A 57,671-nucleotide genomic window follows, 5' to 3' on the forward strand; every position below is an offset into this window, starting at 1 on the left:
GGCTTCCACCCCGGCGCGTTCGGGTTCGTGCCCTGCGACACCGCCGTCTTCTGCTTCGCCCCGTCCCACCACTCGTACGTGTACGCCGTCGTCACCAACGTGCCGTCGCCCTTGTCCGGACACCGCTCCGTGCGCTCCAGCGTTCCGTCCGACATTCGCATATAGCGTGTCGTCGCCCCTTCCAGTACGTCGCGTTCGCTCGTTTGCAGCCCGTCCGCGTCGTACTGTCGCGTTACCTGCTCCGTTCGCTTCGAGCGGTCCGCCGTGTATGCCGTGTAACCCGTCACCCGGCCCAGCAGGTCGTTCTCCCGCTCGCGCACCACCACACCGTTGATCGCCTGGTTCGTCAGGTACCCGTTCGCGTCGTATTCGTAGCGCTCCGTCCGACCGTCCGACGCATACACCGCCAGCACACGCTCGCCTGCCGCGTTGTAGCCGAGCTGCACGCCGTCCCCGCCTTTCGGGCCCGCGACGATCCGGCCGTCCGACAGCACGCCCATCGTCACCGTGAAGCGGTTCAACGCGTCGTATTCGTACCAGTAGTCCTGCGTCTTCTTGTGGTAACCGACGAGGTCCGTGTAGTCCGCCGTCATCCGCCGGCGGTTGCCCACCGCGTCGTATTCGTAGCGCACCTGGTACGCGTTGTCCCGAATCGCCGTGACTCGGTTTGCCGCATCGTATTCGACGTACGATTGCGCGAACACATACGCGCCGGAGATCGAGCGGAAGAATTCCGCCGTCCGGTTGCCGTCGCCGTCGTATTCGTACAGCGATTCGGTCTGCGTGCCCCGGTCACGGATCGCTCGCACCAGCCCGTGCGAGTAATACTCGTAGCTCACGTCCTGCCCGCTCGTGCCACGTTGGCGCGTCAGCAGCCCCGCCAGGTTGTACGTGTAGTCGAATACCCGTCCACCGAGATCCGTGTGCCTCATCAGCCGGCCGAACAGATCCGTCTCGTCGATCATCGTCCGGCCGTTCGCGTCGGTCGTCGTCTTCAACCAGCCGCCGGTCGTGCCGCTGCCCACCGTGCCGATCGTCGACGCCCAGCGATAGTCGTACTGCATCGATCGGCCCGCCGCGCTCACGGTCCGGATGACCCGCCCTTCGCTGTCGTAATAGGTTCGCTCACGCCCGCCCAGTGCATCGATGTGCGCGATCCGGTTACCGGCTGCGTCGTATTCGTAGCGATCGACACCGCGCCGCCCCGCGTTCGCGCCGTTCGCCAGTGCCGGGCGATCGATCCGGATCAGACGATCGCCGGCGTCGTACGTATAGTCGGTGCGGCGGTTCTGCTCGTCGTACTGGACGCGCAGGTTGCCCTGCACGTCGTACGCGAAGCGCTTGTCGTGGCCAAGCGCATCCCACGACCGCGCGACCGCCGGCTGCGCCAATCCGTAATTCCATTGGTGCGTCGACAGGTTGCCGTTCGCGTCCTTGATGCCGACGAGGTTGCCCGTCAGGTCATAGTGGAACCGCGTTTCCGGCGCGACGCGAACTTTCGAGCCGTCCGCGAGCGTGACGCTGATCTCCGGTTCACGCTTCAGCGTCAGCCGGCCCATCGTGTTGTAGGACGAAAAGGTCCAGTTGCCGCGCCCGTCGCGCTCCGCCGACACCTCGCGGAACGCGTTGTGCGACTGCATCCGGTCGATTGTCATGTCCTTCGCGGTTTCGTCGATCACGCCGACGATATCCACGTTGGTCACCGGATTGTTGCGCGTGCCTGTCAGGAAATAGCTCTGACGTTCAGTCAGCACGTTGCCTTGTGCGTCCTTCGCGAGATAGCGGTATTCGTATTCGGCGTTGGTCGGCAGCGACGTCGCGTCGAACAGGAAACGGCCCGCGCCGTCGCGGGTGAGGATCGCTTCGGAAAACGGTTTGTCGTAATCGGCTTGGGTGTGTGGTGCCGGACGGTAGTAGAGCACCAGCGTGGTTGCATTCGCGAGTTTTGCGCCACGGTCGTCCTGTGGGCTAAATTCAAAGATGCAAGGCAAATTGCTGCCTTCGAGCGTCGCGCTTGATACCCCCTGGCTGCCGACCGTGATAGTGCCCTTGCCCATCGACAGCGCACGGCCATACGCATCATAGGCCGTGAACTTGATCGCGTGAGGCTGATGCCTGGGAAGCAATGCGCCTTCGGCGAGCGTGTCCCACACAAACTCGCTTCCGATACGTTCCACCTTGCGGTAGTGTGTCGTCCCGTTCAGTTCCCACGACACCATCAGGTGATCGGTGTCGGCGGGCTGGGCGTGGAACGTCACCGACTCGCGCGTATTGCTCAGATAGTTGATGACCGAGATGTCCGGCGCACCGCTGCCGCCGGGAATCCGGACCTGGCTGCGCAGCGTATCGAGATGCGTGCCGCCCTTATGAAGGCGCACCTCCATCTCGTAGTCGCCCGCCCCGAGCGCCGCCAGATCGAGCCTCAATGCGCCTGAAACCGGATCGCGGTCGACCCGCCTCCAGTCGTCGGCGTAGCCAGCCGAACCGGCCCGGCGGAATCGCACGTCGACGGCATCGGCGATCACGCCTTCCTTGCTCCGCAAGGCATACATGTCGAGCGTGCGCGGCGCGGTCCATATGTAATTGCCGGTAGCGTCCGTCATGAATGACGGACGCACCGTGGCCGTGTTGAGCGCGATCGGCGACGATTCGATGCGAGAGTTGTCAGCGCGCGAGATATGCGCGGTGTATCCGTCGCGGCGCAACAACGTACCGTCCGCACCGACGGCCATGAAGATCATCTCGTAATCACCGTCGGGCAACGCGCCTGCGTCAACGGTGTATGAATTCGATTGACTATTGGCGCTCTTGCCGAGCAACTGGAAGCAATCGTCCGAGCCATCCCGACGGTAGTAAAGCATGCCTCGCGCGTCCGGGGGGAGCGTGCCGCGAGCCACGCTCAACATGGACGCGGAGAATCCCATCGATGCTTCGCCGTTGAATGCTTCGCGCTTCGCAACTGTCCATTGTTTTATTGGCGGCCACCAATTATTGATTACGCCAGTGTCTGCCATCCCAAATACCAGAGCAGATTTTTCAATCGTCCCAATCAGTTTCGGCCCACCCGCACCTCCCATCGGAGTCAGGAAAATTTCCGCTGTATACGCAAATTCGACGTGTGCGAATTGTCGATCATGTTCGGTCCCCATCGATTGAACCCTGAACGGGACTGGGTAATCTCGCCCCGGCCACCTATCTTCAAGCGGAATCACAATCCGAGAAGGGCTATTTGAGATGCTTCCCGACGTCCGCTCTCTCGTCATGTTGAGCGGAAAATCCTTGGGGTATTTTTCTTTCCCAAAGAACCCCATGTATCGGCCAGTCATCGCATATTTCAACCTCACTTCGATGCTATATGCGCCGTACACGCGACTCAGATCCGGCAACGAAATCGAAACCGAATTCATTTGCGCCACATCGGTATATACCCCGCCGTCAGAACTCACGCGATACGTCCAATCGACGGTGGTCTGTGCAGCGCCGGCATTTCCCCCTATTGCCCCTACATCTCCGCCCTCCAACGGCAACGTCGGCCCCACCACGCTCCCGCTCTTCGGCAACCACCCGCTGATCGTCAACTGCGTATTCGCGAACTTCCCCCCTTCGATCGGAATATCGACCGGACTGAAACTCACGCGCGGCGCCCCGCCCGACGTCTTCGGCTGCCGCACCTGGATCACCTGGTTGCGCGCGTCATACCGCGTATACGTCTGCATCATGTCCGCGCGCTTGAGCAACCCGACGAGATCGTCGCCGGTCTCAATCGCATGGCGGCGCAGATCGGTTTCCATCGACTCGACCTTAAGCGTCGCGTTGCCGTTGCGGTCGTACAGGAACAGCCGCGACACGCCGTCGCCGAAGTTCGTGCGCACGACCCATCCGGCGTTGTTGTAGTCCGCATACTCCTGCCACTCGCCGTTCGGCCCGCCGCCGCCCGTGCGGCGCGCAACGATCTCGCCATAGGCGTTGTACTTCTGTTCGCGCGCCACACCGTCCGACCGGATCGCCCCCGTACCGGAATCGCGCACGCGCGTCGTACGCGAAATCTCGCGGTTCACCGTGTCGTATCCGATCGCGGTTTCGTCCCGCTGCTGCCGGCCGTCCGCGTCGCCGCGAAGATAGCTGACGAGCGTCGTGTTGCCCGCCGCGTCATACTCGAAATTCGTCACCACGCCAAGCGCGTTCGCCTTCGATACCAGCCGCCCGCCCGCACCATACGCGTAGGTTGAGACCTGGTCCGTATCGCCGTGCCGGGTTTCCTTGACGACGTTGTTCAAGCCGTCGTATTCGAACGACACACGAGAACGAACCTCCCGGTTCAAGTGATCGACGAACTGCGGCAGAATCTGTCCGGTTTGCCGGCCAAGCGCGTCGTACGTGAAATCGTATTGGTTGCCGTTCGCGTCAGTTCGGCGCAGCAGGTGCCCCTCGCCGTCGTACACGTACCGCGTCGTCGAATTGGCCACGCCTTCGGTCAACCTGCCATTCGCATCGACCGTCGCATGCCGCACGCCGATCCGCGTTTCGCTGATCAATCGGCCATTACCGTCCCACTGGTACTCCGTGATCCGGTCGTCGGCACTCCTCGGCCAGTTCGCCGCAAGCGACTCGGCAAGTGCCTGGTTCGGCGCAACCGGGTCGGGATAGCGTGAAGCGAAACGCGTTTCCTTGAGCACGCGCCCCTCCGCATCGCGCTCGAAGCGAACGCCATATCCGGCGCCGTCCACTTCAAGCGTCTTGTAGCCGAGCCGGTCATAGAAGCTCAGCGTCCGGTTGCCTGCGGGATCCGTCTGCTCGATCAGCCGTCCACCGCCGTCATAGCGGTATGTCGTGACGAGCTCGCTGCCTGTCGTGATGAAATACTCGCCCCGCTGCGTCTCGCCCGCGGACGAATCGAAGTAGCCCGTCGCGACGTCAAGCACGCGCGATTCGACCAGCCGGTTGTTCTCGTCGTAGCGATACCGGGTCTCGCGAACGCGGCTCGCGTCCACTGGTTGCGGTGGCTCGGCGCCATTCGCCGGGACGACGGGATCGGCGAACACGCGCGACGAGATACGATTGCCCGCCGCATCATAGGCCCAAAGCGTCAGCGTCCCGGCCGCGCTCACTTCGGCCGTCTTGCGGTTGGCCGCGTCGTAATACCACGTCGTGGTGTTGCCGTTCGCATCGGTCTGCCTGGCGACATTGCCTCGCGCATCGTATGCCGTGGTTTCCGTCGGCTCGATCCTGCGAGTCGCTCCCGACGCCAGGCGAATGACGACCGCGTCGCCGATCTTGCGGATCGGCCGGCCGAGCACGTCGTATTCGAATCGGGTAATGCGTTGTTCGGACCGCTCACCCGCCTCGATGGTCGCCGTGCGACGGCCGCCGGCATCATATAGGTGGAAGTTCTGCACCACACGGCCACCCGATGTCACGGGCAGCGTTTCGGAGATCAGCAATCCACGGTTGTCGTACCCATACGAGAAGGTCGCACCGAGTTTGTTCCGGTACTCGGTGCGGTCGCCGAACGCGTTGTACCGATAGGTTTCCGTGTACCCCTCCGCATCCGTCGATTTCACGAGCCGGTCGAGCTTGTCGTATACGAGCAGCGTGACAGCGGCCGCGCCCCGCTTCAGCAGTGCCATGACGTCAAACTCACGGAGATCGGCAGAAACTGCCTGCCAGTCGATCGAACGACTGTCGTAGCGCTCGATCCGGGTTGGTCGCCCGGACACGCTGTACCCAGTCCGAACCAACGAGCCGTCAGGGTTGACCTGTACGATGAGACGCCCGAGCCGATCGTAGATCAGCTTCGCAGCGACACCTTTCGTTACCCGCTCGACCGCATCCCCGAACGCGTCGAACACGGTACGCTCCGAGTACCCGAGAGGATCGATTTCCTCGATCAGCCGGCCGGCGGCATCATAGCGGTAATGCGTTGCATAGCGAGCCGACAGCGCGTCGCGCTGGGCCGCCGTCAGTGTGCTGGCCGCCAAGGCGCGGCCCTGTGCGTCGACGTAGCCCAACGCCTGGCGTTGCGCGAGCGCCCAGGCACTATCGCGTTCCGCCAATTCGGTGCCGCGCGGATCAAACTGGACGACACGATTGCCCAGCGCGTCGTAGCGGTATTCGACGGCGACTGCCGCAGCCGTGCCGAAAGCACGCACCTCCCTTGTCACGCGTCCTGCGGCGTCGAAGGTCGCGCGAGTCGATGTCTGACGATCGGTACCGTACGCGTCGATCGTCTCCACCGCACGACCGAGCGCATCCAGCACGTAGTGTGTCGTGATGGCGGCCGGATCGATCACGCTGGTGAGCCTGCCGGCGCCGTCGTAGCGATATTCGGTCACTGCCGTTTCGGCATAGGTGGGCCCGGTCGGCAGCAACCGCTCGATCGATCGAACCGGCATCGCGCGCGACGGCTCGGCGCGCACGCCATAGCGCACCGTTCTGCTCAAGCGCCCGCCCTCGTATTCGTGGCGCGTCATATAGCCTTCGGTATCGAGGCTGTCCATCACCCGATCGGCGGCGTCATACCGCCAACTCGTGATGCGCGTATCGACCTCGCGCGGCCAGTTGCTCACCCAGCGTGTCAGGTCCTTTTCATTTGCCTCGGCCGAGCCATTCGAAAGCGCCGTCATCTGTGACCGATGCTGAACACGCTCCAGGAGATTGCCGTTGGCGTCGTAGCGGTTCTGGGTCACGAAGCCGAGCGGATCGACAACGAAGATGCCCCGGTTGGCTGCGTCATAAACCGTCTGCGTCACACGGCTCACGAGTTGGACATGCGACGACCCGAGACGCCTCAAGCAGGCGGCGATCGCCGTTTCGGTCAGATCGTCCGACGGTTCCATCACACGACCGTGCAAGGCAGTCGACGTGACGTTGCCGTTCTCGTCGTATCGGATCTCGGTCAATGCGCCAAGCGGGTCGAACGTGTACCGCACGTGCCCGTTGACATCATAGACATGGCGCGTCGTCCGATCGCGCCCGGGAGCACCCGCGACTCGCCGCTCCAGATCGTCGATCGACAGCGCGCCGCCGTCGCCGAGGAATTCCCCGTTTGGCGTCGCATACGCGGTGCGCGCAACGACTCGCCCTTCCGCGTCGCGCCGGCTCAGCACGATCGCCCCCGTCGGCCCGACTTCACAGATCTGCCTGCCTTCCGCGTCATAGCCGTAACGCGTGACGCCGCCCGCCGCGTCGGTTACCCGGACCACATTGCCATTGCCGTCGTAGGCATACCGCGTCGTGAATGCGAGCCCGTTCGGATCGACGGTCGTGGCTGCCAGACGCCCGGCCGCATCGTATTCGTGCCGGACCTTGCGCGCGCTCGCCGTGCCCGCGCCTTCCACCATCGTCAGCACGTTGCCGGCGCCGTCGTATTCGAAGGTCGTCCTCAGATTCAGCTTGCCTTCACCCGCATCCGTCACGACAGCGACCTTGCGGCCATTGCGGTCGTATGTCGTCTCGACAACGGTTCCCGTCGGTTCCGTCGTTCGTATCACCTGGCCTTTCGCGTCGTACTCATAGCGCGTCACCAGTTTCAGCTTCTCCGGATCGAGTGTGCGCGTCAGCACGCGACCCGCTGCATCATATGTATAGACCGTCCGCACACCGCGCCCATCTACCGTCTCGCACAACTGCCCGGCGTGGTCGAAACGCTGCTGTGTCACGCCCGCGGCGGTCTCGGTACGGATCAGGCGACCGTCCAGGTCATACTTGTACTTGGTCGCATTGCCGCGCCCGTCGATCAGCGCGACGGTCTGGCCGAGCTCGTCGCAGGTCGTCGTGAACCGGATGCCGTCCGGCGTCGACACGATCAGTTGACGCTGCTCGGACGAATAGGCGTACCGCGTCGTCGCGCCAGTCCGATCGGTGCGCGTCAGCAGGTTGCCGAACGCGTCGTAGGTCATCCGGCTCCGTTGGCCGAGACCGTCGGTGACGACCACGACATTGCCGTTGCGATCGTACTCGTTGCGGCGCACGACGCCGTTCGCATCGGTCGATTCGATCTCGCGACCGAATGCGTCATGCACGGTTCGCGTGACGAGATTCAGGCCACCCGGATCAGTTACCGTGCTGACAGTGCGTCCAAGGCGATCGTAGCTGGAGGACCGGACAATCCGTTTGTCCGCAGCAATGTCCTGCAGGGTGGAAAGCGTGTCGCCGAATGCGTTGTAAGTATGCCAAGTGGCAAACGACTGCGCGTCGACTCGCCGCACGACGCGGCCCCTGCCGTCGTATCCGAAGCTCACGCGCGACACCTGATCATCGGCAAGCACCGCAAACGCCCGCCGCACCGCGTCGGTCAGCGTACCGCCCTTCAGCGTGCGGAGCGCCGCGCCATCCATGCGTTTCGCATACGCGATGGTCTGCGTCAGGTTGCCGATCGCGTCGTATCGCTGCTCGACCGCTTCCCCCGCCGCATTCACCCGATGCGTCTGCCGGCCGGCCGCATCATGGAAAAACGTGGCAGACCGGCCGTTGGCATCCGTCGTCGATACCCTTCGCCCGGCGGCGTCGTATGTGTGGCGCATGCTCGACATCTGCCAGATCGATTCGATCTGATCCGACTCCGGCTGGTCGCCCAACGCGGCCAGCGCCGCGCCGCCCTCTCCCGACAATTCGCCGATCAGCCGGCCCTGCACATCGTAGCGGTAGTGCAGCGAACGACCGCCCGTTGTCTCGCTGGTCACGCGCCCTTCGCTGTCGTACGTGTAGCGCGTGGCAAACGCCCCCTTCATCTCGCTCGCGGTTCGCTCGAGCAGCCGGCCCATCGCGTCGTAGCGATACATCGTCCGCTCCTGCCTGCCGAGCGCCGCCGTCCAGAATTTCGCATTGCCGGCTGCATCGAGCAGATAGTTCTGACTCTTCTCGCCCGGTCGTGGTGGGCGCCCGTCCGGACTCGTGCCAGGCTCCGCGAACGGCCTATGTCCGAACATCGCGTTCTGGACCAGAGCGTCGTACATGACCGACGCCGTACGGAACTCGACGCTGTGCGCCATGGCCGGCACGACGTCGGGAATCTCGATCGCAAAGCGCTTGTTCGTCGTCGATCGCACTTCGACCGATCCGACTTTCACGCCGTCGACCCAAACACTCAATTCGATGCCAACCAATGCCGAGCGATCGAGCTTCGCCTCGAAGGTCAGCGGCACGGTCCGCGGTTCATTCAGCTGGCTCGGATCGAAACGCTCGGTGCGGGTGCGCTGAGACACGTTGCCGAACTCGTCGTAATCGTAGGCTGTTACGTGTCCTTCGCCGTCGATCTCCTTGCGCAGCAGGCCGCGTGCGTCGTACATCGCGTATTCGCGAATGTCATTGCGGCTCGCTGACGGGCGAACATCCTGCACGTTCTTCGCATCGCGCGCGGTATCGAGCACGGGGGTCGCGTAACGTATCGTCGACACCCGCCGGCCCGCCGCGTCGTATTGGTACTCGGTCAGGTAGCCTTCCGCATCGATCTGCCCGATCAACGAGCCGCTACCGTCGTAGAAGTAGCGTGTCTGCCGGTCGGCCGCTGACACCTGCGGCGGCTTTCCCGACGCGGGATCGTCTTGCTTCGTGTCGACGCGGTTCGCATACTGAATCGTGCTAGCGAGCCGTCCGGCGTCGCCATATCGGTATGACGTCATTGTGCCGTCTGCATCCACGACACACGCGAGCCGCCCGGCGCCGTCGTACGTGCGCCATTCACGCCGATCCGCGACGGTTGAGACGGGACGAAAGCGCGCCAGTGTGGAAATATCAACCGGGCCGGCCACGTTCGTCAGGCCTGCCAGTTGTGCGGCCGTCAGCGCTTCCGCGTAACGAATCGTCCGGGCGAGCTGTCCTGCCGGCGAGTACGCATATTCGGTCAGCGCACCCGTGCCATCGATCTTGGCGATCTTGCGACCGACCGCATCGCGCAGATAATGCGTGCGCTGTCCGACGGCATCGGTTTCCATGCGCAGCCGGCCGGCGGCGTCATAGGTATAGCCGACCTGCGACAGCAGCACGCCCGCTGCCGACTCGGCGATCGCCACCAATTCTCCGGCGCCGTTGAAGGTCGACGTGCGGGTGAGCCCGTTGCCGAATGTGACGATGGTCTGATGGTTCGCGTCGTCGTAGCGATAAAGCGTCATCGTTCCGTCGAAGCGGCGCGCCGACAGCATCCGCCCCAACCCGTCGTACGCAAACTGCTCGACCTGCTGCTTGCCCGACGCGCCGACGAAGCGCTGCAGCAGGCGGCCGGACGGATCGTAGACGTAGCGCGTCTGCGTCACCTCGCCCGCCCCCGCGCGGGCATCGCCCGTGCCGTCCTTCAGCAGCCGGCCGTAACGCGTGACGCTCGCGACGTTGCCGCGAAAGTCGTATGCGGTGTCGGTACGGGTGCCGTTGCTCTTGTCGGCCAGGCTCGCGACCCAGCGAGCCAGATCGGCTTCGCCCAAGCCCGCCCCGGCGTAGCCGGCATCTGCGTATGTCAGCACCGAAACCTGCTGGCCGACTCCGTTGTACCGGTATTCGGTGACTCGCCGCTCCGCATCGACGACGAAACGGAGATGCCGTCGCGTGTCGTAGACATAAGTCGTGGTGGCGGTTTCGCCGCCGCCGAGGTGGGTGGTCTCCTCAAGCAGTTCGTCGTTTTCGCCGTAGCGCCACTCGATCACGCCTCCTGCGGCATCGCGCTGCCAGACCCGGTTGCCGCGCGCGTCGTAGCGATATTCGACGCCGCCGCCCGCCTCCTCCACTTTCACGACGTTGCCGGCCGCATCGTAATGAAACCGCTGCGTGCCGCCCGCGGGCGGCACGATCTCGACGAGTCGGCCTGCGTCGTCGTACGCGAGCACGGTGGCCGCGCCGAGCGGATCGGTGATCGTCGTCCGGCGTGCGTCTAGATCGTAGGCAAGGCGCGTGACGCGCGCGACACCGCCGTCAGCCCGCTGAGAGATGCGCGTCACGCGATATTCGCCGCCCAGCAATGCATAGGTGAATCCGACCTCGGCACCGTCCGATTGCGTGATCGACGCCACCCGCTCGCTATCGCCGTCGTAGCGGTAGGTCGTCGTGAACACCTTGCCGTCCGCGATGCTGTTGTCGTCCGGCGTCAGATCGACCGTCACCGTGCTCAGGCGCCCGGCCGCATCGTAGCCGTAGCGCACCGCGGTCGACGTGCGCTGCGCGCCGTTCGCGTCGATCCAGACCGTGCGCAGCTGCGTAAGCCGCCCGGCCGTGTAGTCGAGATACGTCGATTCGCCGCTGGCCGTCGTCACGCGACTCAGCAGGCCCGCGCCATCGTATGCGTAGTCGACTTTGTTGCCGTCGCGGTCCGTCGCCGAGACAAGGCGACCGCCACGCGTCACGTCGTAAATTTCGGACAGTTGCTTGCCACCGTCCCACCAAGCCCATTGCCGCGTTCCGGCGTCGTAGGCGAGCGTCGCCCGCGCACCGGCGCCGCTCGTCGCGACATAGAGCCGCCGCTGAGCGTCATAACCGTAGACGACCGTCGAGCCGTCCCAGTCGGTGCGCGTGACCGCGCTGCCCGCCTCGTTCAGCTTGCCGGACAGCGCGCCAACCGTGCGCGCGCCGCCGGGGCGCCAGCCGTCGGCCGCGAACTTTCCCTGGCTGTTGTAGGCACGATGGATCGCGCTGGCGACTCCGCGTCCGATCAGCACCAGGTCGCGATCCTGGACGATCAGGTTGCCGTTCGCCGCATTGACATAGATTCGCTCGCCCGCCTGACCAGACGACGCTTCGCCAAGCTGGCCGCGTGCGCCGAGACCCAATGCGGACGACGACTGCAAACCCAACCCGTTACCCGTGACGATCGCTACCATGTGCCCCTCGATCCCGTTCGTGATTTGAATGGCGTGCTGCCGGAAAAACAGGCACGCCTCGAACAGGTTGTCCGGGCAATTCGATATTTGTTTAATGATTTTCGCGTCCGCGAGATTCCATCGACAGCTTTATCGACTTCGTTTTCTTTATCGCAAAAATAGGACGTTTAACTAAATTTATTTCCGCATTCAACGTCGCTTTTTCTTTCCGTTCAACGACGCCCCGCCCGCCTCAGAGGCACGATTCGCCATCAGCTCGTACGAATCCGAATCAATCTAAAAAGTATGATTCTTGGATTATTCGCTTGATTTCGAGACCGGAATGCCGCGTCTACGCAACTTGGTCAATTCGCAGGTGCGCTGTTATGCTGAAGACGTCAGCCGCTACGCGTGTCGCTCGCCGTACCCAGCGGTCATCTTCATTCAATGCACCGATCGATCAGGAATCTTGACGATGCCTACCCGACCGTCACCCTCGGCCATTTCTCCCGCGCCGGACGCGCACCGCGTCGAACGCCTGCTTTCGTTCCTCGAAACGGACCCCGGCAATCTCAACCTGCTGGCCGACGCGGCCATCGCCGCATTCGACGCGCACCGCTTCACACTGTGCGACGAACTCCTCGATCGACACGCCTCCCATGCGCCGCTGCCCGCGGCGCTTGCGAACCTGCGAGGCCTTGCGGCACTGTCGCAACACCGGTTCGACGCCGCGTTGCGCGCATTCGAACCGCTGCTCGCGACACACGACGATGCATCTATCCGTTACAACGCAGCCTATGCGAATGCGATGCTCGGCCACTTCGTCGAGGCTGTCGAACTGCTCGACGACACGACGCTGAGCGACGAGTCTCGTGCCATTCCGCTGAAGCTGCGCGTGCTGCATCATCTCGGGCAACTTGACGACGCGATCGCGCTCGGGCGGCGCCATGCCGACGGTCGCGCCGCGAGCCCGGAACTGTGCGGCGCGCTCGCCACCGCACTCTTCGACGCAGCGGATCTCGACGGCGCGCGACGCTACGCCGAACGATCGGCCGACACGGTCGACGGCCTGACCGTGCGCGGTTTGCTCGCACTCGATGCCGGCTCGATCGACGACGCGCGCGACCTGTTCCAGCGCGCGCGCGCATTCAGTCCAGACGGTGCACGCGCCACGCTCGGCATCGGCCTCGTCGATCTTGCGGAGCAACGCTTCGCGGACGCCGCCGGCACGCTCGACCGTGCGGCCGACCTGCTGAAAACCCACGCCGGCGCATGGGTCGCCGCCGCGTGGGCACATCTGTTCGATGGCAATCCAGGCGCCGCGCGCATCCGCTTCGAACGCGCGGCGGAACTGGATCGCGGCTTCGCCGACGCACATGGCGGCCTTGCTGTGCTTTGCGTACACGAGGGCCGCTTCGACGAAGCGCGGCGAAACATGGCCATTGCGCGACGGCTCGACGCTTCGTGTCTGTCTGCCGCGCTGACGGAGAGCCTGCTCGCGACACATGCCGGCGACGCGCGGACGGCCGACGAAATCCGGCGCGCAGCGCTCGACCGGCCGCTCGGCCCGGATGGACGAACGCTCGCCCAGGCGCTGGCAAGGTACGGCATGCGCGACAAGTGACCTACACCGACGGTCCATCACGCGTGGCGCGCAAGCGACGGCGTTCGCGCCGCTCGCTTGCAGCCCGCGCGCCCCGCTTGCTACACTCCGCTCCTATTCCTCATACCGGACGCCAGCCAAGTGAACAACTAAGCCTTCCCAAAATGTTTTCGCCGCCGTGCCATGCACGCCGCGCGAAGGTCTTCACGCATTTTCGGAGGTGCTTATGGCTGCAGCCTCGCCCACCGGCGCGCTCGTCGCGCTTCATCACGTTTCCTTCCGCTTCGACGACGGCTTCACGCTGTTCGATTCGCTCGACCTTTCCATCGATCGCACGCCGACGGGCATCGTCGGCCGCAACGGCATCGGCAAGAGCCAGCTCGCGCAACTGATCGCGGGCCGCTGCGCGCCGAGTTCGGGGACGATCGACCGGCATGTGCCGGTCGCCTACGTCGCGCAGCAACACAACGACGACGACGCTGCGGCCTGCCCGCGGACCGTCGCGCGGATCGCCGCGCTCGATGCGCCGCTCGGCGCACTCGCGCGTCTCGCGAACGGCCGCGCGGAGCCGCACGACTTCGACCTGATCGGCGACCGCTGGGATCTCGCCGAGCGGCTGCGCGCGGCACTCGACGCGGCCGGCCTGAACGATGCGCGACCCGACACGCCCGCGCACGCGCTGAGCGGCGGCCAGCTCGCGCGCGTCGCGCTGATCGGCGCGCTGCTGTCCGGCGCCGGCCTGCTGGTGCTCGACGAACCGACCAATCATCTCGACGCGCCGGGCCGTGCATGGCTGCGCGCGGCGCTCAACGGCTGGCGCGGCGGGCTCGTGATCGTGAGCCACGACCGTGCGCTGCTCGCCGACGTGCGGCGCATCGTCGAGCTGACACCGCAAGGCGCACGCTCGTACGGCGGCAACTACGCGCTCTACCGCGCGCAGCGCGGCGCGGAACAGGACGCCGCGCAGGCGGCGCTCGATCATGCACGCACCGAGCGCGGGCGCGTGAAGCGCAGGCTCGAACAGGAACACGACACGATTCAGCGTCACGCAGCCGGCTCGCTGCGCGATGCGAAGACGGCCAACCTGTCGTCGGGGGCAAAACAGAGCCGCAAGGGTGCGGCGCGCAACATCATGGGACAGGTCCGGCGCCAACAGTACGATTTCAAGGCAACGCTCGACGAACGCGTGCAGCAGGCGGCCGCGCGCGTCGAAGCCGATGCGCCCGTGCTCGTGTCGCTGCCGGGCACCGAGGTCAGCGCGCGCCGCCAGCTGTTCACGCTCGAACGCGCGCAACTGCCGTGGCGCGCGGCCGGCGATGCGGATTCGGATTCGATCACGTGGTCGGCAAGCGGCGCCGTGCGCATCGCGCTGACGGGCCCGAACGGCTGCGGCAAATCGACGTTGCTGCGGATGCTCGCGGGGGAACTCGCGCCGCGTTCAGGCACATGCACGACGCACGTGAGCGCCGCGTATCTCGACCAGCGGCTCGCGCTGCTCGATCCCGACCGCTCGATCGTCGAGCAACTGGGGCTGCTCGATACGCCGCTCGCCGAAGGCGACCTGCGCAGCCGTCTCGCGCTGTTGCAGCTCGACACGACACGCGCGACGCAGCCGGCGCGGCAACTGAGCGGCGGCGAACGGCTGAAGGCCGCGCTCGCGTGTGCGTTGTGGCGCGGCATGCCCGCGCAACTGCTGCTGCTCGACGAGCCGACCAATCACCTCGATCTCGAATCGGTGCGCGCGATCGAAGCCGCGCTGGCCGGCTTCCCGGGCGCGATCGTGGTCGCGTCGCACGACACCGCGTTTCTCGCGGCGCTCGAACCGACGCACACGATGCAATGGCATCGCGACGGGTGGCGCTACGAACCCGTTGTCTAACTGAAGATCATCGCGAATCGTCTGTCGGCGTGCCGCCGGAATCGACGAACAGCTGCGTGAAGAGCCGCTCCGATTCCCGCAGGCCCTCGTCGGTCAGCACGACAGATTTCGTCTTGTTGACGGGGTCGCCGATCAGTCCGCGTTCATGCAACCGGTTCAGCACGTCCCAATCGAAGGTTTTCCACGCGCGATTGCGATCGTGCAAGGTCAAATGAAAGAGCGCCAGAACGGCGTCGTCAACGGCGTCGAGATCGATCTTCATCGCCATTTCCTCCGATCCGATCGCCCGGTCAGGAACCGAGCGTCGCGAGCAGCTTGATGAAGTTGCGCTTCGCGCGGTAGGTCTTGCGGATCTCTTCGAGCTCCGCTTCGAATGCCGCCTGCTGGCGATGCGCGGCCCGCAGCGCGCGAATATCGCGCACGACACCGAACGCTTGGTCGTACCGCGCGCTGCCGGCGCCATGATCGACCGCGAACGGCAGATACCGGTGATAAACGGCGATCGCGTCCTCCGGATGCGTCTTCGCGCGCGCCGCCGCCATCGCCGGCCAGACATCGACCTCGACCGGCCCGCCGAGAAACGCATCCCACGCGGCGGCATCGTTCTGCTCCGCGAGCAGCAGCTTCACCAGTTCGGTACGCGGCGGCGGTTCCCAGCGCCGTGCAGCCGGGATCGCCCGCCCCGGGGTTTCCCGCGCCCGGGCAAGCGACAACAGATGCGAAATCGCCCGCTCCTGCACGGCGTCGCGTCGCTTCGTCGCCTTCGCAACCTTCATCAGCGCCCGGAATGCGTCTGCCGTCGGATGGTACGCGAAGCGTTGCCACGCGAGTTCGTCCGCCCGATCGAATGCGCGCCGGCGCATATACTCGTCGATACAGAAACCCAGCAGACGATCGTCGTGCCGGTCCTTCGTTTCGCGCATCCCGCGTTCGGCCCACGCCAGCCCTTCGTCGAAACGGCCATGCTCCGCGCACAATTCCGCGATCTGCGCGAATCGGTACGACGCCGACAGATCCTTCGACCAGATGCGAATCAGCGCGTCGACGTCGCCGTCGTGCCTCGCCAGCGATTCCATCGCATGCTCGAGATTCGAGCGCACCGAATCGAACGCGCGCCGATCCTCCCGCCCGGCCGGCAGCGGAGGCAGCGTGGCCCATTGATGCTCGACCAGTTCCCGGTAGCGGCTCAATCCCGCGTCGCCCAGCGGTTCCGCATAGGCCGGCAGCACGCCGCGGAACGTGTCCCACTGTCCCCCGACCTGCAGGCGAAACAGGCGTTCGGCCAGTTTCACCGGCTCCGGCCGCGTCCGGATGCATGCCTCGAGGTGCACATCGGCGAGTTCGCCGATGCCGGGCGCCACGCTGCCGTCCGAGTCGTCGATCTGTTCGAGGCTCGCTTCCGCGTCCGCAATCGCCAGTTCTGCCAGCTCGACCACCTGCACGGCATGAGGGCCCGCCAACTGCCGCCGCAGCATGTCGGCCACTTCGAAGAGGGCTTCGCCGTACGTGTGCGCTTCATCCCAGCCGAGCGGCCGCGACACGCGCGTCAATTGCCGGACGGCGGCGCGCAAGCTTGCCGCGTCGCCGGCATTCGCAGCACGTGCGTCGAACAGCAGCCTGTCGCGCAATGACCGATCGCGCTCGGCCGCGTCGAGCAGCCAGCTCCGCAACGCATCCTCGTCGAGCGTATTCAGATAGTCGTGAATCAGTTCCGCATGGGTCTTGCGTTTGCGTCGCGGACGCGCCGGTTGTTCGAGCGCCTCGTCGTGAAAGACTTCCTCGCCGCTGTTTTCGAGCCACGACAATGCAACGGCCACCGCATGCTTGCAGAAAGCGCCATCATCGCCTACCGGGCAGTTGCATGCGTAGGCCAGTGTGCCGTCGTCGCCCACCGCGAATTTGACACGATAGCGATACGTGCCGCGCACGGTCGCCGACAGTCCGCCGTTGCTTTCGGTCAGCCGCGAAACCGCGCCGTCGTGATAGTAGGCCTTGCCGCGTTCGAAGGATTTCGGGTCGGCCAAGGTCCGGATTTCAGCGAGCGTGATGACGTCGGAGAGGGAGACATTGCCTGGCATGGGGTGCGACGAGTATCGAGTTCGGATCGCGGGAATTCTACAAAAGCGCCGGACACGCTACCGCCGGCGCACATGCTCAACGCCGCACGAAGCGGATTACGCCGTCGTCACCCTGTTCGCGCACGAGTTCCCCCGCGAGCCACAGCAGGTTCAAATGCGCGAGCGCCTCGCCGAGCGCGAACGTCATCTGGTGGATGTCGAGCTCGCGGCGCCGGAACATGATCGGCACGATGTCGGCCGCGCTCATCGGCTGCTCCGCGCACGCGACGCGCACTTCGTCGAGCCGCGCGTCGTGGTGCTCGCGCAGTTGCGCGATGCGCGTGCGCACGCCGCGGAACGGCTTGCCGTGCGACGGCAGCACGAGCGTGTCGGGCGCCATCGTCTCGTAGCGGCCGAGCGACTGCAGGTACAGCGCGAGCGGGTTCGCCTCCGGCTCGAGGTCGAACACGGACACGTTCGTCGAGATGCGCGGCAGCACCATGTCGCCGGAGATCAGCACGCCGTCCACTTCGCTGTGCAGCGCGCAATGTTCAGGCGAATGGCCGTAGCCGGTGACGACGCGCCACGTGCGCGCGCCGATCGTCACCGCGTCGCCTTCGCGCAGGCGCCGGTAGCGCTGCGGCACGGCCGGCACGAGATCCGAGTAGTAGCTGCGGCGATTGCGCAGCTTGTCGAGCGCGGCCGGATCGGTCAGCCCGTGGCGCGCGAAATGATCGGCGGCGGCCGCGCCGCCCGCGTTCGAGCCGTTGCCGGCCGCCATCAGGCAGCCGAACATGTATTCGCCGAGCGTCATCCATAGCCGCACGTTCCAGCGGCCCTTGTCGCCGCCTTCGCACAGCCAGTTCGCGAGCCCGAAGTGATCGGGGTGACAGTGCGTGACGAGCACGCGCAGCACGGGCAGGCCGTCGAGATGCGTATCGAAGATCTGCTCCCAGTGCGTGCGGATCGCATCCGACGAGATCCCGCAATCGACGATCGTCCAGCCGGCCTGCCCGTCGATCTCGTCGCGCAGCAGCCACAGGTTGATGTGATCGAGCGAGAACGGCAGCGGCATGCGCAGCCAGCGCACGCCGGGCGCGACCTCGAACGTGTCGCCCGCGGCGGGCAGCGTGTCGGCGAAGGGATAGTCGAGTTGGTGTTCCAGTGCGTTCATCGGTGGGGCGTCTCGTCGTTATCGGTGCGAATGCGCGCCGGCGGCAGGCCGCGGCGGGCGGTGCGTCGATTCTATCGCCGTCGCGCGAAACGCGTGCCCGGCGGCCGCCGGCCCGTCAAAAAAGTTCGTGTCAGAATCGGTTCCGTACCCGTATCTTTACGCGAAGATGTACCGAACGGCGCCCAACGACGGATAACCCGCCGCTTGCCGGCCGGCCACGCGTCGCCGCAAAGTCTTTGATCCGCCCGCTTGGGCGCTAAAATGGCGAGTGCTTACAGCCCCTCCTGAACGAGCCTGCACGCAATGAATCACTTCCCCAAACTGCTGTCGTCGCAGATCGGTTTCGACGTCGCGCAGACGATGCTCGAAAACTTCGACCGCCACTACCGGATCTTCCGCGAAGCGGCCGTCGAGGCGAAGACGCTGTACGAGCGCGCCGACTGGCACGGGCTGCAGCGGCTCGCGCGCGAACGGATCACGTCGTACGACGATCGCGTGCAGGAGTGCGTCGAGGTGCTGGAAGACGAATACGACGCGGAGAACATCGACGACGAGGTCTGGCAGCAGATCAAGCTGCACTATATCGGCCTGCTCACGTCGCACCGCCAGCCCGAGTGCGCGGAGACGTTCTTCAATTCGGTGTGCTGCAAGATCCTGCACCGCTCGTATTTCAACAACGATTTCATCTTCGTGCGCCCGGCGATCTCGACCGAATATCTCGAGAACGACGAGCCGGCCGCGAAACCGACCTACCGCGCGTATTACCCGGGCACCGACGGGCTCGCGGTCACGCTCGAGCGCATCGTCACGAACTTCCAGCTCGACCCGCCGTTCGAGGATCTCTCGCGCGACACCGCGTGCGTGATGCAGGCGATCCACGACGAATTCGGCCACTTCGACGCAGCGCCGAATTTCCAGATCCACGTGCTGTCGTCGCTGTTCTTCCGCAACAAGAGTGCGTACATCGTCGGCCGCATCATCAATGCCGACCGCGTGCTGCCGTTCGCGGTGCCGATCCGCCACGTGCGCCCGGGCCTGCTCGCACTCGACACCGTGCTGCTGCGCCGCGACCTGCTGCAGATCATCTTCAGCTTCTCGCACTCGTATTTCCTGGTCGACATGGGCGTGCCGTCCGCGTATGTCGACTTCCTGTGCACGATCATGCCCGGCAAGCCGAAGGCGGAGATCTACACGTCGGTCGGCCTGCAGAAGCAGGGCAAGAACCTGTTCTACCGCGACCTGCTGCATCACCTGTCGCACTCGAGCGACCGCTTCATCGTCGCGCCCGGGATCAAGGGCCTCGTGATGCTCGTGTTCACGCTGCCGTCGTTCCCGTACGTGTTCAAGATCATCAAGGATCACTTCCCGCCGCCGAAGGAAACGACGCGCGCGCAGATCATGGAGAAGTACCAGCTCGTGAAGCGCCACGACCGCCTCGGGCGGATGGCCGACACGCTCGAGTATTCGAGCGTCGCGCTGCCGCTCGCGCGGCTCGACCATGCGCTCGTGCGCGAGCTCGAGAAGGAAGTGCCGTCGCTGCTCGAATATGAGGACGACAATCTCGTGATCAAGCACCTGTACATCGAGCGCCGGATGACGCCGCTGAACCTGTACCTGCAGAACGGCACCGACGCGGACATCGAGCACGGCGTGAAGGAGTACGGCAACGCGGTGAAGGAGCTGATGAAGGCGAACATCTTCCCCGGCGACATGCTGTACAAGAACTTCGGCGTCACGCGCCACGGCCGCGTCGTGTTCTACGACTACGACGAGATCGAGTACCTGACCGACTGCAACGTGCGCCGCGTGCCGGCGCCGCGCAACGAGGAAGACGAGCTGTCCGGCGAACCGTGGTATACCGTCGGCCCGCACGACATCTTTCCGGAGACCTACGGGCCGTTCCTGCTCGGCGACCCGCGCGTGCGGGACGTATTCATGAAGCATCACGCGGACTTTTTCGACCCCGTGCTGTGGCAGACGAGCAAGGACAAGCTGCTGCAGGGCGAATTGCCCGATTTTCATCCGTACGACGTCGCGCTGCGCTTTTGCGTGCGCTACCCGGAGCGCTTCGGCGCGACGGACCAGAACGACGGTGAAGGCGACGCGCAGCGCGCCGCCTGACACCGGTTATACCGAACCCGATATCGACCCGAGTTCCGAAAACGGAATCCACACCGATGAACACTCCAGTCAACCCGCTCTCGCACCTGTTCGACAACAACGACGCCTGGGTCAGGCGCAAGCTCGCCGACGATCCCGAGTTCTTCACGCGCCTCGCCGACCAGCAGGCGCCGGAATATCTGTGGATCGGCTGCTCGGATTCGCGCGTGCCCGCGAACCAGATCATCGGCCTGCCGCCGGGCGAAGTGTTCGTCCACCGCAACATCGCGAACGTCGTCGTGCACAGCGACCTGAACTGCCTGTCGGTGATCCAGTTCGCGGTCGACATCCTGCGCGTGAAGCACATCATGGTCGTCGGCCACTACGGCTGCTCGGGCGTGAACGCGGCGCTGCACAACCGCCGCGTCGGCCTCGCGGACAACTGGCTGCATCACGTGCAGGACGTGCGCGAGCGCCACGCGGCGCTGCTCGACGAATGGCCGGTGGGCGAGGCGCGCTATCGCCGCCTGATCGAGCTGAACGCGATCGAACAGGTCGTCAACGTGTGCCGCACGACGATCGTCAACGACGCATGGGCACGCGGCCAGTCGCTCACCGTGCACGGGCTCGTGTACGGTGTGCACGACGGCCGGATGCGCAACCTCGGGATGGCCGTGTCGAACTTCGAAGCGCTCGACGAAACCTACAAGCGCTGCGTCGCCGCGCTGACCGCGGGCGGCCAGCATGCGCCCGACAACGACATGGTCGCCGCCGATGCCGCGCAAATGAACGAAGTCGCGCAGGCGGTGGTCGATACGCTGAAGCCTTGCACGGACGCGGAGTAAGCACGCGCTCCGCGGCGGCGGCGACGCAACGGCAGCCTGCATCGAACTGACCTGACGCCGTCACCACGGCACTGCAAAGGAGCGGCGAACATGAAAACCGTACTGATCGTCGGCGCATCGCGCGGCCTCGGCCGCGAATTCGTCCGGCAATACCGGCGCGACGGCTGGAACGTGATCGCCACCGCGCGCGACGACGCCTCGCTCGCCGCGCTGCGCGCGCTCGGCGCGCAGGCGCATGCGCTCGACATCGCGCAGCCCGAGCAGATCGCGGCGCTCGGCTGGAAGCTCGACGGCGAACGGCTCGATGCGGCCGTGCTCGTGTCGGGCGTCTACGGGCCGCGCACCGAAGGCGTCGAGACGATCACCGCCGAGGATTTCGACGCGGTGATGCATACGAACGTGCGCGGGCCGATGCAGTTGCTGCCGATCCTGCTGCCGCTCGTCGAGGATGCGCGCGGCGTGCTGGCCGTCGTGTCGAGCCGGATGGGCAGCATCGCCGAGGCAACCGGCACGACCGGCTGGCTGTACCGCGCGAGCAAGGCGGCGCTGAACGACGTGCTGCGCATCGCGTCGCTGCAGACGCGCCACGCCGCGTGCATCTCGCTCCACCCCGGCTGGGTGCGCACCGACATGGGCGGCGCGCAGGCCGCGATCGATCCGGAAACCAGCGTGACCGGCATGCGCCGCGTGATCGCCGAAGCCGGCGCCGACGTGTCGCAGGCAAACGGCCGTTTCTTCCAGTACGACGGCATCGAGCTGAGCTGGTGAGCCGCGATCACAACCGAGCGTCGTTAATTCCCGTTTCGCATGATTTTGAACCGACCTGACGCGTGCCCGTGCGGCGGCGCGTCCCCTGCTCCCGCCGGCAAAGCGCCGGCCCCGCGCTATGCGGCCTGCTGCGGCCGCTTCATCGACGGCGGCGAAGCCGCGCCGACGGCGCTCGAGTTGATGCGTTCGCGGTACAGCGCGTACGTGCTCGGCGCGACCGGCTACCTGCGCGCGACGTGGGCCGCGCGCACCTGCCCGCCCGATCTCGACACCGATCCCGAAGCGCCCGACGCGCCGCGCTGGCTCGGCCTCGCGGTAAAACGCCATGTGCCGCTCGACGAACGGCACGCGGAGGTCGAATTCGTGGCCCGCTACAAGGTTGGCGGACGTGCTTACCGGCTCCACGAGACGAGCCGTTTCGAGCGCGACGAGCACGGTTTCTGGCGCTATGTCGACGGCGAAGTAAGCGACCGCTGACAAATAGTTGCCATGTCAGACGCCGGGTAATTCCCGCATTGCACAACCCGATTTTGTCAGGCTAGGATGGCTGTCAGATTGGTCATGTTGCATGGCAGGGCTTACGAATGGCGTTCAGCAAGATATTGGTGGGATGGATGGCGGCCGGTGCGCTGTCGGCCGCTCAGGCCGGTACGCTGCCGAACGCAAATACGGGTGCCGGCACCGCCAGCGGCTCGCTCGCCCACGCCGAACGCTTCGATTACGGCGGCTCGAACCTGCCGCAGGTCGCGGCCGGCCTCAACGAACAGATCCTCCGCATTCCGGCCGATGCTTCGGGCTCCGTCACGCTCGAGGCGACGCTCTTCAAGCCGGACGGCCCCGGCCCGTTCCCGCTCGTCGTCTTCAACCACGGCAAGAACACCGGCGATCTCCATCTGCAGCCGCGCAGCCGGCCGCTCGCGTTCGCACGCGAATTCGTGCGCCGCGGCTATGCGGTGATCGCGCCGAACCGCCAGGGCTTCGCCGGCTCGGGCGGCACCTATCAGCAGGAAGGCTGCAACGTCGGCAAGAATGGCCTCGCGCAGGCCGCCGACGTCGACGCGACGGTGCGCTACATGTCGCGCCAGCCGTATGTCGATGCGTCGCGCATCGTCGTCGCCGGCACGTCGCACGGCGGCCTCGCGTCGGTCGCGTACGGCACCGAAGCCGCACCGGGCGTGCGCGGCATCATCAACTTCTCCGGCGGGCTGCGCCAGGACCTGTGCGACGGCTGGCAGCGCAACCTGGTCGATGCCTTCGACCAGTACGGCGCACGCACGGCCGTGCGGTCGCTGTGGCTGTACGGCGACAACGATTCGGTGTGGACGCCCGCGCTCGTCGCGCAAATGCACGACGCGTACGTGTCGCACGGCACCCAGGCTCAGTTCATCGATTTCGGCCGCTACAAGGACGACGCGCACCGGCTGATCGTCGATCGCGACGGCGTGCCGGTCTGGTGGCCCGCCGTCAACGCGTTCCTCGAGAAGCTGAACCTGCCGACCTCGGTGCGCTACGCGGTCGCGAACCCGCACGAACCGAAGGCCACCGGCTATGCGGCCATCGACGCGGTCAACGCGGTGCCGTATGTCGACGAAGCCGGCCGCGAAGGCTATCGCCGCTTCCTGAACCAGCATCCGAGCCGCGCGTTCGCGGTGTCGTCGGAAGGCGCGTGGTCGTGGGCCGAAGGCGGCGACGACCCGATGGCGCTCGCGCTCGACAACTGCGCGAAACAGGGCGCAGGCGCGTGCCGGCTGTATGCGGTCAACGACCGCGTCGTGTGGAACGCGAACACGACGCAAACGGCCGACAACGGCGACGGCAGCACGCACGACACCGATACGCACGCGCTGGCTTCGCGCTGACGCGCGGCGGGCCGCCCGCCGTGCCTTATTCGCTTCCCTTCCGCTTCCCGCCCCGTTCTTCCGTGCGCGATCGCATCGCGCGTCGCCGTATTCGCGCAATCGCGCCATCACGCCATCGCCTGCCGTTCCGGCAGCCTGATCCCCCCGAATTCAGCAGACCATTCCGCTGCCGCGGTTCGCGCGTGGCAACGCCCCGTTTTGCCGGCCCCCTTCGATCCCCGATTTTTCGCGATCGCATCGCGCCCCGTCCCGCGATTTTTTTCTGTCGGGGGGTGTCACTCGAACGTCGTCATCTGCGCTCATTTCTGGGCATCTGGATCGTACCGTCCCGAGCAGCGCCGATCTGCGCCGAACTCCCGCCCGGCAAGGCTTTGCGGCGTTTGTAACCGCTAGTGCAACGTGTCGCGGAACACGCTAATCTCAGCGCGTTTTGGAATCTGCCGCGCGGCATCCCGTCGATGCCGCGCGGCCGTTTTACCCTTCGGAGTTGCCTTGAGTACGCCAGCCACCGACGACTGGGTCGCGCGCAGCCTGCGCGCGGTCTGGCATCCCTGCACCCAGATGAAGCACCACGAGCGCCTGCCGCTGATTCCGGTCGCGCGCGGCGCGGGCGTGTGGCTGTACGACCGCGACGGCCGTCGTTACTTCGACGCAATCAGCTCGTGGTGGGTCAACCTGTTCGGCCATGCGAACCCGGACATCAACGCGGCGCTGAAGGACCAGCTCGACACGCTCGAGCACGCGATGCTCGCCGGCTGCACGCACGAGCCCGCGATCGAGCTCGCCGAGCGGCTGCATGCGCTCACCGCGCGCACGCTCGGCCATGCGTTCTTCGCGTCGGACGGCGCGTCGGCCGTCGAGATCGCGCTGAAGATGAGCTTCCACGCGTGGCGCAACCGCGGCCGCGCGAACAAGCAGGAATTCGTCTGCGTCGCGAACAGCTATCACGGCGAGACGATCGGCGCGCTCGGCGTGACCGACGTCGCGCTGTTCAAGGATGCGTACGACCCGCTGATCCGCCATGCGCACGTCGTCGCGTCGCCCGATGCGCGCGGCGCGCTGCCGGGCGAGACGGCCGCCGATGTCGCGGGCCGCGCGCTCGCGGACGTGCGGCGCCTGTTCGTCGAACGCGGCGACCGGATCGCCGCGCTGATCGTCGAGCCGCTCGTGCAGTGCGCGGCCGGCATGGCGATGCACGATCCGTCGTACGTGCGCGGGCTGCGCGCGCTGTGCGACGAATTCGGCGTGCACCTGATCGCCGACGAGATCGCGGTCGGCTGCGGCCGCACCGGCACCTTCTTCGCGTGCGAGCAGGCCGGCGTGTGGCCCGATTTCATGTGCCTGTCGAAAGGGATCAGCGGCGGCTACCTGCCGCTGTCGCTCGTGCTCACGCGCGACGATGTGTTCGCGGCGTTCTACGACGACGACACGACGCGCGGCTTCCTGCACTCGCATTCGTACACGGGCAACCCGCTCGCGTGCCGCGCGGCGGTCGCGACGCTCGACCTGTTCGCGCGCGACGACGTGCTCGCGCAAAACGCGCGCAAGTCGGCCGCGATGCGCGCCGCGCTCGCGCCGCTCGACGCGCACCCGCAGGTGCGCCACCTGCGCGAACGCGGCACGCTGTTCGCATTCGACGTCGCGCTCGACGGCGACGCGGCGCGCGGCTTCTCGCGGCGCTTCTTCGAACGCGCGCTCGAGCGCGAGCTGCTGCTGCGCCCGATCGGCACGACCGTGTACCTGATGCCGCCGTACGTGATGAGCGACGACGACATCGCGTGGCTCGCGCAGCATACGCGCGACACGCTCGACGCAACGCTCGCGGAGATCATGCAATGACGACGCCCCTGCTCGACACGCTGCAGCGCGGCCTCGCCGATCTCGACGCGCAAGGGCTGCGCCGCGTGCGCCGCATCGCCGACACCGCGTGCGACGCGCGCATGACCGTCGACGGCCGCGAGATCGTCGGTTTCGCGAGCAACGACTACCTCGGCCTCGCCGCGCACCCGGCGCTCGTCGCCGCGTTCGCCGAAGGCGCGCAGCGCTACGGCTCCGGCAGCGGCGGCTCGCACCTGCTCGGCGGCCATTCGCGCGCGCATGCAAAGCTCGAGGACGAACTCGCGGGCTTCGCGGGCGGCTTCTGCGACGCGCCGCGCGCGCTGTACTTCAGCACCGGCTACATGGCGAACCTCGCCGCGATGACGGCGCTCACCGGCAAAGGCGCGACGATCTTCTCCGACGCGCTGAACCATGCATCGCTGATCGACGGCATGCGGCTGTCGCGCGCGAACGTGCAGGTCTACCCGCACGCGGACACCGCCGCGCTTGCCGCGCTGCTCGAAGCATCGGATGCCGAAACGAAACTGATCGTCAGCGACACCGTGTTCAGCATGGACGGCGACGTCGCGCCGCTCGCCGAACTCGTCGCGCTGGCCGAACGCCACCGCGCATGGCTTGTCGTCGACGACGCACACGGCTTCGGCGTGCTCGGCCCGCAGGGCCGCGGCGCACTCGCGGCCGCCGCGCTGCGTTCGCCGAATCTCGTCTACGTCGGCACGCTCGGCAAGGCGGCCGGCGTCGCGGGCGCGTTCGTCATCGCGCACGAGACCGTGATCGAATGGTTGATCCAGCGCGCGCGCAGCTACATCTTCACGACGGCCGCGCCGCCGGCCGTCGCGCATGCGGTATCGGCCAGCCTGAAGGTGATCGCGGGCGACGAAGGCGATGCGCGCCGCGCGCATCTCGCCGCGCTGATCGAGCGCACGCGCGCGCTGCTGCGCAACACGCGCTGGCAGCCGGTCGATTCGCACACGGCCGTGCAGCCGCTCGTGATCGGCAGCAACGACGCGACGCTCGCCGCGATGCGCGCGCTCGACGCGCACGGCCTGTGGGTGCCCGCGATCCGGCCGCCGACGGTGCCCGCCGGCACGTCGCGGCTGCGCGTGTCGTTGTCGGCCGCGCATTCGTTCGACGATCTCGCGCGGCTCGAAACCGCATTGATCGAAGCCAGCGAGGCAGCTGCATGACTCTCCCGCTCTCGCTCTTCGTCACCGGCACCGACACCGAAATCGGCAAGACCTTCGTGTCGGCCGCGATGCTGCACGGCTTCGCGCGGCACGGCCTGCGCGCGGCCGCGCTGAAGCCGGTCGCGGCCGGCGCGTACGAGCGCGACGGCATCTGGCGCAACGAGGATGCGGACCAGCTCGACGCGGCCGCAAACGTCGTGCTGCCGCCCGAGCTGCGCACGCCGTTCCTGCTGAAAGCACCGGCCGCGCCGCATATCGTCGCCGAGCAGGAAGGCGTGACGCTCGACCTCGACACCATCGTCGCGTGCCACCGCGAAGCGCTGACGCGCGCGGACATCGTCGTCGTCGAAGGCGTCGGCGGCTTTCGCGTGCCGCTGAACGACACGCAGGACACGGCCGATCTCGCGGTCGCACTCGGCCTGCCGGTCGTGATGGTGGTCGGCGTGCGGCTCGGCTGCATCAGCCACGCGCTGCTGACGGCCGACGCGATTCGCCAACGCGGCCTCACGCTCGCGGGTTGGGTCGCGAACCATGTCGACCCGGCGATGTCGTTCGCCGACGAGAACGTCGCGACGATCCGCGACTGGCTCGCGCGCGAGCATCGCGCGCCGCTGCTCGGCCGCATCGCGCACCTGAGCCCGGCCGCTCCCGAATCCGCCGCGGCGATGCTCGACATCGCCGCGCTCGTCGAGTCGCTGCGCGCCGCGCAGCATTGACCCAACCGATCCCCCAATCCCGCCCAGGACAGGAAAACGAAATGACCCAAGCCCAGACCGCCGCCGTGCAACCCGACGCGATTCCCGTGGCCGCACCGGCCCCGCAGCGCTGGCGCGTCGCCGACGTCGTTGCACTGTTCGCTCTGCCGTTCAACGACCTGATCTTCCGCGCGCAGCAGGTGCATCGCGAGCACTTCGATGCCAACGCGGTGCAGCTGTCGACGCTGCTGTCGATCAAGACGGGCGGCTGCGAGGAAGATTGCGGCTACTGCTCGCAGTCGTCGCATCACGACACGGGCCTGAAGGCCGAGAAGCTGATGGACGTCGACACGGTGCTCGACGCCGCGCGCGCGGCGAAGGCGAACGGCGCGAGCCGCTTCTGCATGGGCGCCGCGTGGCGCAACCCGAAGGAGCGCCACATGCCGGCGCTGACCGAGATGGTGCGCGGCGTGAAGGAGCTCGGCCTCGAAACCTGCATGACGCTCGGCATGCTCGAGGACGAACAGGCGCAGCAGCTCGCCGACGCGGGCCTCGACTACTACAACCACAACCTCGACACGTCGCCGGAGTTCTACGGCCAGGTGATCTCGACGCGCACGTACCAGGACCGCCTCGACACGCTCGACCGCGTGCGCGACGCGGGCATCAACGTGTGCTGCGGCGGCATCATCGGGATGGGCGAATCGCGCCGCGAGCGCGCGGGCCTGATCTCGCAGCTCGCGAACCTGAACCCGTATCCGGAATCGGTGCCGATCAACAACCTCGTCGCGATCGAAGGCACGCCGCTCGAAGGCACCGCGCCGCTCGACCCGTTCGAGTTCGTGCGCACGATCGCGGTCGCGCGCATCACGATGCCGAAGGCCGTCGTGCGCCTGTCGGCCGGCCGCGAGCAGCTCGACGACGCGATGCAGGCGATGTGCTTCCTCGCCGGCGCGAACTCGATGTTCTACGGCGACCAGTTGCTGACGACGAGCAACCCGCAGACGCAGCGCGACCGCGCGCTGTTCGAGCGCCTCGGCATCCGCGCGAGCCAGGCCGACGCGCTGTCGGACAACGCGTAAGCGAAACGGCGGCCGGCGGGTCGGGCCTGCGAATGAAAAAGCCGGGACATTTCCCGGCTTTTTTTGCATCCGCACCGGCCACTCAGACTGCACCACCCAGCGCCCGCGGCTCCATGAACGTGTGGCGGAAATAGTCGCGCACCGCGTGCATCGCGGGACTCAGCTCGATGTTCTTGCGCCATGCGAGGCCCACGCTCATCGGCGGCACCGGATCGCGCAGCACGATCGTCTCGATGCGCCGCCCCTCGAGCGACCACGGGCGATACACCATGTCGGACAGGATCGCGACGCCGCTGCCGTTCGCGACCATGCTGCGCACGGCCTCGACCGACGACGTGCGCAGGATCACGTTCGGCCGGTACGGCGTCTCGTTCCAGTAGCGCAGCGCCGTCTGTCCGGCCTCGTCCACGGTCAGCATCACGAACGGCTCGCGCGCGACCTCGGCGAACGTGACGCTCTCGCGCCTGAGCAGCGGATGATGCACGCCGACCCACAGCCGGCGCACCGAATGGATCACGGGCTCCAGCACGAGCTCGGGGTTCGACACGTTCGACGTGAGCAGCACGGCCATGTCGTAGCGGCCCGCGATCAACCCCTCCTCGATCGACTCGCGGTTCAGCTCGTGCAGGTGGATCGTCAGCCGCGGATAAAGCGTGTTCAGCCGCAGCACGTGATGCGGCAGGAAGTAGCCCAGCACCGTATAGCTCGCGGCAATCGCGAGCGTGCCCGTCAGCGTGCTTTCGAGGTTCGGGATCCGCATCGCCTCGTCGACCGACGACAGGATCGCGTACGCGTGATTGAGAAAGCGCCGCCCGGTGTCGGTGAGCGTCACGCCCGCCGACGTGCGCAGGAACAGTTGCGTGCCGAGACTGTCCTCCAGCTCCCTGATCGCGCTCGTCACGGCCGACTGCGAGATGGTGAGCTGGATCGCCGCCTGCGAAATCTGTCCTAGTTCGGCGGTCGCGACGAAGTACTTGAGCTGTCTGAGGGTCAGGGCCATGTGTGGTCGAAAACCGATGAGGGCGCGACAAACATCATATCAACCGTTCCGCCGACGCCAATCCCGCGCCGGCGAAACATGCTGCGCCCAGTTCCGGCGGCGCTGTGCGGCCGATTCGGCGGGTATCTGAAAAATCGATACCTCCACATATAAAAATAGAACTATTTTGACGCACCCCACGCAGCTAACCTCCGTTCAACACGGTTTCGCGCTGCGCCGCCGCGCACGCGAACCGGAGAACCTGGAGGAACGAACCGTATGAGGAAGCACAGCGTCGACCTGAATTCCGACATGGGCGAAGGCTTCGGCCCGTGGACGATCGGCGACGGCGTCGACGAGCAGATCATGCCGCTCATCAGCTCGGCGAACATCGCCACCGGCTTTCATGCCGGCGATCCGAACATCATGGCGCGCACGGTGCAACTCGCGCGCGACGCCGGCGTCGGCATCGGCGCGCATCCCGGCTTTCGCGACCTCGTCGGCTTCGGCCGCCGCACGATCGCCGAAACGCCGCAAGCGCTCGTCAACGACATCCTGTACCAGCTCGGCGCGCTGCGCGAGTTCGCGCGCCTGAACGGCGTGAGCCTGCAGCACGTGAAGCCGCACGGCGCGCTCTACATGCACGCGGCGGCCAGCGAGGCGTTCTCGCGGCTGCTGATCGAGACGCTTCAGCGCGTCGATCCCGGCCTGTGGCTGTACTGCATGGAAGCGTCGGTCACCTACCGCGTCGCCGCCGAATACGGTCAGCCGGTGATCCGCGAGTTCTACGCGGATCGCGACTACGACCGCAGCGGCTCGATCGTGTTCGCGCGCCGCGTCGGGCGCCTCGACCCGCGCCAGGTCGCCGACAAGGTGCTGCGCGCCTGCATCGACGGCAAGGTGCGAACGATCGACGGCGACCACATCGACATCGATTTCGATTCGGTCTGCATCCACAGCGACACGCCGGGCGCGCTCGACCTCGTGCGCGAAACGCGCGACGCGCTGGTCCGCGAAGGCATCCGGACCGCCGGCCCGCAGCCGCTCGCCGCTCATCACTGATACCGATTCAAGGAGACACACGATGGCATTGCACGATATCGTCAGCCCGCTGCCGGGCACCTTCTACCGGCGCCCCGCGCCCGACGCGGACTACTACGTCGCGGTCGATGCGGCGGTCGCCGCCGGCACCGTCGTCGGCCTCGTCGAAGTGATGAAGCAGTTCACGGAGATCGAAGCCGACGTGGCCGGCCGCGTCGCCGAACTGCTCGTCGAGGACGGCGAGCCGGTCGATGCGGGCCAGGTGCTGATGCGGATCGAGGGGTGACGCGATGAATCCGGCAACCTCCTCCGGCGCGTTCTATCGCCCGTCGCGAATTCGTACCGTACTGGTCGCGAACCGCGGCGAAATCGCGGTGCGCGTGATACGCGCGGCGCGCGAGCTCGGCATGCGCGCGGTGGCCGTGGTCAGCGACGCGGATCGCGACAGCCTCGCCGCGCGCATGGCCGACGAAGCGATCCACATTGGCTCGTCGCATGCGGCTAAGAGCTACCTGAATCCCGCCGCGATCCTCGACGCCGCGCGGCAATGCGGCGCGGACGCGATCCATCCCGGCTACGGCTTCCTGTCCGAGAACACCGCCTTCGCCGCGCAGGTCGAGGCGGCCGGCCTGATCTTCGTCGGCCCGGCCTCGCAGGTGATCGCGACGATGGGCGACAAGGCGCGTGCCCGCGACACCGCGCGGCGCGCAAACGTGCCGACGGTGCCCGGCAGCGACGGCGTCGTGCAGTCGCTCGACGATGCGCGGGAAGTCGCCGCGCGCATCGGCTACCCGATCATGATCAAGGCGGCCGCGGGCGGCGGCGGGCGCGGCATCCGCGTCGCGCACGACGCCGCGCAGCTCGACGCCGAACTGCCGCTCGCGCAGCGCGAGGCGCAGGCCGCGTTCGGCGACGGCGGCGTCTATCTCGAACGCTTCATCGCGCGCGCCCGGCATATCGAGGTGCAGGTGCTCGGCGACGGGCGCGACGTCGTCCATCTGTTCGAGCGCGAATGCTCGCTGCAGCGCCGCCGCCAGAAGATCCTCGAGGAAGCGCCGTCGCCGTCGCTCGCACCGGCGCAGCGCGACGCGCTGTGCGCATCGGCGACGCGCCTCGCACGCGAGGTCGGCTATCGCAGCGCGGGCACGCTCGAATACCTGTTCGACGAAACGCGCGGCGAGTTCTACTTCATCGAGATGAACACGCGCATTCAGGTCGAGCATCCGGTGACCGAGGCGATCACCGGCATCGATCTCGTGCGCGAGACGCTGCGCATCGCCGACGGCGAACCGCTGCGCTTCGCGCAGCAGGACATCGCGATGCGCGGCGCGGCGCTCGAATGCCGGATCAATGCGGAAGATCCGCTGCAGGATTTCCGCCCGAATCCCGGCCGGATCGATGCACTCGTGTGGCCGACCGGCCCCGGCGTGCGCATCGATTCGCTGCTCTATCCGGGCTACGTCGTGCCGCCGTTCTACGATTCGCTGCTCGCGAAGCTGATCGTGCACGACGAGAGCCGCGCGGCCGCGCTGCAACGGCTCGCACGCGCGCTCGGCGAACTGCACGTCGGCGGCGTGAAGACCACCGCACCGCTGCACGTCGCGCTGCTCGCGGACGACGACGTGCGCGCCGGGCGCTACCACACGAATTTTCTCGAAGCGTGGATGCCGCAGTGGCGCGAAGCCGCGACAGCCGCTGCGCGCGAGCAAGCAACCGAGGACGCCGCGCGCGTCGGGGAGGCCCTGTGACGACTCGTTATACGTTCGGCGGCGACGAGTTCGTGTTCGTCGAAATCGGCGAAGCCATGTCGCTCGACGCGTTCTTCAAGGGCACGGCGATCACGCGCGAGTTGCAGCGGCGCGCGGTGCCGGGCATCACCGAAATCTGTCCGGCGAACGCGTCGTACCAGGTGCGCTACGACCCGGACGTGATCGATCCCGACGCGCTCGTCGCGCTGCTGAAGACGGTCGAGGCCGACGTCGGCGAAGCGTCGCTCGAACTCGACACGCGCATCGTCGAGATACCCGTGCTCTACAACGACCCGTGGACGCATGAAACGCTGATGCGGTTTCGCGAGCGCCACCAGGATCCGTCGTCGACCGATCTCGAATACGCGGCACGCATCAACGGCAAGCGAAGCGTCGACGAATTCATCGCCGCGCACTCGGGCTCGCCGTGGTTCGTGTCGATGGTCGGCTTCGTCGCGGGCCTGCCGTTCATGTACCAGATGGTCGAGCGCGCGCGCCAGCTCGAAGTGCCGAAATACCTGCGCCCGCGCACCGACACGCCGAAGCTCACCGTCGGCCACGGCGGCTGTTTCGGCTGCATCTATTCGGTGCGCGGCGCGGGCGGCTACCAGATGTTCGGCGTGACGCCGGCGCCGATCTTCGATCCCGCGCAGCGGCTCGACTACCTGCGCGACTTCATGGTGTTCTTCCGGCCCGGCGACATCGTGAAGTTCACGCCGATCGACCGCGCTGCGTACGACGCCGCCGTCGCGGCCGTCGAAGCCGGCACCTTCTCCCTGCGCGTGCGTCCCGTGAAATTCTCGCTCGATGCATTCCTGCGCGATCCCGACGCGTATAACCGCTCTCTCGTCGAGGTGCTGCATGCAAGCTGACGCGCACAACGTGATCGAGGTCGTGAAACCCGGCCTCGCGACATCGGTCCAGGACACGGGCCGGCAAGGCTACTACCACGTCGGCATTCCGCCGTCGGGTTCGCTCGACCAGTACGCATCGCGCGCGGCGAACCTGCTGGTCGGCAACCCCGAACAGGCGGCCGTGCTCGAATGCACGCTGCTCGGCCCAGAGCTGATGTTCCACGTCGACGCGCTGATCGCCGTCACGGGTGCCGAGATGACGCCGAAGATCGATGGCGTCGGGCAGCGCTGCAACGTCGCGCTGCGAATCCGCGCCGGCAGCGTGCTGTCGTTCCACTACGTGAAGGGCGGCGCGCGGGCGTACCTGGCCGTCGCGGGCGGCATCGACGTGCCGGTCGTGCTCGGCAGCCGCTCGACGTACGCGCTCGGCGCGATCGGCGGCCATGCGGGCCGGCGTCTGCAGAAAGGCGACCGGCTGCCGATCGGCGCCGCGTGCGGCACGCACCGCGAAGGGCTCGAACTGCCGGCTTCCGTGAGCCGGCCGCTCGACAGCCAGGTCGAGCTGCGCGTGCTGCCGGGCCTGTACCACTACCGGCTCACCGACGCATCGGCGCAGACGTTCTTCGATGACGAATGGACCGTCGCGCCCGAAGCGGATCGCATCGGCTACCGCTACAAGAACGGCCGTCCGCTGCAGTTCCGGCCGCGCGAGCAGCCGTTCGGCGCGGGCGCCGATCCGTCGAACATCGTCGACGCGTGCTACCCGATCGGCTCGATCCAGGTGCCGGCCGGGCTCGAGCCGATCATCCTGCATCGCGATGCGGTGTCGGGCGGCGGCTACGCGACGATCGGCACGGTCATCAGCGCCGACATGGACCTGATCGGCCAGATGCAGCCGAACCACCGTGCGCGCTTCGTGCGCGTGACGATGGCCGAAGCGCTCGCGGCGCGCCGCGAGTACCAGCGGCGCCTCGCGCTGCTGCGCGCCGTGCTGCGGGACTGAGCGCCGCACGCCCGGCCGCCGCGCCGGGCGCCGTGTGCGGCCGCCCGCCGCCTCCGCTTCGCGCTTTCCGCTCTTCGCTGTCCGTTTCCCGCCCGCGCGGCCACGCGCCGCGCGGCGGGGACGCCTGCGCGTTTTTTCTGCCGGACCGGTTGCCCGCCCGACGTCGGGGCAACCCTGCGGATCGCATGTGCCGCGGCCGAGACGTCGTTCGCAGTTTTGCTCATCGAGGAGCACGATCATGGCCAACCTGGCTCAGGCACGCACCGACGAGGATCTCGACCTGTCGACGCTCGCCATTCCCGATCACGCGCGCATGCCGCCCTTTTCGCTGACGATGGCGTGGTGGGCCGTGTGCAGCGCCGTGTTCTACATCGTCGTCGGCGCAACGCTCGCGCTCACCTACGGCGCGCGCAACGCGCTGATCGGGATGGCGCTGTCGGTGGTGTCGTACGGCATCGTCAATTCGATCATCAGCCGCTATGCGATCCGCACCGGCCTGTCGGTCGCGCTGTTCTCGCGCGTGCTGTTCGGCAGCGCGGGCGCGGCGCTCGCGACGCTGATCTTCTTCGCGACGGCGATCTACTACGCGGTGTTCGAAGGCTCGGTGATCGCGGTCGCCGCGCATCATCAGTTTCCGGCGCTCGACTACAAGTGGGCGGCGCTGATCGTCGTCTGCTACAGCGTGCCGCTCGTGTTCGGCAGCGTGCAGCACTGGCTCGACAAGTTCAACGGCGTGCTGCTGCCGTTCTACCTGTTCGGGCTGCTCGCGGCAGTCGGGCTCGCGACGGCCGAGTACGGCTACAACGCCGCGTGGCTCGACTTCGGCCCGACGGGCGCGACGCCGGCCGGCGGCTGGTGGCACTGCTTCGTCTACTACATGGGCGTGTGGGTGCTGATGATGTTCACGTTCGACTATGCGCGTTTCGGGCGCAAGGAAGACGCGGGCTATCACGGTCGCTTCAACTTCGGGATGCCGTTCTATCTCGTCACGTTCCTCGTCAACGGCGCGGCCGGCATCTATCTCGTCAGCACGATTCCGGGGCTCGGCACGCTGTCCGAAGTGTCGGTCGTGCTCGCGCTGCTGAAGCTGATGGGGCTGTGGGGGCTGCTGTTCGTGTGGGTCACGCAATCGCGCATCAACACCGCGAACTACTATCTCGCGACGGTCAACATGCAGGCGTTCTTCCTGAAAGCGGCCGGCCTGCGCGCGCCGAAATTCGTGTGGGCGCTCGTGGTCGGCGCGGTCGTCTATGCGCTGATGATGGCCGACATCTTCTCGCGGATCCTGCAGGCGCTCGCGTACCAGGGCATCTTCGTCGTCGCGTGGGTCGGTGTCGCGCTCGCGCATATCCTGTCGGCGCGTTACGGGCAGCTCGTCGGCACCGACGTCGAATGCCGCGACGCGCATGTGCCGACGTTCAACCCGGGCGGGCTGGCCGCATGGTTCGCCGGCGCGTTCGCGGGACTCGCGCTGAACCAGGCAACCGGGTTTGCCGCGTCGCTGTCGGCACCCGCGACTTTCGTCGTGTCGTGGGCGGTCTATCGCGCGTTGCTGGGCACCGCGAAACGAACCTGGTTCGTGCGCAATACGTGACGGCGCACGCGCGCCGCGGCGTATTACCCGATATGCGACGCCGCGCCGTCGAGCGCCGCGCGCACCCGCTCGACGAGCTGTGCGTCGACGGGTGCCAGCACCTCGCCGCGCGGCCGCACGCCCGAGCCGAAATGCACGGCGTGCACGCCGGTGGCCCGGACGAAATCGCCGACCGCATCGACGGTGAGCCCCGAGCCGGCGAGCACCGTGCACGTCGATCCTTCGGCCTGCCGCACCATCCGCGAAATCGTCGCGGCCGCGTCGAGCACCGACGGATGGCCGCCCGACGTCAGCACCGACGTGACGGCCGGCACGCGCAGCAGCGCATCGAACGCGGCGTTGAGGTCGCGCGACACGTCGAACGCGCGGTGGAACGTCAGCGCGCGGCCATCCGCGGCGGCGGCGATGCGCGCCAGGGCGCCGAGATCGACGTCGCCGCGCGCGTCGAGCGCGCCGAACACGACGCCGTTCGCGCCGGCCGCGACGGCCGCGCGCACGTCGCGTTCGATCACGCGCAGATCGTCGGCGTCGTAGACGAACGACCGGCTGTGCGGACGCACGATCACATTGACGGGAATCGGCACGGCGGCCACGACGGCCTCGATCAGGCCGACGCTCGGCGTCAGCCCGCCTTCGGTGATCGCGGTCACGAGTTCGAGGCGGTCGGCGCCCGCGCGGGCCGCGGCCTTCGCATCGCCGACGGTCGTGGCGATCACTTCGAGGAGGACGGAGGAAGCAGCGTTTCGGTTCATCAGCGGCTCGCGATTCGTCAGGACAATTCGCGCATCCTAGCCGAGCGGCGCGACGGGCGCCAGCGTGCCGGCCGCCGCGCGTATCAGCCGCGCCCCACGAGCCAGACGCCGGCCAGCGCGGACAACGCCGTCACCACGGCACCGGGCGCGAACCGGAACATCCGCGCGTTCACGTCCACGCCCTGCTGCATCACGTCTACGATCCCCGGCGCCAGCAACAGCGACGCCCAGCCCATCATCCCGAGCGCGGTGGCCGCGGTCGCGACGAGCAGCGCGATGCCCGCAGCCCGCGCACGCGGCCGGCCCGCGCCGGCGCATCGAGTCAATGCAACCGCCACATGCAGTAAGTGCACGCTGCGCTAGCCGGCGTCCGCCTCGTCGTCGACCCAGTCGATATCGCCGCACAGCACGCGCTGCGCATCGCCGACGCGTACGGCCACCGACAGCGTCACGCACGGCTGCGCCTCGTTGATCGACAGGTACGGCCGCGTGACCTGCACGCGCCCCGGCTCGGCAATCGCCGAGCGGAAATACGGCCGGCGCAGCCAGTTCGCGCCCTGCGCGTCCGCCAGCGGCGAGAAGCGCGCCTCGCTCAGCGCGCGATCGGCGCGCAGCACGACGTTGCGGCCCGACTGCCGGCCCTGCGCGTCGAGCAGGAAGCAGCGCGCGGCGGCATCGAGCGCGAGGAAGTTCCAGCACACCTCGTCGAGCGTCTCGCCGGCCGCGAGACGCTCGGCCGCGCGCTCGAACGCGCGCAGGTACGGCGCGATTCGCTGCGCGTCGCGCCGCTCGCGCGCTTCGGTCTGCTGACGAAAGCGCTCGGTCAACTCGCCGATGCAGGCCGTCGCGGCCGCGCTGTCGGGCAGCCCCGGCGCCGGGCGGCCGAAGTAGTAGCCCTGCACGAAATCGGCCTCGCACGACAGTGCGATCTGCGCCTCGTGCTCGGTCTCGATCCCTTCGACGAGCACGAGTTTGCCGGCCTCGTGCAGCAGCGTCACCAGCCCGTGCAGGATCGCGGTGAGCCCCGTGCGGTGCGCCGCGTGAGACAGCATGATGCGGTCGAGCTTCACGATGTCCGGGTTCAATTGCCAGATCCGCTCGAGGTTCGAGTGGCCGGCGCCGAAATCGTCGAGCGCGATCAGGAAGCCGTGCGTGCGGAATTCGCGCACGGCCTCGGCGAGCCGCTCGACGTCGTCCGCGCGCTGTTCGAGCACTTCGAGCACGACGCGGCGCGGCGGCATGCCGAGCCGCTTCAGGTTCGCGAGCAGCGCGGCCGCCTGGAACGGGTCGGTGAGCACGCCCGGATGGACGTTGAGAAACAGCCACTCGCGCTCGGCGCCGAACAGCGCGAAGTTCTCGAGATGCAGCGCCTGCGCGAGCCGGTCGAGCTGCAGCAGTTCGCCCTGGCGCGCGGCTTCGCCGAACACGTCGAGCGGCGACACGGGGCGGTCGAGCGCATCGTGCGCGCGCAACAGCGCCTCGTAGCCGACCGCACGCTGGTGCGACAGGCTGAATATCGGCTGGAACACGGTCGTGAGCGTCAGGTCGCGATGCTGCGTCGCCAGACGCTCGAGGCCGGAGCTCATCTCCCGCTCGAAACGGTACGGCGACGCGGCGGCCGGACGCTCCTGTTGCACGATCGTCATGCCTTCCTCCTGGTGAAGCACTCGAACGCGCCGACCGACGAAACGGACGGCGCGTGCAATGTCTTGGTTGGACCCTCGGTTGTCCGGTCGGTGCCGGACGGCTGCCCAGCATCAAGCAAGCTCCGTGCAAGGGGCGAACAACCCATACGCCGCGCGGGTGCGCGGGGCTGCCGCACCAGCGTGGCGCGCGTCCGACGCACCATTTCCGTGCGCACGCACCGGCCGCTCGAGCGCAGCCGTCATTGCGGCACGCTACACTCCGTACGATCGTTTCATTCCCCGCATTCGCCGTATCGATGGAAATCGTCTTCACCGTCCTGATCCTGCTGCTGACCGTCGCACTGTCCGGCGCCGTCACGCGCAACCTGCCATTGCAACTGCCGCTGCCGCTGATGCAGATCGCATTCGGCGCGATCCTCGCATGGCCGAAGTTCAACCTGCACGTCACGTTCGATCCCGAAATCTTCATGCTGCTGTTCATCCCGCCGCTGCTGTTCGCGGACGGCTGGCGAATTCCCAAACGCGAGCTGTACCTGCAGCGCCGCGCGATCCTGATGCTCGCATTCGGGCTCGTGTTCATGACGGTACTCGCAGTGGGCTACTTCGCGCATTGGCTGATTCCCGAGTTGCCGCTGCCGATCGCGTTCGCGCTCGCGGCCGTGCTGTCGCCGACCGATGCGGTCGCGCTGTCGGGCATCGCCGGCCGTGGCAGAATCCCGCCGCAACTGATGCACATCCTCGAAGGCGAGGCGCTGATGAACGACGCGTCGGGCCTCGTCGCGCTGAAGTTCGCGATCGCGGCCGCGCTGACCGGCGTGTTCTCGCTGCGCGCCGCGTCGGTCACGTTCGTGATCGTCGCCGCCGGCGGGCTCGCGACGGGCGCGATCGTGTCGTGGGTGTTCAGCGCGCTGTCGACGCGCTTCCTGAACGCCGAGCAGGAAGGCGACCCGGCCCCCGGCATCGTGATGACGCTGCTCGTGCCGTTCGCGGCCTACCTGTTCGCCGAGCATCTCGACCTGTCGGGCGTGCTCGCGGCCGTGTCGGCCGGGATGATGATGAATTACACAAGCTTCTCGCGCAAAAGCACCGTCGCGTCGCGCGTGCGTGCCGAAAGCACGTGGGCGATGATCGAGTTCGTGTTCAACGGCATGGTGTTCATCATGCTCGGGCTGCAGTTGCCGCACATCATCGGCCGCGCGCTCGTCGACGCGCACCATACGAGCGACGCGCTGGTCGGCCGGATGATCTTCAACGTGTGCGCGATGATGCTCGCGCTGTATGCAATCCGCTTCCTGTGGGTCTGGCTGCTGCGCTGGTTCGCGAGCCGCCGCGCGGCGCGCCAGGGCCTCGCCGGCACGATGGCCGGCGTGCGCACGATCGCGGTGATGACGGTCGGCGGCGTGCGCGGCGCGGTCACGCTCGCCGGCGTGCTGTCGATCCCGGTCGCACTCGCCGACGGCGCGCCGCTGCCGGGGCGCGACACCGCGATCTTCGTCGCGTCGGCCGTGATCCTCGGCTCGCTCGTCGTCGCGGTGATCGGCCTGCCGCTGCTGCTGCGCGGCGTGCGCTCGTCGCGCAACCCGCTCGCCGACGAGGAGCGCGCCGCGCGCGCAGCCGCCGCGCAGGCCGCGATCCGCGCGATCGACTCGTCGCACGACGCGATCTCGGCCGATCTCGACGAATCGGGCGCCGCGCGCTGCGCGGACATCTCGGCGCGCGTGATGGACCAGTATCGCCGCCGGCTCACCGCGCTTGCCGAGGACGGCCCCACGCCGCGCGCGGAAGCGAAGCAGTCCGAGACGATGGAGCTGCAGATGCGGATCGCGGCCGTGCGCGCGGAACGCTCGGTGCTGTACCGGCTGCGCAGCGAGAGCAAGATTTCCGACGAGACGCTGACGAAGCTGATCCGCGAGATCGACCTGTCGGAAACCGCGCTGTCGACGCGCAAGAAAGGCATTCTCTGACGGGCCGTTCGATGCCCGGAAGCAACCGCCCATAAAAAACGGCGACGCCGATGCGTCGCCGTTTTCACATCCGTCCGCGTTCGCGTTACTTCGCGACGACGACCGGAATCCCCTTCAGCATGCCCGCGCCCTTCATCTCGTCGAGCGCGTGCTGCACGGCCGCGCTCGTCGCCGCGTCGATGCCGAGCTGCAGCGCGAGCTCGCGCTCCGCGCGCTTCACGCCGGCCAGGTTGCGCACCTTCACGTGACCGAAGCCACGCACGCGGGCGTGCAGGTCGGCCAGCTGCGCGACCTGCGCCGCATTGCCGGCCGTCGTCGCGGCGAGCGCTCGGGCGAGCGTCGTCTCGTAGTCGTCGGCGAGCGCGCGTTCCATCCTGCGCTCGACGGTGCGGCCGAACGGATCGAGCCACGTGCCGCGCAGGCTGCGCACGCGCGCCAGCATGCCGAACACCGGCCACATCCACTGGCCGAACACGCGCTTCTTCGGCACGCTGCCGTCGCTGCCGGCCTTTGCGACCGTCGGCGGCGCAAGGTTGAACTTCACGCGATAGGCCTGCCCCGGCACGCCTTCGAACTGAGCTTCGAGCGCCGTGCGGAATGCATCGTCCGCGTAGAGCCGCGCGACCTCGTATTCGTCCTTTACCGCGAGCAGCCGGTAGAACGTCGTCGCGACCGCGCGCGTCAGCGCGTCGTCGCCCTTCGCGGCCGCCGCGTTCACGAGCGCCCGGTAGCGCTCGACGTAGCGCGCGCCGCCGTACGCGTCGAGACGCGCTTCCCGATCGGCGATCAGCTCGGCGAGCGTTTCCGGCGCGGCGTGCGCGGCCACCGCATGACGCGCGTTCCACAACGCATCGAGGCCCGCCGCATCGCCGGCCGCCATCCGGCCGATCGAGAACGCGAGCTTGTTCATCGGCACCGCGACGTTGTTCAGCTCGATCGCGCGCATCATCGCGGCGAGCGACACCGGCACGAGGCCGAGCTGCCACGCGTAGCCGAGCATCAGGATGTTCGCGCCGATCGAGTCGCCGAGGAATTTCGCGGCGAGCGCCTGTGCATCGCAGCTCGACAGGTAGCCGTCGCCGGCCGCGTGACGCATCTTCTCGAGCAGCGCGTCAGCGTGCAGGTTCGCGTCGGGGTTCTGCACGAACGACGCGTTCGGGATCCGGTGCGTGTTGACGACGATCCGCGAACGCTCGTGACGCACCGTCTGCAGCGCTTCGGCACTCGCGCCGACGACCATGTCGCACGCGAGCAGCACGTCGGCCTGCTGCGTGTCGATGCGCACCTGGTTCAGCCATCGGTCGCTCGCGGCGATCCGCACGAACGACAGCACCGAGCCGCCCTTCTGCGCGAAGCCCATGAAGTCGAGCACCGATGCGCTCTTGCCTTCGAGGTGAGCGGCCATGCTGATCAGCGCGCCGACCGTCACGACGCCCGTGCCGCCGACGCCCGTCACGAGCATGTCGAACGGCGCCGCATCGAGATGCGTCGCCGGCACCGGCAGCGCGTCGACACGCACGGCGAGCGCCGCTTCGTCGAACGCGGCACCCGCGGCCTTCTTCAGCGCCGCGCCTTCGACCGTCACGAAGCTCGGGCAGAAGCCGTTCACGCACGAATAGTCCTTGTTGCACGACGACTGGTCGATGCGGCGCTTGCGGCCGAGCGGCGTCTCGAGCGGCTCGACCGACAGGCAGTTCGACTGCACGCCGCAGTCGCCGCAGCCTTCGCACACCGCTTCGTTGATGAACAGGCGCTTGTCCGGGTCGGGGAATTCGCCCTTCTTGCGGCGGCGGCGCTTCTCGGCCGCGCAGGTCTGGTCGTAGATCAGCACGGTGACGCCCGGCGTCTCGCGCAACTCGCGCTGCACCGTGTCGAGCTCGCTGCGGTGATGGAACGTCGTGCCCTTCGGGAACAGCCCGTGATGGCCGTCGTACTTCTCCGGTTCGTCGGACACGACGACGAAGCGCGACACGCCTTCCGCCTCGACCTGCCGCGCGATCTGCGGCACCGAGATGCTGCCGTCGACCGGCTGGCCGCCCGTCATCGCGACCGCGTCGTTGTAGAGGATCTTGTACGTGATGTTCGCTTTCGCGGCGACCGCCTGGCGGATCGCGAGGATGCCCGAGTGGAAGTAGGTGCCGTCGCCGAGGTTCTGGAACACGTGCTTCGTGTTGGTGAACATCGCGTGCGCGGCCCAGTCGACGCCCTCGCCGCCCATCTGGATCAGCCCCGTCGTGTCGCGCTCCATCCACGACGCCATGAAGTGACAGCCGATGCCGGCCTGCGCGATCGAGCCTTCCGGCACCTTCGTCGACGTGTTGTGCGGGCAGCCCGAGCAGAAGTACGGCGTGCGCTTCACCGCGTCGGCCTCGTTCGACAGGATCTGCGGCGCGACGAGATCGACGACGCGTTCGCGGCGGTCGAGCGCCGGCTTGTGCCGCGCGAGCCATTCGGCGAACACCGGCAGGATGCGCGACGGGCGCAGCTCGCCGAGCTCGGACAGCAGGCAGGCGCCGGCAGCGTCGTGCTTGCCGAGCACGCGCGGACGCGCGCCTTCCGTGCGGTTGTACAGGTAATCCTTGATCTGCTGCTCGATGACCGGGCCTTTCTCCTCGATCACGAGCACTTCGGCGAGCCCGTCGACGAAGGTCTCGATGCGCGTCATCTCGAGCGGATACGACAGGCCGACCTTGTAGATCCGCACGCCGGCCGCGTCGAGGTCGGCCACCGTCAGGTCGAGACGGCGCAGCGCTTCCATCAGGTCGAGGTGCGCCTTGCCGCAGGTGACGATGCCGACGTTCGCCTGCGCGCTCGGTGCGATCCACTTGTCGATGCTGTTGGTGCGCGCGAAATGGCGCACCGCGTCGAGCTTCGCGGCGAGACGTGCCTCGATCGTGAGGCTCGGCAGGTCGGGCCAGCGGTTGTGCAGGCCGCCCGGCGGCGGCGTGAAGCCGGCCGGTGCCGGCCACTGCGTCTGCAGCGCGTCGAGATCGACGGTCGAGCCCGACTCGACCGTTTCCGAGATCGCCTTGAAACCGACCCAGGCGCCCGAGTAGCGCGACAGCGCCCAGCCGTACAGGCCGAATTCGAGCATGTCGGCGATGTTCGCCGGGTTCACGACCGGCATGTGCCACGCGATCATCGCGAAGTCGCTCTGGTGCGGCATCGACGACGATACGCAGCCGTGGTCGTCGCCCGCGACGACGAGCACGCCGCCGTGCGGAGACGAACCGTACGCATTGCCGTGCTTCAGCGCGTCGCCGGCGCGATCGACGCCCGGGCCCTTGCCGTACCACATCGCATACACGCCCTCGACCGTGCGCTCGGGATCGGCCTCGACGCGCTGCGTGCCGAGCACGGCCGTGCCGCCGAGTTCCTCGTTGATCGCGGGCAGGAAGCGCACGCCGCTGCCGTCGAGCAGTTTCTGCGCTTTCCACAACTGCTGGTCGACCATGCCGAGCGGCGAGCCGCGATAGCCGCTGACAAAGCCGGCCGTGTTGAGCCCCTGTTCGGTGTCGACCGTGCGCTGCATCAGCAGCAGGCGGACCAGCGCCTGCGTGCCGGTCAGGAAGATCCGGCCGCGCGTCGCGGTCAGGTTGTCGGTCAGGCGGTAGTCGGACAGGGCGGGCGGGCCGTCGACGGGCAAGCGGGCGGTCATGGGGGAAGTCTCCTGATTGTGCTGTGCTGTTCTGGGCTGCGCGGCGGGGCGTCGGACGACGCGTGATCGGCGCCAGCGAATGGCTCTATTTTTTCGCGCGCAGACGAGAATGTTTTTTCTCTTCTTGCTCGGGCGGGCCCGCAGCGAGAAAAACTGCGCAGCTTTTTATCGGGATTTGAGAGAGTTTTCGCGCGCGGTGGCGGAGCGGGATGGGCGGGGGGTCGGGACGGTCGGGTGGTTTGGTGGAACAACCGGTGCGGCCCGAAGGCAATCGGCCGGCGCGGCGGCGGGCGCTCACGCCTCGTGTGATAAGGGTTTCAGCTGTCGGAGGCGGTCACCCTCACCATTGAAATGCACAGCATTCCGATTGGTCGGGGCGCGGGATGTCCACAATGCTGCGCCCTTCGGCCGATCGGGCTCGCGCGCTCACCGTTCGATTGCACAGCGTTTCGAGTGGCGTTGGGGACGGGATGTCCACATCCGTGATCGGTATCCGTTTCGCTCGGGCGCCGACGCTCACCGTTGAAATTCACAGCGCGGCGAGTGAGTTTCGGCGGTGGATATCCACATCGGGAGCGGCTCTTTTCGTCGATCCGCGGTTCACTCTCACCGATCGGATACACAGGAGCACGAGTGGGTTCGTTCGCCCGATATCGACGCCGGAACAGACATGCTGCGCAGTCGTGGGGTCGCGCTCACCGTTGAAAACCACAGCGCTTCGAGTGGCTGTGGCGGTGGTTGTCCACCGCCCGAACTGCCTCTGTCGTCCGGTCTCGCGCGCACCCTCACCGTCGGAAATCACAGCGCGTCGAGTGGCTGCGGTGGTCGTTGTCCACCACCCGAACTGCCTCTGTCGTCCGGTCTCAAGCGTATCCTCTCCGTTGAAAACCGCAGCGCTTCGAGTCGCTGTGGTGATGGTTGTCCGCCGCCCGAACTGCCTCTGTCGTCCGGTCTCAAGTGCACCCTCACCGCTGAGAATCACAGCGCTTCGAGTGGCTGCGGTGGTGGTTGTCCACCGCCCGGACCTGCACTGCCGTCCGATCTCGCACACACCCTCACCGTCGAAAATCACAGCGCTTCGAGTGGCCCGGAGAGGCGGATATCCACATGGACGCGAATCCTTTGATCAGCCATGAAAGTGCGTTTCCAAGGACCACGACGACCGGAAGTCCACGCCGGCATCGGCACGCTGTCCGATCGGGCGTCGACGCTCACCTTCGAAATACACAGTGCCGCGAGTCGTTTGGTTGGCCGGATATCCACACGAGAATCCGCGTTGCCCTCGATAGCGTGCTCGCTCTCGAGCCTGAAATGCGCGGCGATTCAGACGGCGCTGTCGGCCGAACGGCCGCGTCTTGACCGGCTGTCCGCCGATAGCGCACTCACGCTCACCATTGAATTACACAGCGCTTCGAGTCGCTCGAGAAGGTTGAGACGCGCAATGAAATCTGCTCGTTGCCGGACCACACACCCACTCTCACCGTTAGAATGCACGGCCCGTCGAGTAACTTCCGGAACCGGATATCCAGCCCGGGACACATTCGCGGTTCGGTCACGCATTCGCGCGTTCGGCTAGAATGCGCGGCGCTCCGAATCACACCAAGGTTCGGGAAGCCGCGCCGGAACAGGCGCGTCGCGCGATCAGGCGCCGACACTCACCGCTGAATTTCACAGCATTTCGCGTCGTACCGCGGGTCGGTTATCCACACCCCTCTTCCTGCATTACGCGGTATCCGGTCATCCTCACCGGTGAAATGCACAGGGCTGCGAGTCGTTTCGGTGCGCGGATATCCACAACGGATCGCGCGAAGGAACGTTTGTCGGCACATCGGCTGAAGCGATTTGCGCATCGATGCGCAGCAATCCGGTAGTAGCCGGAAAGCCTTGTCCAGACAGCCTTGGCGGCACCCTCACCATTCAAATGCACAGCGTTTCGAGTCGCCTTGGGGGTGAGTTGTCCACATCCGGCCCATTGCGCTGACTCAAGCCGACACGCACTCCGGGCAACCTCACTCGGCAATCGAACGGATGACCGTTGCCGGATTGCCGCCGACCAGCGTATTCGGCGGAACGTCCCTGGTCACGACGGCCCCGGCCGCGACGACCGAATGCTCGCCCACCGTCACGCCGCCGATGATCGTCGCACCCGCGCCGATCCACACGTTCCGTTCGATCGCGATCGGCTTCGCGACGACGAAGTCGCGCCGCCGGGAAGGTTCGACCGGATGGCCGGACGTGATGAGGCTGACGTTCGGCCCGATCATCACGTCGTCGCCGATCTCGAGCCCGCCCAGATCGTAGAACGTGCAGTTCTGGTTGACGAACACGTTGCGCCCGATCTTCATGCCGGCGCCGCCCGTCGCATGGAACGGCGGGATCAGCACGAAGCCGTCGTCCACCTGCGCGCCGATCAGTTCGCTGAACAACGTTCGAACGTCTGCCGCATCGTCGAACGTCAGACGGTTGAGCCGCGCGGTGATCGCCATCGCTCGCTTGACCTCGGCCACCATGGCCGCCGATTCCGGCGTTCTTCGCGGAATGATCGTGGTGCGATCGTCGTTTGCCATTCGTTGCTTGTCTCCATGCGCGGTCGAACCGGCGGTGGGCGCGCGGCAGCGGCGCCGGGTTGAAGATTCCCGCGTTGCGCGAAGCGTCGCGATCACGGATGAATGCCTGCACTGCCATGTGCACGAGTGCAGCGGGAGAGGCGGTGCATTGTAGTGACGCAGGCTTACACCGGGATTTTTCGACGTTATTCATAACTAGTTTCAATATAACTAGTTATTCGAAGAATCCTTGTAGCACCGGCCTTCCACCCGATTCATATCCGACACAACACACCGGATGAGACACGCTCAGCGGGCCGCCCCTGGTCGGGCGCCCCCAGCCGGCCACCCTTAGCCGGGCGCCCCTAGCCGGGCGCCCCTGTCCGAACCTCCTGCGCTCGGGTACGCTTGAGCATCCACCGGACCCTGCCTGCACCCAAACGCGGAGGCGCGATGAAGCTCTACTACTGGCCGAAGACCCGGGCATTCCGGGCGTTGTGGATGCTGGAGGAAATCGGCGTGGTGTACGAACTCGTGCCGATCGACCTGCGCTCGCACGAACAGGGCAGCGACGCGTTCGTGCAGGTCAACCCGATGGCCAAGCTGCCCGCGCTCGACGACGGCAGCGCGCCATTCGCCGAATCAGGCGCCGTGCTGCTCTATCTCGCCGACCGTTGCCCGGGCGCCGGGCTCGGCATCGCGCCCGACGATCCGCTGCGCGGCCGTTTCCTGCAATGGATGTTCTTCACGCCGACCTGCCTCGAGCCGGCGATGGCCGAGAAGTTCACGGGCGCATCGGGCAATCCGGTCGCGTTCGGCTGGGGCAACATCACGCGCGTGCAGCGCGCACTCGCGCAGACGCTCGCCCACAGCCCCTGGCTCGTCGGCGACCGCTTCACCGCGGCCGACCTGCTGCTCGCCAGCACGCTGAAGATCGCGTTCGACGCGCATCTGCTGCCGCACGAAGGCGTGCTCGGCGACTACGTCGCGCGAGCCGAGGACCGCGACGCGTTCCGCCGCGCGGTCGCGATCGAACAACGCGAAGCGGCGCGTCTGCTGCACGCGTGACGCATGCGGGGCGGCGCCCGCCGCCCCGCGAGCACACCTACGCAGCCGGCCCCTGCGCCGCCGCGCCCGCGTCGACCACCACGCCCGGCGAACCGCGCTCGTCGGTGTCGGCGTCGACCGGCACTATGTCGTGAAAATGCGTGTAGTCGATGTGCGTGACGCCGTCTTCGTCGTGCATCAGGTCGACATAACGATGACGCCAGCGGATCTCCCCATGCGCCCACGAGTGACGCGCCTGCATGACCTGCGCGGTCGTCTCGTCCGAGCCCTCGATCGTGATCAGCAGCGACGCGTCGCGCGCGGCGAGCGATTCGGGCGTCTCGCCGAACAGCGCGCTCGATTCGTCGATCACGTGCATCAGGTTCCAGCCGAGCAGGAAGATCGGATGCTCGCTGCGCACGAGCGGCAGGTCGTGGATCTTGCGCAGCGAGTAGCCCTCGTGCGTGCCTTCGACGCGCATCAGCCGCAATTTCGCCTGCGCCTCGGCAATCACGTTCTGGCGCGCGTTCGCGGCGCGCACCATCAGCGTCATTCGGCCGTTCAGCGGCCGCACGATCGCATAGCGCGCGAACAGGATCTTCGCCTGCGGCCGGGAAAACCGCGCGAACACGAGCCCCGTGGCCAGCGCGATGCTCGACATCCCGACGAAGATTTCGAACGTCGCGACCAGGTGCGCATAAGTAGTCTGCGGATGCATGTCGCCGTAGCCGACGGTCGCGAGCGTCTCGACGCTGAAGAAGAACGCGCCGCCGAACCCCGCCGGCGACTGGTTCGCGATCGGCGCGTGGCCGAGCATGTAGAGCATCGCGAAACCGCCGTTGAGCAGCAGGAACAGCACCGCGAGCGACAGGAAGAACACGGGCCAGCTCACCGTCAGCGCGCGGTGATAGAAGTCGCGCCAGCCGAGCGGCGGCATCCCGTACGCGATCACCGGGCGGGTGCCCGACCAGAGCTTGCGGCCACGGCCGCGGGAGGCGGGGGAGGACGAATCGACGTTCATCGCGCGGTGCCGGTTGCAGGAAGGCGATGAGCGTAGCACGCGCGGCGGCGGCCGGGAATGCGTGCCGATTCGGAATGGAAATTTGCCGCGCGGCCGGACGCGTGCGGCCGCGCAGCGTCAAAAAAAACCGGCCGCATGAAAGCGGCCGGCTGCATCGTCATCGTGCGGACAAGCGCGCGGTGCGCGCCGCTGTCACTTCCGGTCGACGATCACCTGGTCGAACGTGCCGCCGTCGGCGAAATGGGTCTTCTGCGCGTTCGCCCAGCTACCGAAGACCTGCTCGACGCTGAACGTCTTCAGCGACTTGAACTCGGCTGCATGCTTCTTCAGCACGTTCGCGTCGCGCGGGCGCAGATGGTGCCGCGCGATGATCTCCTGCGCTTCCGGCGTGTACAGGTAGTCGAGATACGCCTGCGCGACCTTGCGCGTGCCCTTCTTGTCGACGACCTTGTCGACGACGGCGACGGGCGGCTCCGCGAGGATGCTCGCCGACGGGTACACGGCGTCGAACTGCGCGCCCGACGCGCCGGTGTCCATCAGCGCGACTTCGTTCTCGAACGTGACCAGCACGTCGCCGATGCCGCGCTGCGTGAACGTCGTCGTGGCGCCTCGGCCGCCCGAGTCGAGCACCGGCACGTTGCGGAAGATCGCCTTCTCGAAGTCGAGCGCCTGCTGGTCGGTCGCGCCCTTCTGCTTCTGGAAGCCCCACGCGGCGAGATACGCGTAGCGGCCGTTGCCCGACGTCTTCGGGTTCGCGATGATCACCTGGACGCCCGGCTTCGCGAGATCGCTCCAGTCCTTGATCGCATTCGGGTTGCCCTTGCGCACGAGGAACACCATCGTCGTCGAATACGGCGAGCTGTTGTCCGGGAAGCGCGCGCGCCAGTCCTTCGCCAGCAGCTGGCCGCGCTCGGCGAGCAGGTCGATGTCGTTCGGCTGGTTCATCGTCACGACGTCGGCCTGCAGCCCCTGCAGCACCGACAGCGCCTGCGCGCTCGACGCGCCGTGCGACTGCTTGAGCGCGACCGTCTCGCCGGTCTTCTGCTTGTACGCGGCGACAAAGCTCGCATTGATGTCCTTGTACAGCTCGCGCGTCACGTCGTACGACACGTTCAGGATCGACGTGTCCGCGTGCGCAGCCGTCGCCGCCACGACCAGCGCCGCCGCCGCGCCCGTGTGCAGCCAGCGACCGATCCCCTTGATGCTTGCCATCGTGATATGCCCCGTTTCCAGTGGTGGTGAATGTGCGTGACGGCACGCGTACGCGCTGTCATCGAAACGTAAGCGGGCATTCTAGCGGCCGGCCGCGGCGCGCTTTCCAATCAGTCGTGGAAAGCAAATCTCGAATCCTGCTAAACGGCGGCGGACGCTCGCGTGCGCGCCAGATCCGGTGTTAAGATCGCCGTTCAGCCCACTTCACGGTTCATCCATGTCCGCTGCCCTGCGTTCGCTCTCAATCCTCGCCGCCGTCGCGGCAGGTACGCGCGCGGCCGGGCTGAAACTGAAAAAACGACTCCTCGACTGACGGGGACGTCGCGTCCCGTCAGGCGAATGCCGGACGGGATGCCCGCAGGTCGTTTCTTTCTCCTTGCCCGCATGCCTCGTTCCGGCACTCCGCCGGCGGAACGGTTCCTTCCCACTCCGTTTCCACCATGAGGCTTTGCATGCACACACGTTTCGAAGGTATCTGGCTGCCGATCATCACGCCGTTTCACCACGGCGAAGTCGATCATGCGGCGCTCGCGCGACTCGCGCGCCACTATGCGGCCGCGGGCATCGCGGGTTTCGTCGCGGGCGCGACGACCGGTGAAGGCGTGCTGCTCGACGCACGCGAACAGGATGCCGTGTTCGCGACGCTGCGCGATGCGGCGCCTGGCCTGCCGATCGTCGTCGGGCTGACCGCGAGCGCGACGCATGTCGCGGCGGCCCGCGCGCGCGAACTCGCCGCGCTGCGGCCCGACGGGCTGCTCGTCACGCCGCCCGTCTACGTGCGGCCGACGCAGGACGGCATCCGCCGCCATGTCGAGGCGATCGTCGACGCGGCCGACCTGCCGGTGCTCGTCTACAACATCCCGTACCGCACCGGTGTGAACGTCGAACTGGAAACGCTGCAGGCGCTCGCGCGCGACCCGCGCGTCGCGGGCATCAAGGAATGCGGCGGCACGCTCGACCGGATGAGCCGGCTCGTGCACGACACGCCGCTCGCGATCCTGTCCGGCGACGACAACCAGAACTTCGCGGCACTATGCGCCGGTGCGCACGGCGCGATTGCCAGCAGCGCGCACGTGCTGCCCGAATGGCATGTGCGCATCCATGCGCTGCTGCGCGACGGGCGGCTCACCGATGCTCGGCGCCTGTCTGTCGCGCTGCAACCGCTCGTCGCGGCGCTGTTCGCAGAGCCGAACCCGGCGCCGGTGAAGGCCGTGCTGGCTGCGCAAGGGTGGTGCGAGGACGGATTGCGGCTGCCGTTCGTGCCGGCGAGCGACGGGTTGCGAGAGCGGCTGGCAGCCATCTTCGCGGCACTCGACGAAATCGAGCCGGACGTCGCGGCGGCATAAGCGTCAACGCCGCGTGGAGCGCTGGCGACAGAAGCGTTTCGGCCCGACGGATTATTTCAAACTGTCGGAACCAGAGACAGGCCGTACCGTGCAAGAAGGGCGTCGGCGGTCACGAACTGAAGCGGTTCGTGCCGTGCCTGCGCGACCAGCAAGCGATCGAACGGGGCGCGATGGTAGTGAGGCAAATCACGGACTGCTGCCCCATGCACGGCCCGAACCGGTAGCTCGCGAATCCCGCTTGCGCTGATCGAGCGAATCAGCTTGCCCACGTCAATGTCGAGCTTCCTCAAGCCGGCCTTGATGGCGGCCTCCCAGATACTCGCGCTGCTGACGAAACGTTCGTCGGCGGCCGAGATCAGTCCGCGCGCCCGCGTGCTGAGCTTGGGGTCATTGGTCACGATCCACAAAAAGATGTGCGTATCGAGCAACAGCCGCGTCAGCGCCCTTCGAAAGCATCCAGCAGGTAATCGGGCAGCGGAGCGTCGAAGTCGTCCGCGATCCAGGCCTGCCCTTGCAGGACGCCGAACCGAATGGGCGGCTTGGCAGGCGCGAGTCGATCGGCTGACGCCCCGTCATCGCGGATCGTGGAATCAGCCCGTTGCGATGGATCGATCGCACTGGCGTCGGGAATGTTCGCGTTTTGCATGATGACCTCCGTTTCGGGTGACCATCACTGTAGTCAGGTTCGCCCGGTCGATCCATTCGTCCGATCGGCCGAGGGGCTGCCGAGTCGCGAACCGCCGCGGCAATCGTACGTTTCGTCAGGCCGCCAGTGCCGCCCCCGCCCCCTCCGTCGCATCCCGCACCGCCTGCGTCACGATCCGCGCGAGCCGGTCGACGGTCGGCGTCGCCGACGACGTGCGCCGCAGCAGGATCAGCGGCAGGCGCGGCAGCTCCGGCAGCCCGGACGACGCCGCGTCGAGCACGCGCACCGACGCGGGCAGCCCGTAGTGCGAGCGCACCGTCAGCCCGAGGCCGGCCGCCGCCGCCGCCCATAGCCCGGCGAGGCTCGGCGTCGTGAATGCGACGCGCCACGGCACACCCGCGCGGTCGAGCGCATCGGTCGCCGCGCCGAAGAACCGGCACGGCCGGTCGAACACGACGAGCGGCAGCGGCTCGCCAGGCGCGCGCACGGCACGGCCGCCCGCTTCGCAACCCGTTTCGCCGCGCGTAACCGCTGCCGCACCGTCTTCCGCGCCGTCCCCGCCGCCGTCCGGCATCCCGAAACCGCCCGCGCCCGCCGCGCCGATCCATTGCATCGGCACCTGCGCGATCGCTTCGCTGTCGATCCCTGCCCGAGACACGAGCGCCGCCGACGCCGGGTCGCCCCACACGAGCGCGAGATCGAGCTGGTTCGCATCGAGCCGGTCGAGCAGTTCGGCATTGCGCGCCACGCGCGCCTCGATCCTCACCTTCGGATGCGCGCGCGCAAACCGCCCGAGCACGTCGGGCAGGATCGCCTCGCCGAAATCCTCCTGCAGCCCGACGCGCACCCAGCCGTCGAGATTCACGCCGCGCACGGCCGCGGCCGCCTCGTCGTTCAGCTCGATCATCCGCCGCGCATAACGCAGCATCGCGTCGCCGGCATCGGTCAGCGCGAGCCCGCGCCCGGCTTTCACGAACAGCGGCGTGCCGGCCTGCTCCTCGAGCTTGCGGATCTGCGCGCTCACCGCCGACGACGAGCGCGCGACGCGGTCGGCCGCCTTCGCGAAACTGCCGAGATCCACGCCCGCGACGAGGCTACGCAGCGCCGCCACGTCGAAATTGGGCCTTGCCTGCGCGGCATCGGCCATCGCGAGCGGCTCGCCGCCACCACGGGGAAGGTCTTGTCCGGGCACGTCAATCATCCTGTTTTATCGAACGATTCATCAAAAACTTTCCGATTTTCAGGATGAATGTAGGCCGCCAGACTGTCGATGTCAATTTCCAACCGGGCCTGTCGCCATGGATACCACCTGCTTCGCTTCCCCCTCCTCGCCCGCGCGCGGGCCGGCCCACCGCTGGCGCGTGCTGGCGGCCGGCGTCGCCGCAAACATGAGCTTTTCGGCCGCCGCGGCCGGCATTCCGACCACCGCCGTGTGGATGCGCACGGCCTATCACCTCGACAACGGCGCGCTCGGCCTCGTGCTCGGCGCGCTCGGCTTCGGCGTCGCGCTGTCCGAGCTGCCGTGGGGGATCGCCGCCGACCGCTTCGGCGATCGCCGCGTGCTGCTGAGCGGGCTCGTCGCGACGGCCGCGATGCTCGCGCTGATGGTGTGCACGATCGTCCCGACCGCGCACGCGGTGCCGCCGCTGATGCGCGTCGTCGCGATGATGAGCTGCGTCGGCCTGCTTGGCGGCAGCGTGAACGGGTCGAGCGGGCGCGCGGTGATGCGCTGGTTCGGCGAGCGCGAACGCGGCCTCGCGATGAGCATCCGCCAGACGGCCGTGCCGCTCGGCGGCGGCATCGGCGCGGCACTGCTGCCGTCGCTCGCGTCGCATCTCGGCTTCGCCGCGGTATTCGGTGCGCTGATGCTGCTGTGCGCGGGATCGGCCGCGCTGACCTGGCGCTGGCTGCACGAACCGCCCGCCGCGCCGGCCGCCGTGCACGGCACCGTGCATCGTCCCGTCGAACAGCAGCAGCCCGCCCGGCAAACGCGCAGCCCGCTCGCGAGCGGCCGCGTGTGGCGCATCGTGCTCGGCATGGGCCTGCTGTGCACGCCGCAGTTCGCGGTGCTCACGTTCGCGACGGTGTTCCTGCACGACTTCGGCCGGCTCGGCCTCGCCGGCATCAGCGCGGCGATGGTCGCGCTGCAGCTCGGCGCGATGGTGATGCGCGTCTGGAGCGGCCGTCATACCGACCGGCACGGCAACCGCCGCGCGTACCTGCGCGGTTCGGTGCTCGTCGCCGCCGGGTCGTTCGCGCTGCTTGCCGCCGTGACGGCCGGCAGCCCACACGTGCCGCTCGCGGCGATCGTCGCGATTCTCGTGTTCGCGGGCGTCTGCGTATCGGCATGGCACGGCGTCGCGTACACGGAGCTCGCGACGCTCGCCGGCGCGAACCACGCGGGCACCGCGCTCGGGATGGCGAACACGATCGTCTACCTCGGGCTGTTCGCGACGCCGCTCGCGATTCCGCCGCTGCTCGCCGTCAGTTCGTGGGGCATGGTCTGGCTCGCGGCCGCGCTGGTCGCCGGCGCGACCTATCCGCTGTTCGCCGCGCGATAGCGCGCCGCATGTTGCACGCCGGGCATCGCCGCGCACGCACCGACGCTCGCGCATCCGTCAGCCCGCCTCGCGCGCCAGCGCGCGCCGCGCGGCCGGCCGTTCGGCCTCGCGCTGCGCATGAGCGGTCCACGCGGGATGCCGCGTCATGTCGAGCCCGATCGCGACGCCCCAGCGATACAGCACGAGCAGGAACGGATCGACGATCGAATGGCCGCCCGGTTCGGCCCACGTGCGGCCGTCGGCGAGCGCGGCTTCGATCTTCTCGTTCGCGGCATCGATCGTGCCGCGACCGTGCTCGCTGACCGCACCGTGCAGGGCCGGGTCGCCGATGAAGCGGCCTGGCCGCCACAGCGCGCCGTAGCCGACGCCATGCACCCAGCCGACCAGCCAGGCGAGCCATTCATGGCAGCGCGCCTCGCGCAGCGGATCGCCAAGCGGCAGCAATTGCGCATCCGGATAACGGCGCGCGAGATACGTGAGGATCGCGGGCGTTTCGGTCAGCACGCGCGGCTCACCCGGAATCGCGAGCACGGGCACGCGCGCCTTCGCGTTGATCGCGAGATAGCGCGCTTCGAGGTTCTGCTGCTTCTGCACCGAGACGATCTCGACGTCGAACGGCGCGCCGGTTTCCTCCAGCGCGATGTGAGCGGCAAGCGAGCACGCGCCCGGCGAAAGATAGAGACGATATGCGTTCATGATGGTATGGCCCGACCGGGCTGTGGAAGACTGAACCGAGTGTAGGAATGCGTGGCCGGGCGCCGCAAACGATGAATTGTCGTGCTCGGACATTAGTGTTACTAATACCCGCATGCGACGTATCCACCTCCCTCCGCTGCAGACGCTGCGTGCGTTCGAGGCCGCCGTGCGGCTGCAGAGCTTCACGCGCGCGGCCGATGCACTCGCACTCACGCAAGGCGCGGTCAGCCAGCACATCCGCACGCTCGAGGCGCAGCTCGGCTATCCGCTCTTCACGCGCGAGCGCAACGGCGCGACACCGACGCACGCCGCGCACGCGCTCGCGCTGCAGGTGCGCCAGGGCCTGAGCGTGCTCGAACGCGCATTCGAGCCGACGCTCGCCGTGCGCAGCCGCCCGCGCACCTGCGACGTCACGCTGAACGTCAGCGTGCTGCCGAGCGTCGCCGAGCGCTGGCTCGCACCGCGCCTGCCGCGCTTCTCGGCCGCGCATCCGCACATTGCGATCGCGCTGCACCCGGACGCGACGCTCGCGCCGCTGCGCAAGCGCGACCGCATCGACGTCGCGCTGCGCTACGGGCCCGGCACGTGGCCGGGCGTCGTCGCCGAGAAGCTGATGAACGAGACGATCTTTCCGGTCGCGAGCCCCACGTACCGCAATCGCGACGGCGTCGTGCCGCGCGCGCCGGCCGATCTCGTGCGCGCGACGCTGCTGCGCCATCCCGCGCAACCGTGGGAACCGTGGTTCCAGGCCGCGCGGCTCGACCTCACCGAATCCGCGCGCGCGCCGCGCTTCACCGATGCGAACGCGCTGATCGACGCGGCGCTGAAAGGGCGCGGCGTCGCACTCGCACGCCGCTCGCTGATCGAGCCCGAACTCGCGGCCGGCACGCTCGTGCGCGTGTCGACGGTGCGCGTGACCGACGTGTATGCGCACTACGTCGTGTGGCGCCCCGGCCATCCGCACGAAGCGGCGATCCGCACCTGGCTCGACTGGCTGCGCAGCGAAGTGCGGCGCAGGACGCCGCGGCGCTGACAGACGGCGGCCGGCGATGGCCGCATGCCGGCTGCATGCGCGCACGAAAGTAATTCGTTAGTTTGACGAAAGCATTTCGCGATCACGTGCCGGTCGCAAACGATTCACCGAAACGTCGCATCGCACCGGCATACTCGAAAACGTTTCCCGATCAGCCTGCCAGGAGAGAAGTCATGCGTCGCGTTTCCGTCTTCGTCGTTCTTTGTGCCGCCGCTTTGGTCGCCGCCTGCAGCGACGACGCGCCGCACGACGCGCACGCGGCCGACGCATCGCAGCAGGCCGGCGCATCGAGCGGCTCCGCCAGCGCGTTCAACAGCGATGCCAGCGCGAATGCCGCCGCGTCCGGTGCCGCGCCGCTCGCGCCGCCCGTCGTGCATTACCCGCCCGATGACGACGACGACGCGAAGCCCGCGTCGAACGCGGCCGCGTCGGCCACCGCTGCATCTTCGCCGAGCTGATCGCGCCGTTTCCGCCCCCCGACCGCAGAACCGAGGTGAACAGCGTGGCGGGCAGCAGCCGCCCCGCCCGTCAGACCGCGTGTGCGAGCGCACGGTCGACGAGCGCGGCCTCGAAGCCGTCGTCCGCATCGCGAAAGCGCAGCGGCGCCGCGCAATGGACGAGCGTGTCGATGAAATACTTCGCGCGCGGCCACGGCCCGAAACCGGCCGCCGTATTGATGTGCCCGGCATCGCCAAGGTTCACGAACGCGCTGCCCAGGCGCTGCGCGAGCGTGCGCGCATCGGCGAGCGGCATCCACGGATCGGTCTCGCTGCCGATCACGATCGACGGCACCGCGAGCCGGCGCGCGTCGAACGGCCCGGCAAACGTGAATTTCTTCGGGCTGGCGGGCGCGACGAACAGTACGCCCGCGACATCGCCGGCATGCGGCCACTGCGCGAGCGCATGCGCGGCCGCGAGGCAGCCGAAGCTGTGCGCGGCGAGCACGAACGGGCCGCGCTCGCGGTCGAGCAGCGCGCGCACGGATTGCGCCCAGCGCGCGAGATCGGGGGCATCCCAGTCGTCCTGCTCGACGCGCAGCGAGCGCGGGAACTGCCGCTCGAGCCAGGTCTGCCAGTGAGCGCCTTCGCTGCCGTGCAGGCCCGGTACGGTGACGAGCCGCGGCGGCCACGCCGATTTGCTGCATGCGCGCATGATTGCCCTCGCTTGCTTGAAGACGAGTTTCGATTGTGGCGCGCGGCGCCCGGCGGCCGAACCAATATTTTGTGCTTTGCTTTTGCGCGCGCCGGCCCGCGCAACGGCGCAATTCGCGTCGAAACCGTAGAATGTGGGCTTCCCGTCAGCTTCACACGGAACCGGGCCGGGCGCCGACGCGCCGGGCCCGGTCGTCAGGAGACGCCCGATGTCCGCTACGCCCGCCGGCGCGCTGCGCCCGGCCCCTCTCGCCGTTCCCGTGACGAGCCTCGCCGGCGCGCGCGAAGTCATGCAATGAAGATCC

General features: G+C 67.4%; 41 protein-coding genes and 1 pseudogene (1 of these 42 running past the window's edge). 24 read left to right on the forward strand and 18 right to left on the reverse strand.

Going from position 1 to position 57,671, the window contains the following annotated elements; genetic code table 11:
• Together KVT39_RS31190 and KVT39_RS38700 are read right to left on the reverse strand one after the other, a co-directional pair.
• Positions 1 to 10,775 (reverse strand): hypothetical protein (locus KVT39_RS31190; protein ID WP_368858942.1); only part of this gene is annotated, 10,775 nt, incomplete at its 3' end.
• 24 nt (positions 10,776 to 10,799) lie between these two features.
• Positions 10,800 to 11,801, reverse strand: a pseudogene (locus tag KVT39_RS38700) (hypothetical protein); the annotation flags it as partial.
• A gap of 454 nt (positions 11,802 to 12,255) precedes the next feature.
• Here KVT39_RS38700 and KVT39_RS31195 point away from each other — a divergent pair.
• On the forward strand, positions 12,256 to 13,404 hold the full coding sequence (locus KVT39_RS31195) for a tetratricopeptide repeat protein (RefSeq protein ID WP_217590908.1): 1,149 nt from the start codon (positions 12,256 to 12,258) through the stop codon (positions 13,402 to 13,404).
• 205 nt (positions 13,405 to 13,609) lie between these two features.
• Entirely contained in the window at positions 13,610 to 15,262 is a 1,653-nt protein-coding gene (locus KVT39_RS31200) for an ABC-F family ATP-binding cassette domain-containing protein (protein WP_217590909.1), read from the forward strand.
• A 7-nt stretch (positions 15,263 to 15,269) separates the two neighbouring features.
• On the opposite strand, the gene KVT39_RS31205 is transcribed toward KVT39_RS31200, so the two are convergent.
• The 3 genes from KVT39_RS31205 to KVT39_RS31215 form a co-directional block, all read right to left on the reverse strand.
• The gene (locus KVT39_RS31205) at positions 15,270 to 15,524 is read right to left on the reverse strand and encodes a DUF6429 family protein (RefSeq protein WP_217590910.1); all 255 of its coding nucleotides are present in this window, start codon (positions 15,522 to 15,524) and stop codon (positions 15,270 to 15,272) included.
• Between the two features lie 28 nt (positions 15,525 to 15,552).
• Positions 15,553 to 17,340, reverse strand: a complete 1,788-nt coding sequence (locus KVT39_RS31210; protein ID WP_217590911.1) for an SWIM zinc finger domain-containing protein — start codon at positions 17,338 to 17,340, stop codon at positions 15,553 to 15,555.
• 76 nt (positions 17,341 to 17,416) lie between these two features.
• The gene (locus KVT39_RS31215) at positions 17,417 to 18,493 is read right to left on the reverse strand and encodes an MBL fold metallo-hydrolase (RefSeq protein WP_217590912.1); all 1,077 of its coding nucleotides are present in this window, start codon (positions 18,491 to 18,493) and stop codon (positions 17,417 to 17,419) included.
• 303 nt (positions 18,494 to 18,796) lie between these two features.
• Between KVT39_RS31215 and aceK the strand changes: the two genes are divergently transcribed.
• From aceK to bioB, 9 genes are all read left to right on the forward strand, one after another.
• Positions 18,797 to 20,614, forward strand: a complete 1,818-nt coding sequence (aceK, locus tag KVT39_RS31220) for a bifunctional isocitrate dehydrogenase kinase/phosphatase (RefSeq protein WP_034179176.1) — start codon at positions 18,797 to 18,799, stop codon at positions 20,612 to 20,614.
• A 56-nt stretch (positions 20,615 to 20,670) separates the two neighbouring features.
• Positions 20,671 to 21,438, forward strand: a complete 768-nt coding sequence (gene can, locus KVT39_RS31225) for a carbonate dehydratase (protein WP_034179177.1) — start codon at positions 20,671 to 20,673, stop codon at positions 21,436 to 21,438.
• A gap of 90 nt (positions 21,439 to 21,528) precedes the next feature.
• Complete coding sequence (locus tag KVT39_RS31230) at positions 21,529 to 22,206, forward strand: SDR family oxidoreductase (protein ID WP_034179178.1); 678 nt, start codon at positions 21,529 to 21,531, stop codon at positions 22,204 to 22,206.
• 39 nt (positions 22,207 to 22,245) lie between these two features.
• A complete protein-coding gene (locus KVT39_RS31235; protein WP_034179179.1) occupies positions 22,246 to 22,683 on the forward strand; it encodes a YchJ family protein in 438 nt (145 codons plus the stop codon).
• A 107-nt stretch (positions 22,684 to 22,790) separates the two neighbouring features.
• Positions 22,791 to 24,065 carry a dienelactone hydrolase family protein gene (locus KVT39_RS31240; RefSeq protein WP_034179180.1) on the forward strand — a complete coding sequence of 425 codons (1,275 nt, stop codon included), beginning with the start codon at positions 22,791 to 22,793 and terminating at the stop codon, positions 24,063 to 24,065.
• A 492-nt stretch (positions 24,066 to 24,557) separates the two neighbouring features.
• Positions 24,558 to 25,904 (forward strand): adenosylmethionine--8-amino-7-oxononanoate transaminase, encoded by a 1,347-nt coding sequence (bioA, locus tag KVT39_RS31245; protein ID WP_105389583.1) that lies wholly within the window; start codon positions 24,558 to 24,560, stop codon positions 25,902 to 25,904.
• Positions 25,901 to 27,091: an 8-amino-7-oxononanoate synthase gene (gene bioF, locus KVT39_RS31250; protein ID WP_034179182.1), complete on the forward strand. Its 1,191-nt coding sequence runs from the start codon at positions 25,901 to 25,903 to the stop codon at positions 27,089 to 27,091. Before bioA ends, bioF begins: the two co-directional genes overlap by 4 nt.
• Positions 27,088 to 27,807 carry a dethiobiotin synthase gene (bioD, locus tag KVT39_RS31255; RefSeq protein ID WP_217590913.1) on the forward strand — a complete coding sequence of 240 codons (720 nt, stop codon included), beginning with the start codon at positions 27,088 to 27,090 and terminating at the stop codon, positions 27,805 to 27,807. The genes bioF and bioD overlap by 4 nt, the downstream gene beginning before the upstream one ends.
• A gap of 41 nt (positions 27,808 to 27,848) precedes the next feature.
• Positions 27,849 to 28,868: a biotin synthase BioB gene (gene bioB, locus KVT39_RS31260; RefSeq protein WP_034179184.1), complete on the forward strand. Its 1,020-nt coding sequence runs from the start codon at positions 27,849 to 27,851 to the stop codon at positions 28,866 to 28,868.
• Between the two features lie 82 nt (positions 28,869 to 28,950).
• Here bioB and KVT39_RS31265 read toward each other — a convergent pair whose 3' ends face one another.
• A complete protein-coding gene (locus tag KVT39_RS31265; protein ID WP_217590914.1) occupies positions 28,951 to 29,868 on the reverse strand; it encodes a LysR family transcriptional regulator in 918 nt (305 codons plus the stop codon).
• A 258-nt stretch (positions 29,869 to 30,126) separates the two neighbouring features.
• On the opposite strand from KVT39_RS31265, the gene KVT39_RS31270 reads away from it, so the two are divergent.
• The 6 genes from KVT39_RS31270 (at position 30,127) to KVT39_RS31295 (ending at position 36,087) form a co-directional block, all read left to right on the forward strand.
• Positions 30,127 to 30,909: a 5-oxoprolinase subunit PxpA gene (locus tag KVT39_RS31270; protein ID WP_217590915.1), complete on the forward strand. Its 783-nt coding sequence runs from the start codon at positions 30,127 to 30,129 to the stop codon at positions 30,907 to 30,909.
• Between the two features lie 22 nt (positions 30,910 to 30,931).
• Positions 30,932 to 31,174 carry an acetyl-CoA carboxylase gene (locus tag KVT39_RS31275; protein ID WP_217590916.1) on the forward strand — a complete coding sequence of 81 codons (243 nt, stop codon included), beginning with the start codon at positions 30,932 to 30,934 and terminating at the stop codon, positions 31,172 to 31,174.
• 4 nt (positions 31,175 to 31,178) lie between these two features.
• A complete protein-coding gene (locus KVT39_RS31280) occupies positions 31,179 to 32,636 on the forward strand; it encodes an acetyl-CoA carboxylase biotin carboxylase subunit (protein ID WP_175748985.1) in 1,458 nt (485 codons plus the stop codon).
• Positions 32,633 to 33,508, forward strand: coding sequence for an allophanate hydrolase subunit 1 (locus KVT39_RS31285; RefSeq protein WP_034179189.1), 876 nt, complete (start codon positions 32,633 to 32,635; stop codon positions 33,506 to 33,508). Before KVT39_RS31280 ends, KVT39_RS31285 begins: the two co-directional genes overlap by 4 nt.
• Positions 33,498 to 34,493 (forward strand): biotin-dependent carboxyltransferase family protein, encoded by a 996-nt coding sequence (locus KVT39_RS31290; RefSeq protein WP_175748986.1) that lies wholly within the window; start codon positions 33,498 to 33,500, stop codon positions 34,491 to 34,493. The genes KVT39_RS31285 and KVT39_RS31290 overlap by 11 nt, the downstream gene beginning before the upstream one ends.
• Before the next feature lie 238 nt (positions 34,494 to 34,731).
• Positions 34,732 to 36,087, forward strand: coding sequence for a cytosine permease (locus KVT39_RS31295; protein WP_217590917.1), 1,356 nt, complete (start codon positions 34,732 to 34,734; stop codon positions 36,085 to 36,087).
• Positions 36,088 to 36,110: 23 nt separating this feature from the next.
• Here the strand turns inward: KVT39_RS31295 and KVT39_RS31300 are convergent, their stop codons facing one another.
• The 3 genes from KVT39_RS31300 to KVT39_RS31310 form a co-directional block, all read right to left on the reverse strand.
• Positions 36,111 to 36,839, reverse strand: a complete 729-nt coding sequence (locus KVT39_RS31300) for a copper homeostasis protein CutC (protein ID WP_217590918.1) — start codon at positions 36,837 to 36,839, stop codon at positions 36,111 to 36,113.
• 83 nt (positions 36,840 to 36,922) lie between these two features.
• Positions 36,923 to 37,165 (reverse strand): hypothetical protein, encoded by a 243-nt coding sequence (locus KVT39_RS31305; protein ID WP_243712468.1) that lies wholly within the window; start codon positions 37,163 to 37,165, stop codon positions 36,923 to 36,925.
• Positions 37,166 to 37,198: 33 nt separating this feature from the next.
• On the reverse strand, positions 37,199 to 38,485 hold the full coding sequence (locus KVT39_RS31310; protein WP_034179193.1) for an EAL domain-containing protein: 1,287 nt from the start codon (positions 38,483 to 38,485) through the stop codon (positions 37,199 to 37,201).
• 296 nt (positions 38,486 to 38,781) lie between these two features.
• Here KVT39_RS31310 and KVT39_RS31315 point away from each other — a divergent pair, with 296 nt between their 5' ends.
• Positions 38,782 to 40,449 carry a Na+/H+ antiporter gene (locus tag KVT39_RS31315; RefSeq protein ID WP_105389578.1) on the forward strand — a complete coding sequence of 556 codons (1,668 nt, stop codon included), beginning with the start codon at positions 38,782 to 38,784 and terminating at the stop codon, positions 40,447 to 40,449.
• Between the two features lie 85 nt (positions 40,450 to 40,534).
• Here KVT39_RS31315 and KVT39_RS31320 read toward each other — a convergent pair whose 3' ends face one another.
• Complete coding sequence (locus KVT39_RS31320) at positions 40,535 to 44,107, reverse strand: indolepyruvate ferredoxin oxidoreductase family protein (RefSeq protein ID WP_217590919.1); 3,573 nt, start codon at positions 44,105 to 44,107, stop codon at positions 40,535 to 40,537.
• A gap of 2,009 nt (positions 44,108 to 46,116) precedes the next feature.
• Positions 46,117 to 46,674: a sugar O-acetyltransferase gene (locus KVT39_RS31325; RefSeq protein ID WP_105389576.1), complete on the reverse strand. Its 558-nt coding sequence runs from the start codon at positions 46,672 to 46,674 to the stop codon at positions 46,117 to 46,119.
• Positions 46,675 to 47,106: 432 nt separating this feature from the next.
• On the opposite strand from KVT39_RS31325, the gene KVT39_RS31330 reads away from it, so the two are divergent.
• Entirely contained in the window at positions 47,107 to 47,721 is a 615-nt protein-coding gene (locus tag KVT39_RS31330; protein ID WP_034179197.1) for a glutathione S-transferase family protein, read from the forward strand.
• Between the two features lie 37 nt (positions 47,722 to 47,758).
• Here the strand turns inward: KVT39_RS31330 and KVT39_RS31335 are convergent, their stop codons facing one another.
• Positions 47,759 to 48,721 (reverse strand): ion channel, encoded by a 963-nt coding sequence (locus KVT39_RS31335; RefSeq protein ID WP_217590920.1) that lies wholly within the window; start codon positions 48,719 to 48,721, stop codon positions 47,759 to 47,761.
• A gap of 192 nt (positions 48,722 to 48,913) precedes the next feature.
• Positions 48,914 to 49,933 (reverse strand): sulfate ABC transporter substrate-binding protein, encoded by a 1,020-nt coding sequence (locus KVT39_RS31340; protein ID WP_217590921.1) that lies wholly within the window; start codon positions 49,931 to 49,933, stop codon positions 48,914 to 48,916.
• Between the two features lie 452 nt (positions 49,934 to 50,385).
• Here KVT39_RS31340 and dapA point away from each other — a divergent pair, with 452 nt between their 5' ends.
• Positions 50,386 to 51,279, forward strand: coding sequence for a 4-hydroxy-tetrahydrodipicolinate synthase (dapA, locus tag KVT39_RS31345; RefSeq protein WP_034179200.1), 894 nt, complete (start codon positions 50,386 to 50,388; stop codon positions 51,277 to 51,279).
• Positions 51,280 to 51,335: 56 nt separating this feature from the next.
• Here dapA and KVT39_RS31350 read toward each other — a convergent pair whose 3' ends face one another.
• From KVT39_RS31350 to KVT39_RS31360, 3 genes are all read right to left on the reverse strand, one after another.
• On the reverse strand, positions 51,336 to 51,707 hold the full coding sequence (locus KVT39_RS31350) for a type II toxin-antitoxin system VapC family toxin (protein ID WP_254640696.1): 372 nt from the start codon (positions 51,705 to 51,707) through the stop codon (positions 51,336 to 51,338).
• An 8-nt stretch (positions 51,708 to 51,715) separates the two neighbouring features.
• The gene (locus KVT39_RS31355; protein WP_175748991.1) at positions 51,716 to 51,925 is read right to left on the reverse strand and encodes a hypothetical protein; all 210 of its coding nucleotides are present in this window, start codon (positions 51,923 to 51,925) and stop codon (positions 51,716 to 51,718) included.
• Positions 51,926 to 52,040: 115 nt separating this feature from the next.
• A complete protein-coding gene (locus KVT39_RS31360; RefSeq protein WP_217590922.1) occupies positions 52,041 to 53,126 on the reverse strand; it encodes a LysR substrate-binding domain-containing protein in 1,086 nt (361 codons plus the stop codon).
• 97 nt (positions 53,127 to 53,223) lie between these two features.
• Between KVT39_RS31360 and KVT39_RS31365 the strand changes: the two genes are divergently transcribed.
• Positions 53,224 to 54,486: an MFS transporter gene (locus KVT39_RS31365; RefSeq protein WP_217590923.1), complete on the forward strand. Its 1,263-nt coding sequence runs from the start codon at positions 53,224 to 53,226 to the stop codon at positions 54,484 to 54,486.
• 57 nt (positions 54,487 to 54,543) lie between these two features.
• On the opposite strand, the gene KVT39_RS31370 is transcribed toward KVT39_RS31365, so the two are convergent.
• Positions 54,544 to 55,182, reverse strand: coding sequence for a glutathione S-transferase family protein (locus KVT39_RS31370; protein WP_175748994.1), 639 nt, complete (start codon positions 55,180 to 55,182; stop codon positions 54,544 to 54,546).
• Between the two features lie 112 nt (positions 55,183 to 55,294).
• Between KVT39_RS31370 and KVT39_RS31375 the strand changes: the two genes are divergently transcribed.
• Positions 55,295 to 56,215 (forward strand): LysR substrate-binding domain-containing protein, encoded by a 921-nt coding sequence (locus KVT39_RS31375; protein ID WP_175748995.1) that lies wholly within the window; start codon positions 55,295 to 55,297, stop codon positions 56,213 to 56,215.
• Positions 56,216 to 56,388: 173 nt separating this feature from the next.
• Entirely contained in the window at positions 56,389 to 56,673 is a 285-nt protein-coding gene (locus tag KVT39_RS31380) for a hypothetical protein (protein WP_105389568.1), read from the forward strand.
• Positions 56,674 to 56,743: 70 nt separating this feature from the next.
• Here KVT39_RS31380 and KVT39_RS31385 read toward each other — a convergent pair whose 3' ends face one another.
• A complete protein-coding gene (locus KVT39_RS31385; RefSeq protein WP_105389567.1) occupies positions 56,744 to 57,367 on the reverse strand; it encodes an alpha/beta hydrolase in 624 nt (207 codons plus the stop codon).
• A 294-nt stretch (positions 57,368 to 57,661) separates the two neighbouring features.
• On the opposite strand from KVT39_RS31385, the gene KVT39_RS31390 reads away from it, so the two are divergent.
• Positions 57,662 to 57,671: the 5' end (the start) of a glyoxylate/hydroxypyruvate reductase A gene (locus KVT39_RS31390; RefSeq protein WP_034179208.1), read on the forward strand. 932 nt of this gene lie beyond the right edge of the window; the window shows 10 of its 942 coding nt (coding positions 1–10); the start codon lies at positions 57,662 to 57,664; the stop codon falls past the right edge of the window.

The sequence above is a fragment of the Burkholderia sp. GbtcB21 genome (assembly GCF_019091065.1).
Classification (GTDB): Bacteria; Pseudomonadota; Gammaproteobacteria; order Burkholderiales; family Burkholderiaceae; genus Burkholderia; species Burkholderia pyrrocinia_C.

Excerpts from the sequence above, each read along its gene's own strand:
- KVT39_RS31195 (WP_217590908.1), top strand. The coding sequence starts at position 12,256 with ATGCCTACCCGACCGTCACCCTCGGCCATTTCTCCCGCGCCGGACGCG.
- KVT39_RS31200 (WP_217590909.1), top strand. The coding sequence starts at position 13,610 with ATGGCTGCAGCCTCGCCCACCGGCGCGCTCGTCGCGCTTCATCACGTT.
- KVT39_RS31205 (WP_217590910.1), bottom strand. The coding sequence starts at position 15,524 with ATGAAGATCGATCTCGACGCCGTTGACGACGCCGTTCTGGCGCTCTTT.
- KVT39_RS31210 (WP_217590911.1), bottom strand. The coding sequence starts at position 17,340 with ATGCCAGGCAATGTCTCCCTCTCCGACGTCATCACGCTCGCTGAAATC.
- KVT39_RS31215 (WP_217590912.1), bottom strand. The coding sequence starts at position 18,493 with ATGAACGCACTGGAACACCAACTCGACTATCCCTTCGCCGACACGCTG.
- aceK (WP_034179176.1), top strand. The coding sequence starts at position 18,797 with ATGAATCACTTCCCCAAACTGCTGTCGTCGCAGATCGGTTTCGACGTC.
- can (WP_034179177.1), top strand. The coding sequence starts at position 20,671 with ATGAACACTCCAGTCAACCCGCTCTCGCACCTGTTCGACAACAACGAC.
- KVT39_RS31230 (WP_034179178.1), top strand. The coding sequence starts at position 21,529 with ATGAAAACCGTACTGATCGTCGGCGCATCGCGCGGCCTCGGCCGCGAA.
- KVT39_RS31235 (WP_034179179.1), top strand. The coding sequence starts at position 22,246 with ATGATTTTGAACCGACCTGACGCGTGCCCGTGCGGCGGCGCGTCCCCT.
- KVT39_RS31240 (WP_034179180.1), top strand. The coding sequence starts at position 22,791 with ATGGCGTTCAGCAAGATATTGGTGGGATGGATGGCGGCCGGTGCGCTG.
- bioF (WP_034179182.1), top strand. The coding sequence starts at position 25,901 with ATGACGACGCCCCTGCTCGACACGCTGCAGCGCGGCCTCGCCGATCTC.
- bioD (WP_217590913.1), top strand. The coding sequence starts at position 27,088 with ATGACTCTCCCGCTCTCGCTCTTCGTCACCGGCACCGACACCGAAATC.
- bioB (WP_034179184.1), top strand. The coding sequence starts at position 27,849 with ATGACCCAAGCCCAGACCGCCGCCGTGCAACCCGACGCGATTCCCGTG.
- KVT39_RS31265 (WP_217590914.1), bottom strand. The coding sequence starts at position 29,868 with ATGGCCCTGACCCTCAGACAGCTCAAGTACTTCGTCGCGACCGCCGAA.
- KVT39_RS31270 (WP_217590915.1), top strand. The coding sequence starts at position 30,127 with ATGAGGAAGCACAGCGTCGACCTGAATTCCGACATGGGCGAAGGCTTC.
- KVT39_RS31275 (WP_217590916.1), top strand. The coding sequence starts at position 30,932 with ATGGCATTGCACGATATCGTCAGCCCGCTGCCGGGCACCTTCTACCGG.
- KVT39_RS31280 (WP_175748985.1), top strand. The coding sequence starts at position 31,179 with ATGAATCCGGCAACCTCCTCCGGCGCGTTCTATCGCCCGTCGCGAATT.
- KVT39_RS31290 (WP_175748986.1), top strand. The coding sequence starts at position 33,498 with ATGCAAGCTGACGCGCACAACGTGATCGAGGTCGTGAAACCCGGCCTC.
- KVT39_RS31295 (WP_217590917.1), top strand. The coding sequence starts at position 34,732 with ATGGCCAACCTGGCTCAGGCACGCACCGACGAGGATCTCGACCTGTCG.
- KVT39_RS31300 (WP_217590918.1), bottom strand. The coding sequence starts at position 36,839 with ATGAACCGAAACGCTGCTTCCTCCGTCCTCCTCGAAGTGATCGCCACG.
- KVT39_RS31310 (WP_034179193.1), bottom strand. The coding sequence starts at position 38,485 with ATGACGATCGTGCAACAGGAGCGTCCGGCCGCCGCGTCGCCGTACCGT.
- KVT39_RS31315 (WP_105389578.1), top strand. The coding sequence starts at position 38,782 with ATGGAAATCGTCTTCACCGTCCTGATCCTGCTGCTGACCGTCGCACTG.
- KVT39_RS31320 (WP_217590919.1), bottom strand. The coding sequence starts at position 44,107 with ATGACCGCCCGCTTGCCCGTCGACGGCCCGCCCGCCCTGTCCGACTAC.
- KVT39_RS31325 (WP_105389576.1), bottom strand. The coding sequence starts at position 46,674 with ATGGCAAACGACGATCGCACCACGATCATTCCGCGAAGAACGCCGGAA.
- KVT39_RS31330 (WP_034179197.1), top strand. The coding sequence starts at position 47,107 with ATGAAGCTCTACTACTGGCCGAAGACCCGGGCATTCCGGGCGTTGTGG.
- KVT39_RS31335 (WP_217590920.1), bottom strand. The coding sequence starts at position 48,721 with ATGAACGTCGATTCGTCCTCCCCCGCCTCCCGCGGCCGTGGCCGCAAG.
- KVT39_RS31340 (WP_217590921.1), bottom strand. The coding sequence starts at position 49,933 with ATGGCAAGCATCAAGGGGATCGGTCGCTGGCTGCACACGGGCGCGGCG.
- dapA (WP_034179200.1), top strand. The coding sequence starts at position 50,386 with ATGCACACACGTTTCGAAGGTATCTGGCTGCCGATCATCACGCCGTTT.
- KVT39_RS31355 (WP_175748991.1), bottom strand. The coding sequence starts at position 51,925 with ATGCAAAACGCGAACATTCCCGACGCCAGTGCGATCGATCCATCGCAA.
- KVT39_RS31360 (WP_217590922.1), bottom strand. The coding sequence starts at position 53,126 with ATGATTGACGTGCCCGGACAAGACCTTCCCCGTGGTGGCGGCGAGCCG.
- KVT39_RS31365 (WP_217590923.1), top strand. The coding sequence starts at position 53,224 with ATGGATACCACCTGCTTCGCTTCCCCCTCCTCGCCCGCGCGCGGGCCG.
- KVT39_RS31370 (WP_175748994.1), bottom strand. The coding sequence starts at position 55,182 with ATGAACGCATATCGTCTCTATCTTTCGCCGGGCGCGTGCTCGCTTGCC.
- KVT39_RS31375 (WP_175748995.1), top strand. The coding sequence starts at position 55,295 with ATGCGACGTATCCACCTCCCTCCGCTGCAGACGCTGCGTGCGTTCGAG.
- KVT39_RS31380 (WP_105389568.1), top strand. The coding sequence starts at position 56,389 with ATGCGTCGCGTTTCCGTCTTCGTCGTTCTTTGTGCCGCCGCTTTGGTC.
- KVT39_RS31385 (WP_105389567.1), bottom strand. The coding sequence starts at position 57,367 with ATGCGCGCATGCAGCAAATCGGCGTGGCCGCCGCGGCTCGTCACCGTA.